Consider the following 57,671-nt stretch of genomic DNA (forward strand, 5'->3'; position numbering starts at 1 on the left):
TTAAATCGTAATAATTGATTATTAAAGCAGGAATCCAAAACGCCATAGCAATTAATGAATACATGATTCTTTTTTTATGCTGAATGTGAAACTTTTCTACGAAATCCATTTACTTACCTAACGCCCCACTAAGAGGCAAATAATAGTTGGTTATAATAGAGAGCGAAGCGAACAAAACCAACTGTTATTTGTCCTGCTTGAGTGGCTTGTTAGGTGTATCTACCACCGAGAAACGTCCAAACCACTTGTAACCTGAATACCAAGCCGCTCTAAATTGGCGACAACACTCGAATACACTTGCTTAGATAAACTCACCTGAAATTCGCCAAATAAGTTTAAACCTGCGAGCTCGTACAATATATCTATCGCCTTGTACTCAATACTAATTTCGTCTTCATCTTCGCTAATAGAGGAGCGATAATCAGCCTCCCATAAGGCCAAGTTATTTATAGCTAAATATTTCGGCATTTCTATCATAAGTTTCAGCATTGACTGTTGGCTATTAGTACAACCATCAAGCTGTATTTCTATTTCAGTGGCTAGTTTTGAAACAACCAAACAGAGTGACATCCGTATACACCTAACGCCCATTTAAGGGGCAAAATAACGTTGGCTAAAATAAGTGAACGGAGTGAACAAAACAGCCAACTTTATTTTGTCCCGCTTGAAATTCTTGTTATGTTTTGAACACTACGACATACCGATCATCCAAGGCATGGCGACACCGAAAGTGACCGATAAAACTCCAAGTACAAATTTTATATGGTTCATTGAACTACATTTAGAGTACATATATATACCTGTAAAAAATGCAAACACCGACCAAATAACAGAGCCCTTGAAATATATGTAAATAGCACCTTGATTTACTGCGGTTGTATAACCAGGTCCAGCAATAAAATTTAAAAGAAGTGTAATAAGAACACCTAGAACAGGCAAGAAACCTAACATAAATATTCTTTTATTAATCATCCATTTTTTCATATGCGCATCCATTCGATTAAAAAACATAACGCCTTACTAAGCGGCGCGAAATTGTTGGCTAAAATTGCGAGGAACGAAGCTAGCCAACTGTTTATCGTCCGTTTGAGTAACTTGTTATACGTTTATTTGATGCAGACTACAATTGTCAGCAAGTTTACCCCAAAGCGAATTATCACCTAAAGCTAAAGGATCAATTTTTGATAGTTTTGTTTTAAATAAAGAAACGAATAAAGGATTAACTCTTTGCTCTATAAGTGCATCTTCATCTTTAGATAAAGCTTTATCTACCATATCTAAAAACGCATTCAGCGTTAAAAGTAATTGAGCTAAATTAGTATTAATAAATATTAATGTAGCACCATCAGAACTTACTTGATAAATACTACTGTCATTGGGTTTTAGCACTATAGGATCAGAGTTTTGTCCTGAACCTATAACAGTACAATCTGGAAAATTTTCTATAGCAAGTTTTATATTACCTTCCCAATCACTTGCCCAAGACCAATTTGTTAACAATGGTAGAAATTGTTCATCTTCAAATTCACCAAAATATAAATGAGGAGAAACAAAACCAGGTAACCCTGTTTTACAAATTATATCCGCATTGTCATCAGTAATATATTTACCTTTCAATATATGCTTTGGATATATTTGAAACTCAAAATCGGGATGCACACTCTACCTCGAAACGTATAACAGCTTATTATATCTAAAATAACATAATGGCACATTAAATCAATAACTTATCGCAAGCCACCCCTTCCATGTATACTCTATGTATACTAAAAATATTAATTAAGAAGTTAAAAGAGTAACAACCAAATATTTACTCTTTATAAATGCTTTTCAAATTTCGACGTTACATATAATCATAACTGCTCAAGTAGTTCATCATATGTCACAATTTCAACACCAGCTAGGCTACTTCTAAATAATTCAAATGACTTCTTTTTAATTGGACAGGAAGAAATAGATTCGTACGATCCTACAAGTAAAATACATCTGGGGTTGAATGCATTAAAGAAATCCTCATCCTCACCAGAGAGAAGGTTTTTGTAGTTCATCAATAGTTCATTTTTATAATTCAATGTTTGCACTACACCCCCAGACAATTCCTCATGGATAGAATATGCATTATCTCTATACTTCTTTCCCAACAATTTTGTCTTTGGCGTTTTTATTTCAATTAATACCGAATTTTTACTTTTATTACTAATAAATAGGAAATCAATGATATTACCGCCTTTATTATCAATTTTTTTGCCACCTAGATAACACTTACTTTGCCTCAATTTCATTCCTGTTGGCAATAATACATTTAAAAGGGTTGGATGTTTTTCAAAAATCATATGCCAGTATTCTTCTTTATCTACATCTAAACTTCCCTTACATATAGAAACGACTTCTTCCAAATCCATCTCTGATATATTAACTATATCAATCTCATTTTGGTTACCAATCAAACTTTCAATAACATCATGATGTATCGCAATAGATTCTTTTAAAACACTAGCCAAGTCTTCCGATATAGGGGCAAGGTACACACCTTGATTTCCATTTCCATTTTTTTGAATCGGAGAATATTTATCAGGTAAAAGTGGTGCAATTTTAATTATATTATCTTTCGGTCTTATTGTGTTCTCTAGAACCTCCCAGTCAACTTTTATTAACCAACCTTTTGTTGGAACTGGCTTTGTCGAACAGAGTTCCGAACCCAAAGGATGATCACTATCGATACAAGTAGTAGTTGTAATTCCTACCGCCCTTATTTCCCCCTTAGAGTACGAAAAAATCACATCACCTATAGATACTTTTTTCATGCAATCAAAGCTGTAACTTTTTATACCACCTGAGAGGGTCTGAGGAGACCAAATATAACCACCTTCGACTTCTTTACTAAAAGATGTACTTTGATTAACCCACCAATACATTATTTATCTCAATTAATTTAATTTTTTATTGTAAATAAGATGTTTTAAAATACTAAAAAACATCTTTGTTATGATAAATATTGGCTGCCAATTATTGCATTTCTTTAACAAACCTTGAAACCTGCTGCCATTTAACATCTCCCCAAGGCATCGTTCTCTTTTCTGGGTGAGAAATATATAGCCACCTTTTCGCTCTAGTTACTGCCACAAATGCACTATTTCTCTCTTCTGATATTTCACTGTTTGAATTAGCTCTGTAGTCAGGAAATACGCCTTCACACATCCCCATCAAAAAGACTATATCTTTTTCTAATCCTTTCATTGTATGTACGGTACTTAAAGTTATTCCTGTATTATTCATGCTTTCTGTTATTTGACCTAAAGCCATTGCATTACGAAATGCTTTCAATGAGTCACCAATGCCTTTCTTCTTAAATCTAAGCCATAACTCCTTAAAATCATTTAATTCTGAAATACTCATTTCTAACTCTAACTTCTCTTTATCATTAATACTTATAGAGGCTAAAGCTTTGAGTTTTTCATCAAATTTAGCAACAAATTTTCTTATTTTAGGTTCTTCATTATCTAATTCTTCAAGCTCTTTTAATAAAGTAGATTGAAGTTCGGGAAATTGAACGTCTGAATTGCTATCTATATTTATTGACCAATTATATAACTGTTTTTCTTCCCCCCAATTATTTGGGGGTGATATTTTAAGTAACTTACAAAGTTTTTTTCCATCAACCCAATCTTTTGGTGTTAGCTTAACCCTCAAACCATAATCTAACACTTTCCCAAAAAGTGAATTTGGTTCAGCTAAACGTTCTCCTTTCTTTAAAAAGTACTTAATATTTTCATTAGAAAGCTTTTCTTCTAAGGCTGAAAAAACAAAACGATTTCTAGCGATAACAACCATATGATCGAGAGATATATCGCCTTCTATTTCCGCATGAGTTTTCATTTCAAGTAAAAATTTAATTTGACTTGTAATCAATTGTGCTTCTACATATTCGTCTTCCAAAGCATTAAAAGTAACTCCACCAACAAGTGCTGCACTATGCTCTTCTTGAGAGTTAGGTTTTAATTTATTTGCGACATTAATTATGGACTTTGTACTTCTATAGTTTTCTTTTAATTCAAACTTTAAAGGCTTGAAGTCACGTATAAATTCATCACATAAAAAGTCGGATGACGAGCTATTAAAGCCATAAATCATTTGGTTTGGGTCTCCAACCATCAAAAGACTCTTAATTGATTGACCACAGAACACTTTAATAAATTCATACTGGGCACGATTCAAATCTTGAGCTTCGTCGACACAGACGTGTTTATATTTTGTTCGGTAAATATTTGAAATCCAATCGTAATTTAATAGTAATTGATGCCCATAAAATAAAATATCATCGTAATCAATCCCTCCACTATTTAATAAGGCAGATTGATAGTCTTGATATATTTTCCAAATTCGCTCTTGCCCAGCAAATTTAATTAGCGCTTCATCTTCAGTAAGAAACTCTCGCTTTATGGTAGAGAAAGCATCCATATATTTTTGCATAATGGTTTGTCTGTTGCGATGTTCTCTAGAATCAGAAACATCTAAATAGTCATCGATATTTATTCCATCATCTCTCAAGGACTGTAAAAATATTTCCATCCTATCTTTATCTCTGTCATATATATTTAGTTCGGATGGTAACCCTATAGTATGACCGTATTGCTCTATTATGCTTTGAGATAAAGAATGAATAGTAGATATCCAAGTTCTGCTTACAGCTTCTTCTGAGTCAGATAGGCGCTCTACCATTTCCTCTGCAGCTTTGTTAGTAAAAGTAAGCGCAATCACTCTATCTTTTTTAGTTTGTTCAAGTATATATCGAACTCGTTCTGTCAACACTCTTGTTTTGCCCGAACCAGCTGAAGCTAATACTTGAATATTCTTATCAAGCTCAGATTTTACAACAAGTTCTTGGTTTGGTGATAATGTCATCATAGCTAGATCCTTGCCCTAATTTTTTCAAAAAACTCTATTATCTTGGGTGGTAATTGTTCTTTCGTTAACTTGCACAATTCTTGCGCAACAGCTTGAGCATACATTGGTTTTTTAGAATCAAGTATTTCCAAAATTGCTTTTTGTGTTCCGTTTTCACTTGAATAATCCCTAATTGTAGATTCTAGAATAGGTTGTTTGCAAGTAACACAATCTGGGGCTCCTGTACGAACAGGCTTTAACGCTGTACCTTGCCGCTTTGATATCCAAGAAGCAATTTTAGTTGCTCCTTCCTGGACAATTATGGTGTTTTTAATAAGTTCTTCATAACCACTGGATAAAAGATATCCCTCAAAATCGGTACCTTCCAAAATGGTAATGTTAGAACTATTAGCCAAATCAACAACACCAAAAAACTCTTCATAAGCACTTTTTAGTTTTTTGATGATGGGTTCTTCTCCATCACTAAAGATGAATACAGGGATATTAAAGTCTCTTGCCAATCTTAGAAATGGTCTGTATTTGGCTCCTGAACCTCCAACTCCAATGAAGTTAATTCCTAAAGAAAAAGGATCTTCGTTGAAATATTTTTGGAAAAGAATAGGTAAAGCTTGTTCTTCTGTCTCTCCTTCTGACAAAATTATTGCCCTAGAAAACAGCAACTCTCCCCTAGAATGAATTACTTCCCTCTGGAGTTTTCGTTTATCTTCAAGAGAAATATCATGACTTAATTGCCTAACACAAACCCCTAACTCTTCATTTGATAAAGCTCTCAACTCGCTCTGATCTGCTAGAGCTACAACATAAGACGAATGGGTTGTTATAATAACTTGTCCTTTGGATTCTACTAGTTGCTTATACAGCGTTCTTTGAGCATTTGGGTGTAAATGTGCTTCAGGCTCTTCTGCAGCCAATACGGGATGATAAGCCTCTTCTTCGGCTGAAAACTTTTCAGAAGTCAATTCAGTAAAAGCTTTAACAGTAAGCATTGAAGCCCAGCTTCTAGTCCCCATCCCGTGGTATTCCATCGAAAATAAATTACTCTCATTTTCGCCAAAATGTACTGTAAATTGCTTTGATAAATCTCTGATTTTTTTAGGAAAAGGAGTTATTTCAGCTTTGCCTGAGTTTACAAAAGACTGATTTAATTGTTCTAAATGTTCTTTTAATTTAAGAAGAGGTTCACTTTTGTTAACAGCTTCATTATTTAAATCAGAAATTATCCCTTCTAATGCATTTTTATCACTTTCGTTGTATTTAATATTAGATAAAATTTTTCCGACAAATGAGTTTTTTTCCCTCAATTCAGTATGAAGATCTCGTTGAGCATCTATAGAAAAATATGGTATTGATTGAAGTGCAGAACGAATTTTCTTCTTCTGATTAACTTTAACAGTTCTCCAATCTGTAAAATCTGACCAACGTTCTAAAGAGTATCTTGAAACGTTAAATCCACCTTTGATTAGATCAGGGGTACATATTGTTCTAATCGCTGAAAACTGATTTTCTAGAGGGTCTACTTGAATTTTATCCCCAAAAAAATCTATCCATTCCTCTTCAAATAAAGAAGCTCTATTGTCATGCTCATCAATAGGAATAATCCTTATATCAATCAAAATTTCACCAACGGGGTTGTCATCGTGTCCTATAAAAAAATCTTCTTCAGTTAAATGTCTTGAATAATCACCTAAGGCAAGCTGAAATGCTTTAACTACAGATGTTTTACCTGCGTTATTGAGACCTATTAACACTGCAACTCTTGGTAAATCTAATTCAACATCTCGAATCCCTCTAAATCCAGCGACCCTAATTTTATCTATTAAAATAGCCATTATTTCCTTTCTTAATTTTATTGAATTAAATTTTATTAAATTAAATCATACAACCAACGTTAAGTCATTTTATTAATCAGTACAGTTATTTACAGAACTCCAAGTTAACTCAAACTTCGTTTTCGCCTAACCCCAAAGAAGATTCATTTTCTTTGCGACGTTTTGTCCATGTGTGCTCACGACTAACGTAAACTTCACCGCCACAACTTAAGCCTTTAATCACATATCCTATCGGCTCCAAATATTCACCTTCGGTTTCAATAAACTCTTTTACTAACTGAACAGGTAAATCTTTACGTTTAACGTTTACACCGCCCAACGCTTCAATGAATTCACACCAATTACCACTATCCGCGGCAACCCAAACAGAGGATATGTTAACCTCTTCTTTTAACGCCAATCTTCTTGCTTCACGCCACAAGCTAACAGGTGGACCACCAAACTGCTGAAATTGACGAATTCCCCACAAACTTGACCATTCACTCACCCGCAATGCCGCAATATCAGCAGGATTGCCGTAGTTGTCTTTATCAACACCAAAACCATCAATGTTTTTAGAAATGTATTTCGCGATATACCCCACCGCAGAGCCTTTTGACTTAAGGATAGGCTCAACAGTAAATCGGTATTTTTGTGCCCCTGTTTCATCACCATCGACCTGTAAAGCATAAAAAGAGAACGTTTCTCTTAATATGTGACGTTGCTCAGGTTTAACAAAAACGAGGATATGCCAATGTGGCGTGGCATCATGATGCGGCTCTGCGACTCGAAAACCAAAATAGTCGACATTGAGTCGAGCAAGGTGTGCACGACACTTTGCAAATTGGCTACCTAGATATTGATTGGCTTGTTTTGGGCTAGTACTATCAAATTTTTCGTTAGGCCTGCCGCTACTATGAACGGGGTGCATGCGTGATGGACAAGTGATTGTTAGAAAGTCTGCAACATAACCATGTTTATCTGCGTAGACTTCAAAGCCATGTAATCTCGCCATAAGTTCATTACGACGATTCACAGGATTTGCATTGGTGCTGTTTGCCATTTCAGTTAAATCAACAACATCCCCTCGCTCATTAACTAATTCCAATTCAGCCATGAATAATTGATTACGTCGTTTGTTTTCACGCCCTTTTCGAAAGTTAGCGTCTGTTACGTATATTTGGCTTTTTTTTGACACCAAATGAACATATTGAGAAACACGCTCAACTGACACACTGTGCAGTTTTGATAGCTTTTTTCTCCACCACTTATCACAAGCATAACGGGCAATGTCACCATCAATATATTTTCCCTTTCTCGCCTTAATAGAAAAACCAACCAATACAGCTTCTAAGGCGAAAACCATCGCTTTTTTTGAATCACCTAAATTATGCATGTTAGTAACAATTTGAAGACATTGACTTGCTTGGGTTTTACCAACCAGTTCAATCTGTGAGTCAGACCAAGTAACATCAACAGGCATAGACTTACAAAAATTACATAATTCTCTTAAATACGTATTGGCTTGAAAGGCTCCCTTAACGGGTAATTTAAGTAAACGGTTATAGGTGTTTTTTGCGACTACTCGACAATTAAAAGGAATGCTCAGTAGTTGCTTACCGATAAACGTTTTATTAAGTTTGTCCTCAACATTAAATTCGTCAACGAGTAAATTAGCACTCAGTGATGCACTTGATAATGAAGATGATTCAAACCCAGATATCGTTAAGTAGTCAACTTCATGAGTTGAGTCCTGAACGTCGTTAACGAGATTTTCATCTTTCGTTACGTTAACGGAATTTTCCACGATGACAGAAAGAGGCGTATTTTCGTTAACGGAACTCAATTCCGTTAACGGTTTATCTTCGGGTAATATCTTAGACATCAGGCTTCCCCTTATATCTAAGCATTTCGCGTAATTCCGTTAACGTTATCTTTTTCTTTAACGGCTTAAGAGGTCGGCTTGAAATAAATTCAATTATGACTAAATCAAATTTTTGGCTTTTGGTGTTTTTAGGTGATTTACGCATGCTCACCACCAACGGACTTTTGTCCTAAGTGCTGTATACGCAAAAACCCGATTAGCTTGAAGTTTGAAAATTTCATCATGCCACCCCACCATTACTGGTTGAATAACAGATATTGTTTTCAATATAACTTTCGATATCTTGTAAGCGGTAACGAATGGCTCTCGCACCTACTTTGATGAAGGGGATGCGCGCACCAGCCCATCGGTCACGCTCAAGGAAAGCTTCACTAACCCTCAAAATTTCAGCAGTTTCTTTAGTATTTAATAATTTAATTCTCATGACTCTTTACTCGTTGTTTTAAAGGACGAGTTGAGTTTCGATCATGTTTTAACTGGTATGAATGCCCCTAGGGGGTAGCGGTATACCTATAGGGAGTAGAAGTATACTTTTAGGGCGTATAAGTATACTTTTTGATGATTATTTGTTGATAGGAAATTTAATTTGTCCGTTTTTGAACTTACCAATCCACTTTCCAAACTCTACCTGCTTTTCTTCTGAGCTTGATAACGCTAATAACGAGCTATCTGATTGAGTTAAATCAGCTTCAATTAATTTAGCGGCATGTCGATTCGAACGGCTAGAGTATTTTGCTAAATACAACCGAATGACTTCTTCTTTCAGTGGTTCTATACGCTTTCCTTTAGAAATACCTCCTTTACTTCCTGTAATGGCTGACTTTTGTTTTTTATCAAACAAACATTCAGCACGAGCAATACTATCAATAATTTCTTCAAGTAAGTCTCTAATAGCCCTATCCAACGTAGCTTGTTGCATAATCGCAAACTGCTCATCACCGACCTGTTCTTTTAATGGCAAATATAATGCGTCTTCTTTAAAGCGATTGTCATAGATAAATTTTATTTCAGCCGAATGCATTAACGTAAGAGTGGCGAATATTTCACACCACTGAAGGTTTTCAATCACTATTGTGTTTAAATCAAAATAATCACACAACAAATATAATGCTCTGCCTTTCGATAACGTAACACTCTGCCTTGAAGTGGTTTCGTTGAGTAGCTTTTGCGATAACTCGTGCAATAAGCCGTCCCCTAATTTCAACATTGAATCAATTGCTTTAGAAAGAACGATCACCTCTTCATTCGTTCGTTTTGACAAAATATCACGAGATAAGTGTGTTGCATCACAAGCAAAGTCATAAGCTGTAAACGTTAATGGTTCTAATGAAGTGTCTTCAAATATATTTGATCGTTTTACTGAGTCTCCATTCAAAGCAATTGCATTTTTTACTTCTTGTTCTATTTTATCTTGATACATAATCATCCATGTTTATTTTGCAGTTTTCTTTAAAAAAATCGGTTATGCGTTGCATAGGCGCTCTTAAACGGTCGTGATTGTTAATAATGTAACCTTCTGTCACGTCTGAGCCGTTTTTATGATTAACGAGCCGTTTAATGGCATACGATGATATATCTAATGACTCCGCTACCGTAATAAATGTTCTGCGTAAGTCGTGAAACGTAAATTTAATGCCTGATGCCTCACATAAGTGTTTTAACGCTTGATCTGGGTGCGCTAGATATTTTGCTTTTCTCGATGAAAAGACATACTCATTTGTTTTGAATCGTAACCTGTAATTGAGTATACCAATAAGAACATCTGATAAAGGTAATGTTAAAGGCTCTTTGTTTTTAGTATCAGGTATATAAATTGTTCCTTCATCCAAGTCTACATTACTCCATGTTAGCGTAGCCCCTTCATTTTTTCTTAATCCAGTCAGTAATAGAAAAAGAAGATAATCCGCGACAACATGGTGTGACTCTGCCCCTGTATTAAACTTCATTTCTTGCAGTTCTTTATACCAAAGTTCAAATTTTTTGGGCTTAATCACCGTTTGGCGCCTAGGCTCTTTCGCCCATGCTTTTATTTGTCCTAAACGGTCAACAGGATTATGAGGAAATAGGCTTAAACCATTGTTATCTTCATATTGGTCTTTTGCAAATTTATAAATCGCACTCAATATTCGCATTGCGGTATTAGCATAAGAAGGACTATGACTTTTTAGTAATCGACCGTGACGAGTTGATATCATGTCTTTGGTAATATCGACAAGGCGTTTATTTTTCCAGTCTTCTAGTTCACCGTTCAGATACATTTCATATTGAACATAGGTTTTATCTTTTAAGTAAGACTTTATTCTTCGGTAATCTTGCCAGACTTGCCAAAGCGTCATTTGCTCAGCTTGGGCTTGTTGGCGCTTTGCTATTGGGTCAATGCCCGTTGCAATTTCGCCTAGGTATTTAAGTGCTTCTTTACGTGCCATTTCGACCGTAATTTCAGGATAACGTCCAAGCGTAATTCGTTTGAGTTTTCGGTTGATACGTTTCTCTAATACAAACGCTTTACTACCGCCCGTAGTAACACGAACAGCAAAGCCTTTAAGCTCTGAATCTCGGTAGAAAACCTGCCCCTTTTCAGGAAGTGCAAGTTTGTCTACAAAAGACTTGGTTATTTTGCATGTAGACACAGTGTAGTCACGCTATATAAAAAACAGGTAGGCTATTTAAAACAAGAAACAGGTAAGAAGTCAATTAAAATAAGGAGTTAATGGTTTATTGGCATTCATTCAAACTAGTTAAAACAACTACAAATAAAACAGCTTATTAGACCGAAAAACTAAGCAATATATAACACTTAGCATTCCTTGTTTATTTACAGTTACAATTATCATACTTTACAACATAATAACAACACTAACATTTTATTATTATTAAATATTTCAAAAGGTGCAACGCCGAATCTTTCGGTATATTGGCAAAAGAACCGAACACCAGCTAAGCTGTATATAACAACAGTAAATGGATTTTATATTATGGACGCTAAATCGCCTTTTTTAATGAGTATCGAAGAGCATATGCGTAACTTAAGATACGCGAAAAGAACCATAGAAACTTATATTCATTGGATAAAGTATTTTATAAATTACTCAAATAAAACTCACCCTGCACTCATGGGGGATATCGAAGTTGAGAGATTTCTCAGTTATTTAGTTAATCAACAAAACGTTTCAACCGCTACCCAGTCACTTGCACTGAATGCATTAGCTTTTTTATACAAAGAAATTTTAAAAAACGAATTAAGTTTAAAACTAAACTTTAACTTAAGCCGCCGGCCTAGAAAATTACCTGATGTGCTTACACCTACAGAAGTTATGAAACTTCTATCAAAAATACCCTCACAACATCATTTATTAGTAAGCCTCTTATATGGTAGTGGCTTAAGGCTAATGGAGGCTATTCGTTTAAGAGTACAAGATATAGACTTTAATTATCACTGTATCGCAGTTTGGAACGGTAAAGGGAACAAACATCGTCGAGTTACCCTCGCCACTGAGCTTATACCTGAACTGTACCGTCAAATTCAAAGGACTAATAAATATCATACTAGCGATATAGAAAATATTGACTATAAAGGTGTCTGGATTCCAAATGCTCTTAATCGCAAATACCCCAATGCCGCAAAAGAATTCAAGTGGCAATATTTATTTCCTTCTGCTCGATTAAGTATTGAACCAGAATTCAAATATCTTAGTCGGCATCACCTCAATGAAAGTAGTATTCAAAAGTCAGTTAAAAAAGCAGCAAATCAATTGAAGTTAAATAAGGTAATAACTTGTCATACTTTAAGGCATTCATTTGCTACGCATTTATTGCAAAGAGGGGCTGATATAAGAACAGTTCAAGAACAACTAGGGCACAGCGATTTACGTACAACCCAAATTTATACCCATGTACTTGAGCATGGCGCTAATGGCGTTCGAAGCCCTTTATCTGACTTGCTTTAGAGCATAATAATGATATCTAAATATCATTATCAGTACGTAGAGCATCAGCCCATAATTTTAACCATTGTTGAGCCTCTTTTTTCTCTGGAAAATCACGTTTACTATTAACCACTTCTAATAAGGTATTAAAAGCCTCTTTTTCTCGATTAAGCGCTTTGAGGGTTAACGCTAAATGATATTTAATTTCAATTTTAGAGTAATCTAGTGCAAGCGCTTGGCGAAATAGTGGCAGTGCTTTATCAAATTCTTGAGTATGATAATAAATCCAGCCAAGTGTATCGAGGGAATCAGGGTGGTTTTTTGTAATAGCTAAGGACGCTAAACTATGCTTTTCTGCCTCATCATACAAGGCTAAATTCAAAGCAGCAAACGCTGCATTATTATGTAATACGGCTTGTTGTGCATATTTGGTTAACAACAAAATATAAATATCGTAAGCTTTTTTCCACTGCTCATTAATCATATAAATTTCTGCTAGCGAAGAATTCATTAAAAAATTCATCGGCTCTTTGTTCAAATACTTTGTCAATAGCTGAGTTGCTTTGCTATTTCGTTTTTGTGCTTGATACACCAGACTTAAACCAACGACAATATTGTCATGATATTCATCTTGAGGTGGTGTTAATGCTAATGTCTTTTTATAACTCTTTTCGGCATTATCATATTGGCCAGACAAATAATAAGAATGCGCCAAAATCATCTGTAATTTAGTTGAATAACTTTCTAAAAAATCATTAGCAAGTTTAATCGCTTCAAGAGGTTTTTTCTGTTGATTCAAAAACTGACTTGCCGCCACTAACGGTATCTGCTTATTTTCAGACCAGGCGATAGACTTTTTATAGGCTTCAAGGGCATCATCTGGTTTATTATTTGCTTGGTAAAATTGGGCTATATAAAAATAGACCTTCCCTTTTTCACCATCAAATTTTATAGCATTGTTGAAGCTTTGCAGTGCTTTGTCAAAATTGTTTTGTTGCTGATAGTAATTGCCTAGTAATACAAATAAATCAGCCGTTTTTTCATGATTAGATAAATAACTTTCTATTATTTCTATTGCTTCGACGGGTTCGCCTGCCGCCATGTAGCTAAAAGACAATTGTTTAAGTAAGTCTTTATTATTGGGTTCTATATTATAAGCCCTCTTAAACCAAACGATTGACTCTTTAAATTGTCTGGTTTGAGTATAATTCTTCCCTAAAGCGCTAATGAGTTCTTTATTATTTTCTTGTTTTAAAAGTGCTTGCTCTAATAATTCAAACGATGCTTTTATTTTGCCCGTCGCAAGTAGTGTTTCTGCCAAACTAATCAGTGATTTAATGTGTAAAGCGTCGATACTAAGAGCATGTTCGAATGCTTGTTTTGCTTTATTATAATCACCCACTATTTGATAAATAAAACCGAGATGATGAAGGAACTCTTTATTATCTGGTTGTGCTTTAACTAATTTTTCAGCAAGCGCTACCGCTTTAGTCATTTGCCCTGACTTTACATAGGCTTGCACCAATAAAAAACTAATGGTTGACTGATACTCCGATGAAGCGTTGATTGAAAGCAAGGTATCTATGGCCTGTTGATACGCCCCCATATCAATACTATTTTTTGCTAACTGTTGCGAGGCAATCGATGAGTCAGGTAGTAATTCAATAACTTTTTGAAAGTAAAACTTTGCTTTCTCATATTGCTTAAGCTCAGAACTGACCAACCCTAAAAGAGAGATAACTTTAGGGTTATTTTCTTTTTGTAAATTGGCTTTATTCAATACTGACAATGCCGCGGTATAGTTTTTCATGGCGATGTGAATTGTCGCTGAGAAGGTCATTGCTTTAATATTCAAGCGATCAATATTTAAATAATTTTTAATATATTGATCAGCTGCTTCATAATTGTTTTGCTGAAAAGCCACAACACTGGCCAAATAATAATAACTAGGGTTATTATCCAAGGTATCATTGTCAAGCGTTGACAATGATTCACTTAATTTTGAAAGTTTTTCCCTAACATTTGAATTTTCGTCTTCTCTGGTTTCAATCATTGCTGATAAAAACATGGCCTTAGGTTCATTGGGCACAAGTTGAAGCACCGTCAAAATATCTTTTTTTGCGCTCTCGTATTCAATAAACTCTATATATAAACTAGCGCGTAAAATAAGTGCCTGAATATGATTAGGGTTTTCTAATAAAGCGTTATTTATAGCTTTAAAAGCAATATCTAATTCAGCTATATTTTGGTGGATACTCGCTTTTAATATCCAAGCATTCACTGGAGGGAAAAAACCGCTGAGTACATCATCAACATATGTTTGTGCTTCATCATAGCGATAATAATTTAAAGCCACCTGCGCTAAACCTAATTTTGCATCGATATTAACCGCATTAAGTAATAACGCTTGTTGGTAATTTTCTGCTGACAATGATAACTGTCGCAAGCCTAGTTGTGCATGGCCTCTTAAAACAAAAATTTTGGCGGCGAGTATTTCATCTTGCACCTGTTTGTCTAGGTGATTGATGGTGTCATGGTATTTACCTTGTAATAAATAAGCTTCCGCAAACAGCAAGAATGTTCGGTTTTTGTCTGCCCCTAAATTTTCAGCAAAATTGAGTTCAACTTCTGCAGTAGCCCCTTTGCCAAAAGCAATAAGTACCTCAGCCATTAAAAGCCTTGCCGCTAAATTATTGGGTTCTTTTTGGGTTAAGTTTTTAAGATGAATGAGCGCTTCATTATGGCGGTTATCTTTAAAAGCGATATTAGCTTGTTCAAGCACATCTTTATCATTCCCCTGAGCTACTTGCTGAAAAGTTATTAAAAATAAAAATAAAAATATTTTGGGTATAAAAACGTGACGCACCATTAACTTCTCGAACAATTTAAAAGACAAGGATGATTGTGCTTTTTATCAGTAAACATTTCAATAAAAACCATTATCTACTCGTTAATAAGATAAATATTGCGCTATAATCTTTTCATGAAAAAGCAATTTATTAGCTTAACTATATTGCTCAAGCATAATACACTGTCAGGATATTTTACAACACTCTAGAGAAATAGGATAAAACTGGGCCCTAACGCCTACATCACCTTGTTTTAAAACTATATTTTTTTTACGGCTTAGTTATTGCATTGATTGTAAGCATCATGTACAAGATTTATCATATAATTTGGAAGTTAAGAATGACAATTTTCCGTTGTATTAAAAAACACACAACAAAGCTAATGATAATATCATCACTAGCTTTAGTTTCATTTAATAGCTTTGCTGTCTATACCCAAGTATCTGCATTAATTACAGGGGCTCAAGCAGGTCAAGAATGTAAGTATTATGACGCTAACGATTACTCTGGCTCTAAATGTTCAATTTTTGTAGGAACAGGTGCTAATAAGTACTATTTAGCTGACATTATTGGCAAATTTAATGTGGGTCGCAACTTTGAAACAAATTCAAGCGCTGTTGAAACTGATTGGAAATTTAAAAAACCAGCAGATCTGGTTTATACCACGTTTGATCAGATGACAGGAGACAAAAAAGAGGGTGCTTGGATTTATAATGACAACGTAAAAAAATTTCCTGATATACGCTTTTGGGTTGCAAAAACAGGTCAAAATTTTCGTTTGTTTTGGCAAATTGAAACTCCCACTGTCGACACAGGAATTTGTAACACTGGTAGTGTCAACCAAACCACTGATAACTTAAATTATGCCTGTATGAGCTTAGCTGCGTCGGTAACAAGCGGGCAATGGGTTACTCCTCCCAACCATGGCAAAGTTGGCAGTGACAACTTGTCACACATCACTTTTTTTGGTGATTTTTGTAATGCAAATGAGGATAACTGTGGCCCTGGCACTGTTAAAGTACCAGAGCCTGCTAGTTTAGCAATCTTAGCTCTAGGTTTATTAGGATTAGGTGCTCGTCGTAAGCAACGAATTAAAACAAAAATCTCTACTAATAACTAATTAACATTAGTTATTAAACCATTAGTACTAACTTGCCGATATTACCATTCTCCAACATACGTTGATGGGCTTTATCGGCATTTTGCCATTGGTAACAAGTATCAATAACTGGTAATAACTGCCCTGCGCAAAGTAACTTGCCAAAGTCTTCTTTAAAGTTAGCCACTAATTCAGCTTTATAATCATTGCTCCTGTTTCTTAAGGTTGAAGCTGTAATACTGACTCGCTTTGAAAGCATCTTGCCTATGTCAATTTTTTCGCAGTAGCGGCCTTGTAAAATAGACAGAATAACAATTTGACCATCAACTGCGGCGACATTTATGTTTCTCTGTAAGTAATCTCCGCCCACCACATCAATAATGACATTAAAGCCATCGGGAACGTTTGCTTTTTTCCATTGTTCAAAAGAATTTTGATGGTAGTTAATCGCAACATCTGCACCTAATTTTAAACACGCTTGGCATTTTTCTTCACTGCCAGCGGTCACAACAACAAAACAGTCTTTCGCTTTGGCAAGTGTAATAGCAGCACAGCCAACACCACTGGCACCAGCATGTATCAACACTGATTGTTTAGGTTGTAACTGAGCAATTGAGAATAGACTTTGGTAGGCCGTTAGAAACGTTTCTGCGCAAGCTGCACCTTGTTCAAAAGTAAAGGTAGCAGGCAGATAAAATAACTGGCTAGACTTTATAACAACATATTCTGCGTAACCACCGCCAGCAACCAAACCAAAAACTTTGTCATTAATTTTCCAGTTATTTACCGCCCTACCACAAGCAACAATTTCACCACAAACCTCCAGTCCTAAAATAGTAGACTCGCCTTTAGGGGCGGGGTAATTTCCTTGTCGCTGTAAAATATCGGCTCGGTTAACGCCAATAGCCTTTACACGAATTAAGCATTCATCTGCCGAAAACTCAGGTACGGGTGTTTCAGCAAAAGTTAACTGCTCATCGCTTGTTACGTTAATATATTTCAAGAAAACCTCTAAATTGTAAACGCTTGTTCGTTTTACGGGTAATTATCTACACAGTAGATTAGCTAATCGCGAAAAAGTTATGTTGTTGCCATTTAACTTGTTTTTTCTCCATACTTACCACTTCAGCTTCTGGTGGTCCGTACGCGAGCCATGCTAACATTTTATCTACGTCTTTTTCTTCACCGCAAATTAAAATTTCTACATCGCCATCATCCAAATTTTTTGCATAACCACTTAAACCATAATCAATAGCGACTTGTTGGCTAGACGCACGAAAATAAACCCCTTGTACTTTTCCGCTAACATGGGCGATATAACTAACATTCATACTTATTGTTCCTTAACGTAGACTGAAATAACTTAACGTGAAGATTGCACCCGAGCTTGGCATTGACTACACTCTGCGCAATTTCATTTACCAATTCATTAAGTATAGTCACATGTCAGCAAGAATTTATTTAAAAGTAAGCCGAGAGAAGTCTTTATTACGAAAACATCCTTGGATATTTTCTCAAGCGATTAATAAAATCAAGGGAAATCCGATGTTAGGCGATACCGTTGATGTCTTTGATCACAAGGAAAAATGGCTTGCTCGCGGTGCTTACTCGCCAGAATCACAGATTCGAGTTAGAGTTTGGAGCTTTAATGAAAATGAAGAAATTGACAGTGAATTTTTTCGTAAAAAATTAATAAGTGCTCAATCTAGACGTGAATGGTTTATCGAACAAGGCGGTTTAACCGGTTATCGTTTAATTGCTGGTGAATCTGACGGTTTACCCGGTATAACTATTGATAAATACGATAACTTAATTGTTTGCCAACTATTAAGTGCCGGTGCCGACTTTCAACGTTATACCTTAGTTGAAGTGATTAAAGAGCTCTATCCTCAATGTAGCATCTACGAACGCTCTGATGTTGACGTACGTAAAAAAGAAGGATTAGAGCCAATCACAGGTTGGTTAACAGAGCCACTTGAGTCAACCGCATGTGTGATTAAAGAGCATGGTTTATCGATTAATGTTGATATCGCAAAAGGCCATAAAACAGGTTTTTATTTAGATCAACGTGATTCTCGTGTGACTGCAGGTCGATATGCTAAAAATAAATCAGTCCTTAATTGTTTTTCTTATACCGGAACATTCGCCTTACATTGTGCAGCAAATGACGCTAAAGAAGTCATCAATGTTGATGTTTCTCAATCGGCACTCGACTTAGCCGAAGAAAATATTGCCCTTAATAACCTGCAAGACAAGAATGTTTCTTTTGTTAAAGCCGATGTATTTAAGTTACTCAGACAATATCGCGAAGAAAAACGTCAGTTTGATATGATAATTTTAGACCCACCTAAATTTGTTGAATCAAAAGCACAACTAACCGGTGCATGTCGTGGTTACAAAGACATTAATATGCTTGCTATGCAATTACTCAAGCCAAACGGTATATTACTGACCTTTTCTTGCTCTGGTTTAATGGAAGCAAGCCTATTTCAAAAAGTAGTTGCTGATGCCGCTCTTGATGCTCGTCGCGAGGTGCATTTTGTTGAGCGCTTGCAACAAGCTGGTGATCATCCAATATCGAGTAATTACCCTGAAGGTTATTATTTGAAAGGCTTAGTCTGCCAAGTAAGTTAGTTCACTTTTTGTGACTGTCTTAAAATAAAAAACGAGCACTTAGTGCTCGTTTTTTATTAGTTTGTTTATTGCCCAGTTAATACTCAGTCTTTAATCTATTTCGGCAATATTAATTCCAATTAAAAAGCACTCTTCACCCTCTTCGGTGACGCGTACTATTTTCCCTGAAACTTCCAACGGTTGAACATTGCTGCTCGCAGACCGCACACTAACTTTAACATGGGTATTAAGCTCTAAAGGATGCGTCATTTCAATCGCCATACCCGTCGCACTTAAGTCTCGACAAGTCGCTAATATTTGACTGTTCGCTTCATCGTCGATAATGGTCACGGTTACATCACTATTTAACATCATCCGATAGAAATCTCGTTTATCATCAAAGTTAACCATTACTACTCCATATTATTATTTAAATTTTTATTGTCTCTTTTATACCCATTGTAGTGTTTAGTGTCAAATTTCAAACTTGAATTGTTGATTAAATCGACTTAATCTGCTGAAATTTCTTTCAAATGATTTAAAATTCGCTTTGCAGAGACCGGATAAGCTGTCTTTAAATTTTGCGCAAATATCGAAACACGAAATTCTTCTATCATCCAGCGAACCGCTAAAATATCATCAACAATAGGCTTGCCTTTGCTCTGTTTGGCAAGCAACGCTAAATAAACATCATTTACTTTCGCAACCTCTAACATTTTCAATCGGTCTTGGTTGGGATCAACCGGCAGCTTTTCCATACGTCTTAACATCGCTTGTAAGTAACGCGCAATATCTTCTAATCGTTGATGACCAGAAGCGGTCACAAAACCTTTGAATACCAGTAAGCCAAGTTGTTCTTTAATGTCGGCTTGTGCTTGAATAACCTCTAAAGACATTCGACCCTTTAGTTTTTTCCCTATTTCATGGGTTAAGGTTAATACTTTTTCTACTTTTAACGCTGACACGAGCACACAGTCGGCAAGTTCAGCACGAACATGGTCTTTAGCTTTTTCAAAATCATTCTGGTTACGTGGTATGTCGCCATGCTCTTTCACCAAGTGCTGGCAAGCAGCGAGTATACAATCGTCTAATAAATCAGGTATTGAACCAAAAGGGTTAAAATATAGACTTAACTTAGCTTTATTAGGCAATTTTTGTTGTAGATATTTAACTGGAGAAGGTATATTTAATAAAATTAAACGACTCACACCATTAACCATCGCTTGCTCAGCAAGACTTTCTTGTTCAAATAATTCTATAGCAACCGTTTTATTTTTATCAACTAAGGCTGGAAAAGCTTTTATGGTGATATTAGCAATATTTTTTTCATAGCCTTTGGGAATGTTGTTGAAATCCCAGCTAGTAATTTGTTCACGTTCTATTCCTTTATCAGCCACTTTCTTAATTGATGCTTTTACTTTTCCTTGCAAAGAGGCTTTTAACTGTTCAAGCTTCCGGCTTTGATTAATAAGCACTCCTTTTTCGTCAATCACCTTAAAATTCATCGTTAGGTGAATGGGCAATTCAACATCTTGCCAAATATCTTCGGGTAAACGCACCCCCGTCATTCTTAATAAATGTTTTTCAACAGCGGCAACTAACTTACCGTCCTCCTCACTAATCGCTGACAAACAAGCTTCTGCGTAGTTAGGAGCCGGCACAAAATTTCGTCGTGAAGATTTAGGTAAGCCTTTGATCAAGGCAATAATAAGCTCTAGTCGCAACGCTGGAATTAACCAATCAAAATCACGATTTTCAATTTGATTCAAAATACCTACGGGAATATGTAAGCTTATTCCATCATCTATATCGCCAGGGGTAAAATGATAACTTAACGGCAAGGTCAAATTACCTTGATGCCAAACATCAGGATAATCGTTGGCCGATAATACTTTAGCCGTTTCGTTTAATAAAAAGGCTTCGGTAAAATTAAGTAACTGTGCATTTTTTTGTTTAGACTTTTTCCACCACGACAAAAAGCTACGTTGGCAAATAATGGTTTCTGGCAACTTTTCATCATAGAACTCAACTAAACGTTCTTCATCGACTAAAAAGTCTTTGCGGCGAGCTTTTTGCTCTAACTTCTCAATGCTCGCAACTAGTTGGTGATTTTGCTGATAGAATTTTTCATTAAGGGTGCTATCACCATTGACTAATGCTTCACGAATAAATATCTCACGGCAGGTATGCGGTTCAATATGATTGAAGCTGATCTTTCTTTTTGCAACTATGGTCAGGCCATATAGCATCACTTGTTCAAAAGCCATTACCGCACCTTGCTTTTTCTCCCAGTGCGGTTCGCTATAATTGCGCTTAATAAGATGTTCAGCTAAAGGCTCTATCCATTGTGGGTCTATCTTTGCGACCATACGGGCAAACAAACGGCTGGTTTCAACCAATTCAGTTGCCATTATCCACTTAGGTGATTTCTTTGCGACACCCGACCCCGGAAATATGAAGAATCGGCTATTGCGTGCACCTTTATATTCTCTGTTTTCGTCAAGTTGCCCTAAATGACTGAGTAAACCTGACAAAATAGCTTGGTGAATAATATTGTTATTATTACTTTCTACTGGCTCAGTTTTTTTACTTACATCGGTATTATTAGCATCTAACGATGGTGGAGTATATTCAACTCCGCTCATTGGAATGTTTAAATCGCGCAGTGTATGTTTAAGCTGACTAAAGATGTCTTGCCATTCACGAATACGCATATAAGCTAAAAACTCTTTTTTACACATATTTCGAAATTGGTTATTAGTCAGCGCTTTTTGTTGCTGTTGAATGTAGTGCCACAAATTAAGCAAGCTGATAAAGTCAGATTCTTTGTCTTTAAAGCGATTATGTTTTTCATCTGCCGCTTGCTGTTTTTCATGGGGACGTTCACGCGGATCTTGAATACTTACCGCACTAACAATAATAAAAATTTGCTCAATACAGCCTAAATCAATAGCAGACAGAATCATTTTTGATAAACGTGGATCGGTGGGGAATTTTGCTAACATCCGTCCCGCTTTGGTTAATACCACTTTGTTTTGCTGTTTTTCTATCGCCGCTAATTCTTCAAGTAATGAAACACCGTCATTAATATTACGACTGTCCGGTGGCTGAACAAAAGGAAAGTCACTGATTTCGCCGAGATCAAGCGCCAGCATTTGTAAAATAACTGTCGCTAAATTAGTACGCAATATTTCAGGATCAGTAAATTCAGGGCGACCAAGAAAGTCCTCTTCACTGTATAAACGTAAACATACACCCGCTGAAACACGACCACAACGCCCTGCTCTTTGATTAGCACTGGCTTGAGAAATAGCTTCTATAGGCAAACGCTGTACTTTAGTGCGGTAACTGTAACGAGAAATACGCGCGGTACCCGGGTCAATAACATATTTGATACCTGGTACGGTTAAGCTGGTTTCTGCAACGTTAGTGGCGAGCACAATATTACGGCCACTGTGTGGTTTAAAAATTCTATTTTGTTCTTGTACCGTTAACCGTGAATATAAAGGCAACACTTGGGTGTGTCGTAAATTTGCTCTTTCTAAGGCTAATGCGGCGTCTCGTATTTCGCGCTCGCCATTAAGAAAAATAAGAATATCGCCTTGGCTGATATGACCAAGTTCGTCAACGGCTTGCAAAATACCACTAATGATATCGTTACTACTTACTTCTTCTGTTTCATCATTATTGTCGCCATTAAGCGGACGATAGAGGATTTCAACAGGGAATGTTCGCCCCGAGACTTCAATAATAGGCGCGGGTTTGCCGTCTGCTGAAGCAAAATGCTGTGAAAATCTTTCTGGGTCGATGGTTGCCGAAGTAATAATGATTTTTAAATCAGGACGTTTAGGTAATATTTCGCGTAAATACCCCAATAAAAAGTCTATATTTAAACTACGCTCATGTGCTTCATCAATAATAATCGTATCGTATTTTCGCAGTAAACGGTCATGTTGCATTTCTGCCAATAAAATACCGTCGGTCATTAATTTTATATAGCTATTTTCACTCACTAAGTCATTAAAACGGACTTTATAACCAACCGCGTCGCCTAATGTTGTCGATAATTCATCAGCAATACGTGTAGCAACTGTTCGCGCCGCAATACGACGTGGCTGAGTATGACCAATCATGCCGTCGATACCGCGACCTAAAGCAAGACATATTTTTGGAATTTGAGTCGTTTTGCCCGAGCCTGTTTCACCCGCAATAATAATCACTTGGTTTTCAGTTATCGCTTTAGCAATAACGTCAGAATTTTGTGATACCGGCAAATCTTCTGGATAGGTGATTTTTGGAACATTCTGAATTTTACGCTGCTTTTTTTCGATTGACTCATCAATATGGGCAGAAATTTGACTGAGTGATTTTTGCTTTTTGTCACTATCAGTGATTTTCTTACTCGACATTAAGCGCTTTTTCAAACGAAACTGATCAGATTTAAAACACAATCCAAGGCGGCTAAAAAGCTTATCAATGTTAATAACTTGGCTGCGCTGAGATTCAGAAGAGGTAGTAATAGATTTTTCAGAAGACAAGGTTGACCCAAACAAAATAGCAAAAAATAATTTTACCAGCTTTATTAAGTCTGTACCACTTCAATCAAGTGGTACAAATAGACAGTGTGAAATTAACTCAGCTGACTAAGGTTTAAATGTACTTCGAGTATATTGATCAATACCGTATAGAACATCATTACGACATATAGTACCCAGTAAAATACCATCTTCGTCTACCACTGGATAAACTTTAGGTTTATTCTGTAACATGCTTTGCGCAAGTTCTATGACACTGTCAGAGGGTTTAACTGATAATACTTCTTTGCGCATCAATGCGGCAACATCACTCACATGTTCATTATGATAAATCGTCTGTAGCATTGTTGCTAAAACATCACTTTCAGAGAGAAAACCAATAACACGATTATTACCATCGATCACTGGACCACCAATTTGCTTTGTTTTTAAAAAGCGCAACGCCGCCTCTTCAACCACCATTTCTGAAGTAAAAGTAACTGGATAGTGGTTCATATAGTCTTTTACTTGGATACTCAACATAGTTATTACCTCACTAAAATCAAAAATAAAATGCCCAACCAATAAAAATAACTGTAGACGCTTTTATTTAATAAATCATGAATTTAGTGAAAATAATTTTTTATTTTTAATAAACATAGCTTGATTAAAGTAAAGACAGTAAAACGGGATCCGGAGAATTTTTTATGGTGTTTGTTAAAGCATGATAGGAAAGCGAAAATTGTTTTCGTAAATGTGATTTTAAATGAGGTTTTACCGCGTTAGGTCTTATCGCTTTAAGCAAACAAAATAGCGCTAAAGCATGCACTGTTTCATTTTCTGGCAATGCCGACTGACGGTTTGCATTAGGATTATTACACGAGCCACAGCCGCCTCTAAATTGATAAGCTGTGTTACTAAATATAATACCAAAGCCCATAAAACAAGCGATAACATCAACGGCTTGAGGAATAAACTCTTTGCCACCTGGTGGTAAACTAGCTTGTTGAACAATCAGGATATTCGCAAGGTTTTGTACAATCGATGAAATAAGATCTTGTGGTTGATTAACTTGATTTTCGCCATATGAAAGCATGATCGGCTGTTGTTGGAGCTTCGCTGTATCCTCTTCACTTAATTTAGCAAAGGGCGTATTGTCACCACGACAATGGTCAACCATATTAAACGGTGGAATGGTTATTTGCTGAGTACCCGCAAAAAACTGCTCTGGTGTGATCAATATAATGGGCCACTGCTGCATACCAGCATAGGTGGTTGTTTGTTTAAAAATACTCAGTGCCATTTCATGAACACTAGTTACACTACCTTGATAAAATTGATTATTAGGTAATACAAGCTGACTATTGTTTTTAAACTCTGCAACATCAAAATGTGTAAGCGCCCAAGAAAAAGTATCGAGGATCCATTGATGACTATCTTGATCAATGGCATCACTTACATCAATTTTACTCGCCGGTTTTATAATATTTAATAGTTTAGCTAGCATAACCAATAATTACTCTGTAAGTTGCGGTTCATCAGTTGTTTGAACAGCCGCTTCTTTTCCTTCTAAAAGTGCTCGTTCAGCTTTTGAAACATAACGGGGCTTGTTGCTGGTATGTAATTTAGCATTGGCTTTTTTCTGCTTACTTTTTAATGCGGCATTTATTTTTTTCTTACGATTCATTTTATTTTTCTATATTTAAATTTATAAAGCGTTATTTAAACGCACAGACCCTATCATTAAAATAGGCATTTATTACTTAAGTAATGGATGGTCTTCGGGTAATTGCTTTGCTATCCACATTGCTAATCGGTGTTTCATACTAAGCAAGTCTTCACCATCAGCAGGCGAAGCTTGAATAAGTTTGTCGTTAACCAATAGACGGTACAAGCTTTCAACCTTGTCTTTTGAAGCATTGGTGGCAGAAAAACCATTATAACCTCGGTTCATCGCATATTTTTCGCCAACTTCAATCGCTTTTTTTAATAAAGCGGTTTCATTCTTTAACTTTTTAGGTTTTTTCATTGGGCTTCTTTTATTGTGGCTTCACATCAAAGTAAAAGGCATTTAATTTACTGCCATCAAGGTCGATTCGTTATTTATAGCTTGAAAGTAACACTTTGGTAAACTGCTCGGTAGTAATTTCTTTTCCATGTTGAGTGATTAATCCCTCAAGATGAGTAATATCAGCCTCTAACGACGACATAGTCAGTGTATTGTCATCTAATAAATAAAGTTGCTTTAGGCTAGCATAATAAAATTTCAAAATAATTAAGGCATTTTCATCACCATTAACACTCGCTTGTTTAATTTTTTTCAAACGACGATAAATAATATTTTGCGTTTGTTTAAGTTGCCAAACATAATAAATTTCATTAAAAAAGGGGGTGTTTTTTAATTGTCTTAGTATCCCTGCACACGTTAACAATGCCAGAATAACGCCTAAAAAGTTATAACGAAAATTACTGGTTTGCTGACCCGACTCTATCGCCGTATTCATACTCGCTTGAGCCATGGTATCAAGCGCTAAAGGCTCAGCAAATACCGCAATCAATATACCACCAAAAGCAATGGCTAATATTGCGAAGGTAACAATAAAACCAACAATCACTTGATTAAGCTTACTGCGATAAGCTTTTTTATCTATGTCTTTTAACGTCATGGTACAACTTATTAATGGGTTACTAAAATTAAAACGTTATTCTAACGTAATTTCTTTCAGTAAACCCTATTCTCTAGCTTTATTTTTTATAGAGGTCGACACCTGAATAGCGTGTTGTTTTTGTCGTGACTCCTTGTCGCCAAACATTCGCTAAGGTAGCTATACTCAGTTTTTTCTTAGCCCGAGTAATAGCGGTATACATTAATTCCCTAGAAAGTAATTTATTATCAGTTTGTTCCGGTAATACCATCACAACATGCTCGAACTCACTGCCTTGAGTTTTATGAATGGTCATCGCATAAACGGTTTCATGCTGAGGTAAACGCGCCGGATTCACCCACTTATATTCATTGTCTGCTTGCTCAAAAACAGCCATTAAATGGCCCGACTCATTTTTCCACAATAAACCAATATCGCCGTTGTATAAACCTAGTGAATAATTATTAACATTGATCATAATAGGTTGCCCGCAATAGCGAGTATCAAAAGCATTAATATCACCACGTTTAATCAGTATATTTTGTACTTGTTCGTTTAACGACTCAACCCCCTGCTCACCAACACGTGTTGCGCATAAGATACGAAATTTTTGTAATTGTTTAAAGGCAGCAGACACTGTTTTTTGCGCGAAAATGGGCACGTAATACTCACTAACGAATGCTGCTAACCAAGAACTAGTTTTACCTTCGAGTAAGCATAAGGTATTCCCAGACTGAGGCACGTCTTGGTGATTATTATCTATAACTGGTTTTTCTGTTAATAATTGCCAACTTTCGCTAAAGCGACCATTAATAACATGGCTCGCTATTTTTCCGATCCCACCTTCACCATCAAAACGTCTACTTTTGTCAAGAAACACCACGTGATCTGCGGCTAGGGTCAACCCTGATGATTTTGGCGACTTTTTCCACTGAGGTAAGTTTGCACATTGGCTGACTTGGCTTAAATATTGATGATTCTCGGGGCTGTAGCCACGATGAGGCTTAGGTGCTAAATCGTTAAGTACGCTACCAGCAGCAACGGACGGCAGTTGATCAGCGTCGCCTAAAAGTATGATTTGGCAATGGCTAGGTAAAGCTCTAAAAACTCTTACCATTAACGCCAAATCGACCATTGACACTTCGTCAATTAACAGCACATCAATATTCAGTAAATTGTCTTGGTGATGGCGAAAGTTAACACTGTTAGGAATAACACCTAAGAGTCGATGCAGCGTTTGTGCCTCTTGCGGTATTTTTGATAAAACCGCTGCGCTTATTTGTCCTGTAAATCCTTGCAAAGCATTAGTGACTGATTCAGATAAACGCTGAGCCGCCTTACCCGTTGGCGCTACCAAGGCTATCTTTAAGTCTGCATTGGGCTTTTCATTTGAGCTTGAGTTTAACATCACCAAAGCTGCTAACAACTTAGTCACCGTATAGGTTTTACCTGTGCCTGGCCCGCCAGCGATAATACTGAATTTTTTATTAATGGCATTGGCGACCGCAACCATTTGCCAATCTATTTCATCGTTATCATCTGCTGACTGTTGCTGTGGAAAGAGTGTTGCTAAGCAGCTTTTAATATCAACGACGTTAAATGTTTGTACATTTAAATCCTTGGCTTGAGCACTTTTTGCTGAAATAAAAGTCAGTAACTCTTGCTCAAAATGGTAATAACGACGTAAATACAGGTTATTTTCATAAAAAACAATCGCGTGGTTATCATCAGCCATAATAGACAAGTGTTCACATAAACTGACTAATTGTGGTTGCTCGGCAAAGGTAAAGCCGTTATGAGTAACAATACCTTGTTTATCACAGCTATACCCAAAGCGCGTACTCGCGATAGTGGCTAACGGTAAACAGCTATGGCCTGCCCTAAGGCTTTCACTGAGGGCAAGCAGTAAGTGAAAAAGTTGTTGGTTATCATTATTATTATGCTTATCGCGATTAACTAAGCTTTGTTGAATTTCTTTTGCAAAAAAGTAATCAACCGCTTCAATATTATTAAGCTGCTGTTGAGCATGGTTAAACTGCTTATATAACACTGCCATATGCTTATTCAACTCCTAAAAACAATTGATCAAGCGCGGCAAGTTCGTGCGCCTCGATTTTTCGATAGTAGACACCACAATTAATGTGTTCAACTTGGTCGGTCATACCGCGTAAATATAAATAATAAGTACCACCAAAGTGCTGTTCTACATCGTAATTATCTAAGCTGTGACTTAAATAACGGTGTAAGGCTAACGCATAAATCAGGTATTGTAAGTCATAATGATTTTTTTCAATATTCTCTTTCATTGCTTGCTGATTATAGTCACTAAAATCATTACCTAAGTGGCTGGACTTATAATCACAGATATAATATTTATTATTATGCTCAAAAATCAAATCAATAAAACCGTGCATCATACCTTTTAACTGCTGGTATGCCGGTAAGCGAACAATTGATTGCTGTGTTGATTGACTGTGCGTATTACGATGTTTTGACAATATCTGCGTTAATTTATCAGTACTCGCTGAGCACATTGGATAATAAAACTCACTTTCTCGCAGTGTTTTTGTTTGCTTCAAGTCAGCTAAGCTAAAGGGCTCGCTATTATCAATATCTAATGCGTTATCACCCAATGGCGAATTAATCATTTGCGCTAACCAACTCTGCAGATCTTCAGCTTGATAACCCGCGGTTAGTTCTCCATACTTTTGCAAGGGCCAATGCATAGCTTCTTGCCAGTCGGGGGCATTAAAATCGGTATGTTCTAAAATATCATGCAATAAATTACCCGTATGAGCCCCTTTTGCTAAATTAAAGCGTAATAAACTACTCGCTTGCATTGCACTAGACTGAAGGTCAGTCATGCTATTTTTTTCGAGTGGGTTATCACGATCAGGCGAAGAGACACCGCCGTGACGTAAATTTCGACTTAAGGCTGAAAATGAACTTAGCCACCAATCGCGTTCTATTTTACCGTTAAATTGAGCAACTTGGCCGGTTTTATCACTAACTTCAGCTAATGGCGCTTGTTGAGCAATAAGCTCACTGGCGTTTTCTAATGATGACAGGGTCACTAAACTGATGTTGTTAGGTTCATCATTAACAAGCTGGCGTAAGTTTTCTTCTATATCTTGCTGACTTTGCCACTTCAATGCCCTGCCCAATGGCGAATGCTCGGCTTTATCAAAAGCGGTTGTTAAGATATAACAACGTTTTTCTGCTCGGGTTACCGCAACATATAATAGCCGAATGGCTTCAGCGTAAGCCTCATTGGCCATTGACTCCTTAGCATGGTCAGAGCCATCTAAACTTAATTTGAGCTGATGGTTTTCATCATGATACTCAATAAAGGTCACCGAGCTTGCACCGAACTTAAGTGGGTCTTTATGACGGGTGGCAAAAGGAACAAACACCACCGGATATTCTAAACCTTTTGAGCCATGCTGGGTAATAATGCGTATTAAATTATCATCACTTTCTAGACGTAATTCGGCTTCAATTTCAGGATCGTCAACCCGACTTTGTTGTTCAAGCCAATAAAGTAATTCTTGTGGTTGACGGTGGCGTTGACTGGCTGTTTGCAGTATTTCAAATAAATGCAATAAATTGGTTAAAATGCGATCTTGGTTTTCATCGGCGATACAAAAATGATCATGCATTAATTTTAATGCCATCGAAATAAAACCTTTATACAACCATTCATTACGTAGTTGCTCAAAATCAAATTTTAATGCTTGCCAAGCAAGTTCATTTTCTTGTAATTCACGATATTTTTCAGGGTGATAGTCGAGTAAATCACAGGCAATGGCAGCACTAAAGTAGCGTTCATTTTCAACAAACAAGATCCCTTTTAGCAGCTGTATCAATTGCTCTGTTTGCTCACTTTTCATTAAGTTAGCGCGATTACTCATAAAGACTGACGCTAAATTAGCCTGTTCTAATGCTTGTTTTATATCACGTGCTTCAGCGCCATCACGCACTAAAATAGCAATATCTTTTGAGCTTAATTTATCGTTATTTTCGTTTGTAGGCGCGGCAAGTAAATTGATAATTTCATTGGCACACCAAGTGGCCATCACTGGCCGAAAACTTTGAGCAACCGATTTTTTTGCTTCTTCATCAACAAAATGCACAAATTGTAAGGCGTTATCGGTAACTGTTTTATATTTAATAAGTGCTGGCGGTGAAGCTTTTACCGGAATATAGGGAATATCGTAACCAAACACCCGACTATTCCCTTGAGTAACATCAACTTTATCAGTGATCGCTTCGCCGTAAAATAAGCGGTTATAGCCAGCGATCATCGCTGGTGTTGACCGCCAATTAGTATCCATTAACCACTGTTGGTCACAATCTTTTCGGGCAGATAAATATGCAAAAACATCGCCCCCTCGAAAACCATAAATCGCTTGCTTGGGGTCGCCTATCATGTATAAAGCGGCCGTACTTTGGTGATAATATATGGCTTCTAGTATCGAGAATTGTAAGGGATCGGTATCTTGGAATTCATCAACTAACGCCACCGGATATTGTTCAAATAGGGTTTGTGCTAGGACTTGTGCGTTACTGCTTTTCGCTTGTAAGCAATTGGCCAAGGTTGAAATAAGATCGTCAAAACTTAAAATATTGGTGGTGCTTTTTTGTTCTGTGATATTGGCGCGTATTTGATAAATACCTTCGCGGACAATGACCAGTGCCTTGGCTTTTTCAATTTTTTTAGCCAGGGATTTCAATTCAGCTTTAACCATTTTTACGGGTTCAAATACCGCTAACAGTTCAATTTTACCCACCGAGCGCGCGTAACGCTTGCCATCAATAAAACCATCTGGCATTTTTTCATCAGCAACACGCAGATCTTCAGCAAGTCGATGTAACCATTGTATTAATGAGTCAAGCTCTTGTTGACGTTTTTCACGTTCACTGCCTTTTTTAACATCAATAAGGTACTGAGTCAGCAGTGGTAGATTGTTCTCGAGGTTATAGACCGCTTGCTGTACTAATTCGGTAAATAACTGCTCTATTGCAGTAACATTGACGACATCAAGCGCATTATGTTTACTAATAGCTTTAGAAAATTGGCTGAGAAAGTTTAACGGATTTGGCCAAAACTGCATCACTTGCTTAAAGTGTTCAGGACTATCTTTTGCCAATACTCGATACCAATCTTGGCAAGCTTGTAGCACTAAATCTTGGCAATTAGTTTCCATTTGCGCGTTAAAGGCGACACCACTAGCAAAGGCATGTTGGCTTAACACCCGTTTACAAAAGCCATGTATGGTTAATATTGCCGCTTCATCTAAATATAACAATGCTTGTCGCAAACGTATCTTTGCCGACTTTTCATCAATGTGCTGACTTATCGCGCTAAAGAACTCATCGCTGACAATTAACTCGTCCCAATGGTTAAGCGCTTGGCGAATAAAACTATCGATACGGCCACGTAGCTCTTCGGTCGCATCTTTGGTAAAGGTCATAACCAGTATTTGTTCAACAGGCAATTGCTTTTCGAGTAATAGCCGTAAATACAAGCGGGTGATATTAAAGGTTTTACCGGTACCGGCACTGGCTTCAATTAAGTGCTTACCCTGCAACGGGATCTGGTGAGCAATAAGATTATTCATCTTCATTTTATTTGCTCCTGAGCTTGCCACATCGGTTGATAAAGTGCGGTGAATGTTGATTGGTACTCGGAAAATTCAGGACATTGCTGCCAGAAATAATGCATATAAGGGTCTTGTCCTAGGGGTTTTACCACGCTAAGCATACTGCCACTGTCAGACCATAGTTTTTCAAAACTACTTTGCGCAAAGGCTTTAGCTTTAAAGAATTTTTCAATCAATTCAGTATTAAGTAATAAAGCTTGCTGTTGCCCTTTAAGATAGGTATCAACAATAAAAGCGAGTTGTGCCTGGGCATTGTCTATTTTACTAAAACGGTACTGTGTTGGTTTTTGATTTTTAGTATCAAAATAAAAACCTTTAGTGACATTCACCTGCGCAAGCATATTTTGCTCTTCGGTTAAATGAGCCGCATTTAAGTTCGAGGTATTTGCTTGCCAGCACTGCATAATAATTTGATGTAGATAAAGGCCAAACAAGTCTTTGCCTTTTGCCGAAGAGCTGCGATAAAACATTAAGCTGTCCGCTTGCACCGGGAAATTAGCACTGAGGGTAAAATGACTGTTATCGGTAAGTACCACATCAAGCTCGGTATTGATAAACGTTATCGGTAAGCTGTCGTTGGTTAATTGGCTTTGACTTTGAATGAATTCACTAAAGGTTTCACTGTCATCACGCCAGCGCTCTAGACTATCATGGGTACTGGGTAAATCAGGAAAAACGCCGCTCACCCCTGCCGCACTTACCGCAGAAGAAATCTCATCTTCGCTGCTACCCACGAGATAAAGCGCTAACAGCTGTTGACGTAACAAATAACTCTGCAAGAAGTTTTCACTGAATGGTTCAGTATCATCAAGTTGTGTTTCGTGGCTTTCAAAGAACAACTGCAAGTGTCGTTGAGCAAAGGCTTTTGCCGGATGCTGAAAAAAGCGGATCAGTTCATTAATATCGACAACTTTAGGATCATCATCAGCAATGATCGAAAGTGGTAACAATAAAGCATCGCTTTGTTGGATTTTTTTAGCTGATTTAAGTTTCAACCAATTAGGGTCAAAGCTTTTAAATTTGCCTAAATAGTTATGCTCACTGAATGCTTGCATGGGTAATTGTTTAATATCTGAAGATCGATCACCATTACCATTTTCGTCATTGACAGCCTCAGCATTATGTAACTGCCAGCCATAGCCTGCTTCTAAATATTCCATCAATTCTTTCAGGACAACCGATGGCTGCTTTTCATTATTATTGCGAATATTACGGCCTTGATAGCTTAAATATAATGACTGTCGCGCCGATATAATGGCTTCTAAAAACAAGTATCTGTCGTCACCACGGCGCGATCTGTCACCCAATTCGCTTTTACTACTCGCCATAAGATCAAAACCTAGCGGTTGGCGTTGTCGAGGAAATTCGCCATCGTTCAAGCCTAAAATAGCAATCACTTTAAAGGGAATACTGCGCATCGGTAACATCGAGCAAAAGGTTATCTGCCCAACCATAAATTGCCGACCAGGATCGGGCTGACTAAAATGATTTGTCAGAAAGTCACGTACCACACTCAAACTGATATTGGGCTGATAATTGGCATGTTGACAGTATTCGGCCAAAGAGCCGATCGCTTGGTCAATAACGTTAAAGGCCATTTCGTCGGTTACTTCAAAAAGACTATTTAACATCGTTAATAAAAATTGTTGCCACTGATTGGCTGATTTATCTTGGCCAAGTTGTTGGGAAAAATGCTGTAATTGCTCGATAATCAACATTAACTTACCCAGTAAAATGGCATCGTTGCCCTCGACATTTGGTAAATATAGTTGTTCATCTACATATATTGAACGGTCAGAAAAAGCAAAGCCACGCATTAATCGTGACAAACCTTGTTGCCAGGTAAAAGCATTATTAACTTCGAGGCTATGTAAGACCTGTTGCTTATGTTGCTGGTCAACGCCCCAATGCACACAAGCTTGTTCAAGCCAAGCAGACATTTTGTCTAGCTCTTCAAGACTGATTGAAAATTTATTTTGCATGGCAGGTAAACGTAACATGCCAATGATTTGGGAAACTTGAAAACGACTATCGGGTAAACTCAGTAATTGGGTAAAAGCGGCAACAACGGGCTCTGCATCTTTGCTTACCCGGTCGGCAATAGAACAAGGTAATGGCGGGATTTTATCCGCTAAGTCTTGCCAGCCTCGTGCAAATACAGCACTAACATAAGGGGCATATTGTTCAACTTGTGGGCACATCACTAATACATCTTTAGGGGTTAAGGTTTTATCATCATTAAACTGATGCAGTAACCAGTCGTGCAAGCCTTGTACTTCACGTAATGCGCTGTGTGCGCTGGAAAAAACAATCGAGTTGTCTTGTTGGTTTTTGGCGGTGCTTCTTTGATCAGTTAACGTTAAAATGTCTTGTTGAACTTGCTGCAAAACCGATATATTTTCTGCTCCATCACTTTGTTCAACCGCATCAAAAACTTCAATATTTACCGTTGAATAATCGTTAAGCAAGGCCATAAACTCGCGGCCCTGCTGACCTAAATTAGCTAACAAAGGGTTACCAACATTTACGGTAATATCATCGTGCCCGACGACCCATTTTGAGAGTAGATTAATCGCTTGTTTTTCTGATTGTATATCGCCCCAATAATCAAAACAGGGATTAAGATGGAAAAAATGTACATCAAGATGTTCACTTATCGCTTCAATAAACGATAACCACATTGGCGCCATCGCATTGATACCAAAAAAAGATAAGCGCGGTGGCAATAAGTGCTTTTTGCTAACAATATTTTCAATGGCTTTATTGACTAACTCAAGCGGGTTATAACTTTGCTCTTGCGTTAACAATTGCCATAATTTTGCTTGCCATTTTTCAACGGCTAACGCTTGTTCTTTATTAACAAAACTTTGGCTGCTCTTACCTTGATGCCAATCATTAATCCACTGAGGCCTAAAAATCAAATATTGCTCATATAAATCAGCTAATTGACAAGCAAGTTGATAGCGTTTCAAGGTTTGCTGTTCGGTAAATACTCTTGGGTTGTCTTGCTTTATTTTTTCAGATTCGCCAACAGATCTATTGGCTAAGTCATCTTCATCAGTAGCGGCCCCTAACCAGTATTGGCTTGCACTGGAAAAATCAGGGTCTTGTATAACAACTGCACTAGCGAGTAACTGATCTATTCGCCATGAAAGTACTTCACGAGAGAATGGCGATTGATCGGGAACATCTTCATCACTTGCCATGCTTCTGACCAGTTTCCATAAAAACTGTGACGGCAAGGCATAACTGATATTCATGCTGATGCCGCGTTGTTGGGCTAACGACATATTAAGCCAATGCTGCATACCGGCATTTTGCACAACAATCATTTCTTGGCTGAAAATAGGAAGTGGTGAAACCTGTTGGATTTTATCGAGAAGTGCTAATAAATTTTCCATTTTATTAGCAGGATAAAGATAGAACAATATGAAGGCCTTAGGTGCAATATTTTCTGCCTAAATTTAAGCATAACAATACCAATAAAGCTATAAAAATCAGCTAAGTTATTGTGGTGAAACGGCTAGTTTTATTGAATAAAGTCTAGATGTCTTTGAAAATATTCACCTAAAAAAGGCACCGAATATTTTTCACCTAATATTGCATAATAGATAGCCATCAACCAGATAATAAATACAAAAACACTGGCTGCCCAGCCAATAAGAGGAATAAAGGACAAAAGCGTAAAAGTTAATACTAGGCCTAAAGATTGTTTTAAATGAAAAGTAGAAAAACTTGACCGATTACCACTATATAGCAGTATCGCAATACACCAACCAATAACGGTAAAGTAACTGATCACCGCGGCAAACTTTGCCATGTCAAAATTCGATTTACTCGGTATATGAAAATGTCCCATAGCCAAAGACTCAAATGAAGTCATAAATTAAGGTTAGTTGAAAAATTTTCTTTCGACAAACATATAAACGAGTAACTTTTATTAGTTTGTTTTAAATAAACACTTTTCATAAAAATAATTCATGCTTTTCTCATCATTATTGACCCTAATCAACAAAGACTTACCCCAAGTTGTGACATGCTAATTCATTGTACCGCCTTAGAGAGACACTTTGCTGACAAAGTTAAGTATCTTTAATGACTACCACTTACACAAACAGGATATTGGAAATCGCTAATGGACATAGATTTTGATGAAATCACCTATTTAAAAAATCCAGGTTCTCTTTTACTAAAAGCCGATTATATACAGTTTTTAATGACATTGACCGGGCCTACAGTAATTGATATTACCGGCAGTGATCAAGATAAATGTCGGGTATTTACCACACTATTACATGGCAATGAACCTTCTGGGTTAATTGCCATGCATCGTTGGTTAACGGCTAATGAGCAACTACCTGTGCCAACAACCAATGTCCGCTTTATTATTTGCTCGGTTGAGGCCGCTAATATTTCGCCGTTATTTAGTCGTCGTTATCTTGATGGCGGTAAAGATATTAATCGCTGTTTTTCTGGTGATAAAATTCCAGATTGTGGCTTTTGTCAACGAGCTTTACTGATAGAGAAAGCCATAAAAGAGGTTAATCCAGAACTTCTTGTTGACTTGCATAATTGTGCAGGGTCTGGACCTGCGTTTGCTATAGCACCGATGATAACGCCTGAGGTGTTATCAATAACGTCTTATTTTTGCCAGACCCTTATATTATCAGGCTTACAATTGGGAACATTAATGGAACGAAAGTTTGATTGCCCAATGATCACGGTAAAATGTGGCGGTAGCAAGGACGAACAGTCTCATCATGTTGCTTACCAAGGTTTAAAGCAGCTGACCTTAAATAAACAAGCTAAAACCTTCCAACAAAATAGAGCGGTTGATATTATTTATCGACCATTACGTTTAGAGTTAAAACCACACACCCCTTTAACTTATGGTGATCACGATGAAGGCTTTAGTGGTGTTTGTATAAAATCAAATATTGAACAACTTAACTATGGTATTTCTCGAAAAGATCAAATGTTAGGCTGGGTTGATGACAAAGGACTTGATAATTTTGTTCTCATTGACGAGCATGGAAATAATGTGATTGATGATCATTTTAGCTGTCGTAAAAACATTTTAACCTGTGCCGTTGATTTACGCATTTTTATGGCAACTGAAAATAAAAACATCGCTTTAAATGATTGCTTATTTTACGTGATAAAAGTTTAGTCAACGGCCCAAAGAGTAAAAGATAACGTTTATTATGAGCTGGATAATAATAACAGTGCCCTAGTAAATAGGGCTAAATAGCTCCAAAAATGATAATGCTCTTTTTAACAAGGATTAACTTAGTGCTAACCAAACCCCTACCCCGGCCATAAGTGTTCCTGCTATTCGATTCATAAGTTTGACGTTATCTCCCTTCGAGAGGAAAATTCTCAGCGTTTTACCACCACTTGCATATAACATCATACAAGTAAACTCTGAAACCATAATCACAGCAACTAAAACCATTAACTGAGGAGTTATTGCCAATTGAGTATTAATAAACGGTGGTAGGAGTGAAACCATAAATGCCCACCCTTTAGGATTTGAAATAGCGGTAAACAAGCCTTGATTAAATAAGGTAAGTCGCCCTATATTCGCAGGCTCTTGGGCACTGCTTAGCGACATTCGCCCCTTTGACAACCACATTTGTACACCAACATAAACCAAATAGGCTCCGCCGATATATTTTACTACAGCAAAGACATCGGGATATTTAAGCATTACTGAAGCAACACCAACAACCGCTGCAATAGCCACTGCAGCAACGCCAATGAGTTCTCCTAGCATCATCCACAAGGTTCTTTTTACACCAATACTCATGCCGAGTGTTAGGGCTAATGTCATACACATTCCAGGGGTAATACTAACAAAGAAGAATGTTGGTATGAATATAACTAAAGTGGTGTAATCAATCATCAGGGTAACTATCTAAGTAAAATTTGGCGTAGCTTATCAGAAGATATAATTGAACTAAAAGCGACTCGACTGAAAATCGATAAAAAAACTTGTTTGTTCTTTATCATTATTCGCTGATTTTTTTTCTACTGTTAACCATAACCGCCAAACCATATTATCTTCAGAGCAGCTACCTAACATTGTTTCTGCAACAAAATAATTTTTCTCTGTGGTGATGTCCTCAGTAAAAAACAAGGGAATTTTACCCATAAACATTGTTTTTCCTTCCATGTAGCCAACGACACTATACGAATCTTCAGCGGAAAAGTTATCCTTAAGCAAATGATCTTTTTTAAGTTCAACCCGTATATCAAAAGGGTGTTCTGTTAGCACTTTCCCAACATTAAACTTAACTAACATCCTGCCAAAAATGGTTTTAACTTCACAGATGCTTTGCGAAGTTAAACACTGAAATGGCAAACTCACTTGTTGAGATTTTTCTTGGGCGTCACAGCTGACAATGCTGACTAAAAAAAAAGCAATAAATAGCCTTTTGTAATTAAAATTATTAATAGGACAGTCTCTCTTTGGTGCTTTATGTACATTAATCGTACTAAGCTTTTAAATATTATTGATCTACAACAAAATTACTGCATATTCTAATGACTTTTCGATGCAAAATTATTACTATATACGGGAGATTTTTTATCGCTAAATGAAATTTATATTTTCAATTGTAACTTATCATTGGCGCTTAGTTTTTTTAATCATAAAAAATCGTTTTACGTTAACAATTATAACTGCGGAAACCATAACATGTCTCAAAGTAATGCGTCATCAGTAGACTACAATTTTGATGTTGTACGTCAATTTACTGTTATGACAGTAATATGGGGAATTGTCGGTACCCTCGTTGGTGTTCTAATTGCAGCTCAATTAATTTGGCCTGCGTTGAATTTCGAAACACCTTGGTTGACCTACTCCCGTCTTCGTCCACTTCACACTAATGCAGTTATTTTTGCATTTGGTACAAGTGCCTTATTTGCTACCTCTTATTATGTGGTTCAAAGAACCTGTAAAACAACATTATTTGGCGGCAAACTTGCTTCATTTACCTTTTGGGGCTGGCAAGCAGTTATTGTGCTCGCTGTTATCACGCTTCCTATGGGCTACACATCAAGTAAAGAATATGCTGAATTAGAATGGCCCGTTGACATTTTAATTGCCATTGTATGGATAAGTTACGCCATCGTTTTCTTTGGGACACTCGTTAAACGTAAAACCTCGCATATTTATGTTGCTAACTGGTTCTTTGGTGGCTTTATACTAACTGTTGCGGTATTACACATTGGTAATTCAATGGTAATTCCTGTTTCTATGATGAAGTCTTACTCTATCTACTCAGGTGCTATCGATGCGATGATGCAGTGGTGGTATGGACATAATGCTGTTGGCTTCCTATTAACCGCTGGTTTCCTAGGTATGATGTATTACTTCGTACCCAAACAAGCTGAACGTCCAGTTTATTCTTATCGTTTATCTATTGTGCATTTTTGGGCATTAGTTTCTTTATACATTTGGGCTGGCCCACATCACTTGCATTACACTGCACTGCCAGATTGGGCTCAGTCTGTTGGTATGGTAATGTCTATCGTGTTATTCCTACCTTCTTGGGGTGGTATGATTAACGGTATTATGACGCTTTCTGGCGCATGGCATAAACTTCGCCATGACCCGATTCTTCGCTTCTTAATTGTTTCATTGTCTTTCTACGGTATGTCTACCTTTGAAGGTCCTATGATGGCAATTAAATCTGTAAATGCACTTTCTCATTACACTGACTGGACCATTGGTCATGTGCATTCTGGTGCTTTAGGCTGGGTTGCTATGGTGTCAATTGGTGCTATGTACCATTTAATTCCAGTGCTATTTAATCAAGGTCGCATGTACAGTATTAAGTTGATCAATGTGCATTTCTGGTTACACACAACAGGTATTGTTTTATATATAGTTGCTATGTGGATTTCAGGTGTCATGCAAGGGTTAATGTGGAGAGCGGTTAACACCGATGGTACGCTAACTTACAGCTTTGTTGAAAGTTTAACGGCATCATACCCATTCTACTTTATCCGTTTCGTTGGTGGTGTATTAGTTGTTGCTGGTTTCTTATTGATGGCTTACAACATGTTCAAAACTATCTATGCTGAAGACGAAAGTCTTAAGCCCGTTGCCATAGATTAGGAGGCTGACGATGAAAAATAAACATGAAAAATTTGAAACAAATGTTGGTTTGTTTGCTATTTTCACTATTCTCGCGATAAGTATTGGCGGCTTAGTTGAAATAACACCGTTGTTTTTTCAAAAAGCAACGACAACACCTGTTGACAACCTCAGACCTTACACCGCTTTAGAAATGGAAGGTCGTGATATTTATATCCGTGAAGGTTGTAATGTATGTCATAGCCAAATGATACGTCCTTTTCGCGCTGAAACTGAGCGATACGGGCACTATTCAGTCGCTGGTGAAGGCGTATGGGAACATCCATTCTTGTGGGGTTCTAAACGTACAGGTCCTGACTTAGCTCGTGTTGGTGGTCGTTATAGTGACGATTGGCATCGTGCGCATTTACTTGACCCTCGTTCAGTGGTTCCAGAGTCGAATATGCCTTCGTTTAGCTGGTTAGCTGAAAACAAGTTAGATGGCGAATTAACCGAGAAGAAATTAGCTACTTTTAATTTCTTAACGCGCAATCGCAGCCATAAAGATGAACAAGGTAATCGTATCCCGTTATATTCAGCTGCAGATTTAGCCGGTGCTAAAGACGCGGTTAAAGATAAAACGGAAATGGAAGCTCTTATTGCTTATTTGCAATCTCTCGGTCATGCGTTGAAATAATGATGATGGATTATGGCACCCTCAGAGGGTTAATAGCTTTATTAATATTGGCACTATTTATTATTATTGTGGTTTGGTCTTATTCTAAAAAGCGTAAAAGCGCTTTTGATGAAGCTGCAAACTCTATCTTCGAAGAAGATAAAGAAAAGACTGAGCTTAATGACGTGAATGGCAAACAGGAGACTAATAAAAATGTCTAGCTTCTGGAATATATGGGTTTGGGTTTTAACCCTAGGAACTTTAGTCGGTTGTTTTTTACTACTTCGCTATTGTTTAAAGAACTTTGCAGGTGTTCCTGAAGGTGAGTCAATGGGACACACCTTCGATGGCATCGAAGAATTGAATAATCCACTGCCGCAATGGTGGAGTACATTCTTCTTATTAACTATCATTTGGGCTTTTGGTTATTTAGCACTCTATGGTTTAGGTAATTGGACTGGATTTATTGGTTGGAAAAGTTCTAACCAAGGAATTTTGAATCTTGCTGAATCTAAAGCGCAGATAATAGCCGCAAAAGAAAATGGTTATTTAGTACAGTATGACCGTGAAATTGAAGCCGCCGATTTAAAATATGGTCCAATTTTTGATGCCTATGCTGCACGCACCATTGAAGACTTAGCCACTGATGAAGAAGCGTTAAAAGTAGGTCAACGCCTATATTTACAAAATTGTTCTCAGTGTCATGGTTCAAATGCAAGTGGTACTACCGGTTTCCCTAACCTAACCGATAAAGACTGGTTATACGGCGGAGACCCACAATCGATTAAGCATACACTTCTATATGGTCGTAATGCTAACGGTATGATCGCTTGGGGCTCAGCATTAGGTGATCAAGGCGTTAAAGATGTTGCCGCCTATGTACTGAGTTTTAGTGGTCGTGAAGTTGACGTTGCCAGTGCTGCTGCCGGTAAAGAAAAGTTCGCTCTGTGCGCAAGTTGCCATGGTGCTGACGGTAAAGGTAGTTTAGCTATGGGTATTCCTTTAGGAGCGCCTAACTTAACTGACAACATCTGGTTGTATGGCGGCTCTCCACGTGCCGTTGAGTCATCTATTAAAAATGGTCGAGCTGGTGTAATGCCCGCATGGAAAGATATTTTAGGTGAACAAAAAATACATCTTGTTAGTGCATATGTGTATAGTTTATCGCAAAAATAACTGCGTTTAATTAGTCTCAATATATCAGCCTTGCGGTATTATTACCGCAAGGTTTTTTTATATCTTCCAAGCCAAGAATAGTGAGTAAATTGTTGGTTTTTTAATAGTTCCCAATAGAAAAAAGTCGTATAATATGCGCACTTTCACCGACTGAATTTTTAATATGAATACATCTTGGTACAAAGAGCCTTGGGCTTGGTTCGTTTTTATTCTCCCCGCTACCGCGGTTGTTGCTGGTATTTCGACTTACTTTATTGCTAACCATAATCCCGATCCATTAGTCGTTGGTGATTACTATAAAAAAGGTAAAGCAATTAACCTAGAAGTCTCTAAAGTAAAGCTTGCCCAAAAATTAGGGATGCGCTTTGCATTAAAACTGCAAGATAACGAATTAATTATCAAACCTACCGGTATTGATAAAGTATTCCCGGTGTTAAATCTTAATTTTTATCACCCGACTCTTGCTGATAGAGATTTCTATTTAGCACTCACGCCTGACGGTAATGGCTATTTTAGGCATGTCTTTGATGAACCAGTAAAGGGAAAATGGCGCTTAACCATAACGCCTTTTGAGAATCACTGGAAAATTCAAAATACTATTTTCTTACCTCAAAGTGAATTTATCGATATTATTCCTAATGTTAGAGAAGCTAACTAAGCGCCAATAGTCTCTATTAGCTTAGGTGTTGATTAACCTCACCTAAGCAACACCTCTATAAAAACCAATACTTTGCTTGGCCTCAACATATGAAAACACTTTGTTATCACTGCAGTGAAATTGTTCCTAATGGGTTAGATTTATCAATAAAAATTGAGAATACCATGCAGCCGATGTGCTGTATTGGATGTCAAAGTGTTGCTCAAGCGATTATTGATAACGGTTTAGGTGAATATTATCGTTTTAGAACAGCTCCCGCACTAAAAGGTGAGCCTCTGGTTCCTGAGCAGTTACAACGTAATAAGTTACTTGATGATGACAGCCTACAAAGTGAATTTACTTATAAAAATGATGAATATAACGAAGCAATTTTAACGATTGACGGTATAAGCTGCGCGGCATGTGCGTGGCTTATCGAAATGCAACTTATCAAGATAAACGGCTTAATTAAAATTAATGTAAATGCCACGACACAACGTGCAACTGTTCGATGGAATAATAGTGAAGTACAACTTAGTGAGCTGATTAATCATATCAGCAATATTGGTTACCAAGCCCTCCCTTTTAAAGCGAGTACCGCCGAAAAACTTAACAAAACCCAAAGTAATAATTATATTAAACGCCTAGGTATCTCTGGTATTTTAATGATGCAAGTCATGATGATCGCTTTTGGCTTATACTTTGGCGCCTTTTCTGGCATGGATGAGTACAACTTAATCTATTTACGCTATGCGAGCTTATTCTTGACCTTACCTATTGTCACCTATGGCGCATTACCCTTCTACAAGGGAGCTATTAATGCTTTAAAAGTGAAGCGTTTATCTATGGATGTTCCTGTTGCTATAGCGATTTCACTGGCATTTTCGGCCAGTGCTTGGGCAACAATCACTCAGCAAGGTGAAGTCTATTTTGAATCAGTATCGATGTTCACTTTTTTACTACTTATTGGTAAATTTTTAGAATTTAGAGCAAGAAGTCGCGCTGCGGAAGTCTCGGCTAACTTGCTTAAGTTAATGCCGATGATAGCGACAAAACTCATTGATGATAAAGGAACAGAAAAAGAAGTCATACTACCAGCAAAAAAACTTCGTCCTCTCGATATTGTACTCATAAAACCAGGCGAAGTGGTTCCCGCTGATGGCACAATAATTACAGGCAGCAGCCAACTCAACGAAGCGATGTTGTCGGGTGAGCAGTTACCCTTAAATAAATCAATAGGCGATACTGTCTTTGCAGGCACTATAAACGGTGATGGTAATATCAACGTTGAAGTTAAACAAGCCAGTGAACATTCTTTTTTAAGCCAACTGATCAGATTAAGTGAATCATCTCAGGCGCATAAACCCAAATTAGCAAAATTATCAGATAAAATCGCTCAATACTTTGTTGCGGTTATTTTACTAACCGCTATAGGTACTGCATTTTATTGGCAACAGCATTTACCTGAAGAAGCTTTTTGGATCACCTTATCGGTACTCGTTGCTACCTGCCCTTGCGCCTTGTCACTGGCAACCCCCACAGCGTTAACCTGTGCGACCACACGCTTAAACCGCGAAGGTATCATGATCAAATCTGCACATGTTATGGAAACATTACCGAAATTAACCACTATTGCTTTTGATAAAACAGGTACCTTAACTTCTGGTGATTTTTCTATTAATGAAATAAAGCGCTTTAATAATGAAAAGCTTAACTATAGCAAGCAGCAGGTTTTAGCTATAGCAGCAGCGCTCGAGTCTTATTCTGAGCACCCTTTAGCCAAACCGTTTAAAGCATTTCGTGATTACTCCTACCATACTCAAGCCGTTGAAATTAAATCTGGTGCTGGTATTCAAGGGAAAGTGAACGGTCAATACTTTCAAATCGGTAAACCTAATTGGTTGCTTAGCGAATCAAGTATGTTGGCAGAATTTGCGACGGCTTCTTGCCTATTAGTAGCAGACAACCAATTAGTCGCTGCTTTTTACTTAAGCGATGAAATTCGCAATGATGCCCAAACGCTGTTAGATGACTTAAAGAAAAGTAATATTTATACCATCATGCTATCGGGTGATAACCCTGCTGGCTGTGAAAAAGTTCAGGCATTGTTACATTTAGACGAGATACATAGTACTTTGACTGCGGCTAATAAGATGGCGATAATAAAAAATCAGCCTAAAAACTCAACCGTTGCTATGGTCGGCGATGGTGTCAATGATACGCCAGTATTCGGCGCAGCCCATGTCTCGATTGCTATGGGGAGTGGCACCGATATAGCTAAAAGTGGTGCCGATGTTATCTTACTCAATAATCGTTTAAAGTCGATAACAACATTAATACAGGTCGCCAATAAAACTCGTCGCATTATTTGGCAAAATTATTTTTGGGCATTCGGTTATAATGCTATCGTATTGCCCCTTGCCGTCTCAGGCTACATTACCCCCTATATGGCGGTTATAGGTATGTCTGCAAGTTCGATATTGGTTATCACTAACTCGTTACGTTTATTAAAAAAGTAAACGCAAACTTATAATAGAGCATAAAGACCATGAGCATTATTTATATTTTGATCCCCATAGCGATAATCCTAACCTCTATCGCCATTTATTTATTTTTTTGGGCAGTAAAAACTGAACAATTTGATGATTTAGAGAAACAAGGTATGAGTATCTTGTTTGATGAAGATGAAAACACTACCACCAAAAAGTCCACTGAAACCCATAGCGAAAATACAGCTAAAAATGATACGGGTAGTAAATAACAGCCATGTTGAGTATAGATTATTTATCGGCATTCATCATCGGCTTGTTAGGTTCGGGACATTGTATCGGTATGTGCGGTGGTATAACAACGATGTTAACATCTGCTATATCACCGCAACAAAAAGGCAGCGATAAATTTAAGCTGGTCGGTGCATATAATGTTGGCCGAATTTTTTCTTATAGCTTAATTGGGGCAATCGTTGGATTTAGTAGTTCTATTGCAATAAAGAATATTGGCGTTCCATTAGGTTTTTTACGGTTATTTGCAGCGGTATTTTTAATTTTATTAGGCTTGTATTTAGGCCAATGGTTAATGTGGCTATCAAAAGTTGAAAAAATGGGTAAGTTCCTTTGGCGCTATCTATCCCCGTTAAGTAAAAGGTTTATTCCCATTAATAATGCTAAACAAGCGCTAGCATTAGGAGCAGTCTGGGGATGGTTACCTTGTGGTTTAGTCTACTCAACATTAACTTGGTCCTTAGCCAGTGGAAGTGCCCTTAGTGGCGCGCTAATTATGACCAGTTTTGGTTTAGGTACTTTACCAGCCTTGTTAAGTCTTTCGCTTGGCTCTTTTGGTATAAAGTCGTTGGTAACAAATACGAAATTCAAGAAAATAATGGCGCTAATGATAATTTCATACGGAATATACAGTTTAATGTTTGCATATAAGCAATTGTTTTAATATGATCGATAAATTAGGGATAACTCATTTAGGTTAATATGTATAAAAAGCCATGTTCTACATCTCAACATATTCATTGTCAAAACTGTAGTATCAGCGAGCTGTGTTTACCTTTCTCTTTAAATGATAAAGAACTCGATACACTAGACAGCATTATTGACCGTAAACGCCCTATTCATAAAGGCGAACAAATTTTCCAAGATGGCGACAAAATGCAAGCTTTATACGCTATTCGCTCTGGAACATTCAAAACATTTACGGTAAATGAACAAGGTGAAGAACAAATTACCGGTTTTCATTTAGCGGGTGATTTATTAGGTTTTGATGCTATTGCTGAGTCAGAGCACCCTAGTTTTGCAAAAGCCTTAGAAACATCTATGGTCTGTGAGATACCTTACAATACTTTAGATTCATTATCGAATACGATGCCTAAGTTGAAAAAACAAATTCTTCGCATGATGAGTTCCGAAATCCGCTCAGATCAAGAAATGTTAACGCTACTTAACCGCAAAAATGCTGAACAACGCTTAGCAACTTTTATTTCAACCTTAGCCAGTCGCTATCATGCACGGGGTATGTCACTAACAGATTTTCGCCTAACGATGACGCGCAGTGACATTGGTAATTATATTGGTTTAACGGTTGAAACCATCAGTAGATTATTAAATCGTTTTCAAAAAAATGAATTAATCACAGTTGATGGAAAACTCATCACAATACTTAATATGGATAAACTTAACGAGTGTGCTTCACTGTAGTTTATCGCTTTTTTAAATAATTATAGATAAATGCTTAACATTAAAGATGTTAAGCATTTTTTTTATTGAAATATTATGATTTAAAGCAAATAATATCTATTAATTATGGTCTATTATTAATATTATTTAATAACTAGGGAGTAAATATTATGGATAAGTATAAAAAAATATTAGCCGTTATTGATCCAACCACTGAAAATCAAAAAGCGTTGAAACGTGCGATTGAATTAGCACGACATAGTGGCGGACAGATCACTGCATTTTTAACCATTTATGATTTATCTTATGAAATGACCACCATGCTTTCTGGCGACGAGCGAGAAGCAATGCGTCAATCGGTTATTAATGATCGTAAACTATGGTTAGACGAAAAGATTTCAGAAACTGATCACCAAGACATAACCATAGATACCTGTATTATTTGGCATAATCGCCCATTTGAAAAGATCATAAAAAAAGTACTGGCTGAAAACTTCGATATTGTCATCAAAGGCACCCATCAACATGACAAGCTAAAGTCGGTTATTTTTACGCCAACAGATTGGCATATATTAAGGAAATGTCCCTGCCCAGTATTACTGGTTAAAGACCATAGCTGGCCAAGCAATGGTAATTTACTTACCGCACTCAATATCGGTAGCGATGATGATGAGCACAAAGCGCTTAATAATAAGCTAACCCAAGAATCAATAGTGTTTTCTTCACTGATTAAAGCCAATGTTCATTTGGTGAATTCTTATCCAGGTACGCCAGTAAATATTGCCATTGAAATTCCAGAGTTTAACGCCTCTGAATATAACGACACTATGTTTAATCATCACAAAAGTGCGATGAAAGACCATGCTAATAGCTTTAATATTCCGCTTAAAAATACCCATGTTAAAGAAGGTTTACCTGAAGATGTTATTCAAAGTATTTCTAAGCACGTTGATGCTGAATTAGTTGTGTTAGGTACTATTGGTCGAACGGGGATTTCAGCGGCACTTATTGGTAATACTGCAGAGCATGTCATTGACCGCCTTAACTGTGATGTCTTAGCGATAAAACCTGATGGTTACCTCTCGCCATTAGCTTAATATTGAAATATGTAAATATCCATTAAAAAGCCGAGGATTTCCTTGGCTTTTTGCTATACTACGCGCGGTAAAATTCATACTTTTTATTTCAAATATCTCTAGGAAACACTATGAGCGCTCAATCAGCGACATCAATAACATCTTTAACACCCAGCCAAAAAATACAGCTGAGTAAACTTGAGAAGCGCTTAAGACGACATGTTGGCCAAGCTATCGCGCAATATAATATGATAGAAGATGGCGATAAAATAATGGTGTGCTTATCGGGTGGCAAAGACAGTTACGCCCTACTGGCTATTTTAATGTTGTTAAAAGAATCAGCGCCCATTCATTTTGATATCGTTGCCGTTAATCTTGATCAAAAACAACCCGGTTTTCCTGAGCATATCCTTCCCGAATACTTAGAAGCTTTAGGTGTTGAATATAAAATTGCGCAAGAAGATACCTACTCTATTGTTAAAGATAAAATACCTGAGGGGAAGACCACCTGCAGTTTATGCTCTCGTTTACGCAGAGCTATTTTATACAAGGTCGCGGCAGAAATAGGCGCAACTAAAATTGCACTAGGCCATCATCGTGATGACATGGTTGAAACACTGATGCTAAATATGTTTTATGGCGGTAAATTAAAATCAATGCCAGCAAAATTGGTCTCTGATAATGGTGAGCATGTCGTCATTAGACCGTTAGCTTTTTGTAAAGAAGCAGAACTCATCCAATATGCACAACTAAAAGCGTTCCCAATTATTCCTTGTAATTTATGTGGCTCTCAACCTAATTTACAACGTCAAAACATTAAGAAAATGTTACAGGACTGGAATGTTAATCATCCAGGACGAATTGAATCTATGTTTACTGCCATTCGCAATGTGGTTCCATCACATTTGTGTGACAGTGAACTTTTTGATTTTAAAGGGATTAACGCTGATTCAGGCATTATCAATGGTGGCGATATCGCTTTTGATGATGAACCTATTATTGCCGCTCAATTAACAAACAACGTCAATATTGAAGACAATTCAAAAGCCAAACTTTCATTAAGTAACAGTTTGAATATTATAGAAATAAAGTAGAATCTACCTTAATTAATACCAAGTATCTAAGCGCGATAACAACACCAGTTAAAAGAATGAATGTTATCGCTCGCCATCATTATCTGACGCGTAATACAATAAGCCGAGCCTAAATAACCTTAGGTTTTGGCTTCGACAATATTTTATCAAAATACACTTTATTATGGCGGATCATTTCTGTTATTTCTAAGACATAATCAGTGCCTCTAATAGAATAACGCAGTAATCCTGTTGCTAAGATTTGTGGCGATAGTGGTTGTTCTTGAGCGCGTAACTGCCCTCTAATTGAACGAAAAACACCATAAGCATGATTTGTATTAATATTGTGTAAATAACGCTGTACCGCATGCTCTAAACTATTAAATGCCGCTACTTCATGTTTAGCACCGTCATCTCTTCCTCTTGGCACCATGCCACAACCCTTTTTATAGCACCACATACCAAAAAAGTTTAAACCAACTCGAGCAAAACGAGAAGTGCCCCAAGCTGATTCATTGGCTGCCTGCACTAATACTAGTTCAACAGGCACAATATCAATACGCAACAATAATTCATTAAGTTGCTGTAGCGGCGAGTGTTTTTGATTAACTTTATATTTCTTAATTAATCGCTCAAGCAAAGCTTGTTGATCTGCTAAAAGATTTTCCTCGAGGAAAAGTGTTTCTATCATCAAGGAGACTTCTGCCCTTAACATAAGAATATTGCTATTCTCTTGCGCTATTGCTGGATAAATATAACGGAAAAACTGACGTTTTTTCGTTTTAACATCGCTTATAGAAGCAAAGTTTGGGATCTTAACGTTATGAAGCGGTTGCTCAACCACTTTTACTTTCGCCTTGACCACAGGAACGATAACAACGTTTGTTACTTCCGGCGTGGGAAGTTCAAAAGTTGGCGCTAAAAAAGTGAAGGGCGCAATAAGCGCAAGAAAAAATACACTTATTAACACAGTTCTCATCAAATATTGAATGATCATAGTAGCCTTTTTGTTAACAATAAGGTTTTGCACAGAGCTTTACGCTGAAAATGTATCACTCGTTTGCTGAGCGGGTACATCCGTCGCTTGTAACTGCATGCCAAAAATTTCTCGATATAAAATGCCTTTAACATTATAAAATAGCGGCGCTATAAATGTTAATGCGACTAAGAAAAGCATAACACCAATCACTGAAAATTGTGTTTTAGCAAGAATGGCTAAGGGGATTAAAGATAAAAATAAAGTTAAAAAGAGTAAGCTATAAATAGCGAGTAACTTAAACCACTGAAAACGTGTAACTTGTAAACTCAAGGTGATAGCTTTTATCGGTGATAATTTTTTATCTACTACAAGCGGCAGTACTAATGACAAGGCGACCGCTAAATAAATACCTGGAAAAACAAATAAACTCATACCTAAAGTTATTAATACTGACGTTAACAGCGCACAAACAGCAACCCAACTGCCTCGTTTTAAGAAAGCAAAAATTAATTTACTATTGGTTTTTAAGCCAACGGCATGAAAAACGCCCATCATCTCGACACCAACTAAAAAAGGATAGATAACCATAGTGACAACAATATTTAATAATGTTGTTGATTGTGGGTCTTTAATCACTTGTTCAATACCACCCATGGTATTACTGATCAAAAATGAAACAACAATCCCCAAAATAAGCGTAAAAAGTAATCCTAAATTAATAGCGATTCGCGAGCGAAGTGTTAATTGCCACGCCTCTTTTAATACCGAAGAAACGTCAATAGTATATTCACCCTGCAAAGACTTTTCTATGCTACCACCAATTTGTACTACTTTTTTTTCATCCACGAAAATGACTACCTTTGTGTAAATTTTTCAACATTATAGCAAGTTGATTTGATATTGGAAAATAGCATAAATTTTCACCTGAATTATTGGTGTAATTTAGCAATACGTTTTAATATATTTTGAAAGTAATGAGCACCTTTCTCTTGGGCTAAGGCAATATTATTATCAGGTATTTGCTGTGGATTTTTATACACAGATAGTACCTTTTCCATACTCGCTTCTCGTATTAAATGAAGCGTAGGTAATGGCGAACGGTTGGTATAATTAGAGGCTGCGTTGAATGGCTCACCTTCAAAATAATAATCAGGATGAAAACTGGCCAGTTGAAAGACACCTTCATAACCTAAGGTGAACAACAATTCATTAGCCTCATCGAGTAAATCAAGGTAGCTTTCAAAACCTTTAAAGCCTTCAGTAAAAATCAATAAAGTCGTTTCTATGCTGGGGTCAGCGACAAGTCTTTCAAATTCTATGGCTAATTCTGCTAAAGACGATTCGACCTTTTTTGCTGGGCAAACTTGATAATGTATCGTGTTATTAACAAACTCTTTTTTTGCAAAAGGGCAAAAATTCAAACCAATAATTATTTCTTCTAGCCACTGCTTAGTTTGTGAAATTTCAACGGCATACATTTGTTTATCAGGCATTTTGTTGCAGTTGCCACATCGTTGCGTAATGACCCTTTTTAGTGAGTAGCGTTTGATGATCGCCCTGCTCGATTATTTCCCCTTTGTGCAGGACAATAATATTATCGGCATCAATAATAGTTGATAATCGATGAGCTATCACTAAGCTAGTGTGATCTTTAGCCACCTCTTTGATTGCTTTTAAAATAGCTTGCTCTGAGTGACTATCAAGTGACGACGTTGCTTCATCAAAGACCAAAATAGCAGGATTTTTCAAAATGGTCCGGGCAATGGCAACCCGTTGCTTTTCGCCGCCAGAAAGCTTTAAACCACGCTCGCCAACGACGGTATCGAAACCTTTTGGTAACGAGGTAATAAAGTGACTTAAATGCGATAATCTTGCGGCTTCTTCAACTTGTGCATTACTCGCGTTTACATTGCCATATTTAACATTTTCAAATAAACTTTCATTAAATAACACCGTATCTTGTGGCACGATGCCAATATTCTTTCTCAAGGAATGTTGCGTAATATCAGTAACTGCTTCGCCGTCAATTTTAATACAGCCTTGTTGGCAGTCATAAAAACGAAAAAGTAGTTTCACTAAGGTCGATTTTCCTGAGCCACTCTCGCCAACAACAGCGACTTTTTGACCCGCTTTAACCTCGAATGAAACATTTTTTAAAATGGGTCTTTGCTCATCATAAAAGAAGCTAACGTTATCAAATTTAATAGCACCATGGCTTATCGCTAATTCTTTGGCATTTTGTGCATCAACAACCTTAGGTACTTTTTGCAACAAGGTAAACATTTGCTCAATATTTGCTAAAGAACCTTTTATTTCTCGATAAACAAATCCTAAAAAGTTTAAAGGGATAAACAATTGCATCATAAAAGCATTAACCAGGACAAAGTCTCCTAAGGTCATTTGTTGATGAGTCACTTGATAAGCCGCTAACGCTAACATTGCCGTCATCGCTAACGACACGATAATGGCCTGACCACCATTTAAAGCAAACAGTGACAAACGGTTTTGCATTTTTGCTTTTTCCCAATCAGCTAATTGACTGTCGTAAGCTGTTGATTCATATGATTCATTAGTAAAATATTTAACCGTTTCATAATTTAATAGACTGTCTATTGCGCGAGTATTACTTGATGAGTCAGCTTTATTTGCGGCTCTAATGTAGCGCGTGCGCCATTCTGTTGCGTAAATCGAGTAAGCGATATAGCTGGCAATAGACACGCCGGTGATCAGCGCAAACCAAATGCCATAATTCACCCATAATATGGTAATAACCATAATTATTTCGAGTAAGGTTGGCACAATATTAAAAACCATAAACCGCATTAAGAAGTTAACCCCAGACGTACCACGGTCAATGTCACGCGAGAGTCCACCTGTCTGGCGGTCCAAATGAAAGTCTAAGTCAAGTTGATGGAGGTGTTCGAAAACTTTCAAACCAATGCGGCGGATCGCTCGCTCGGTAACACGGCCAAATAAGGTGTCGCGTATTTCTGCCAGTAGCACAATAGTTAAACGCACTAAACCATAAGCGGCAACTAAAGCAAAAGGCACAATGAAAATATTGTTTTCTTGTTGAGCATCAAGTCCGTCAACGATATCTTTTAAGATGAAAGGGAGATAAACACTGGCGAGTTTAGTTAACACCAAACAAAACAACGCAAAACCTATTCGCACTTTAAATTCGAGTAAGTAGGGAATAAGTGACTTTAGCACTCGCCAATTAATGGTGGCATTTTCAGGTGACGAGTAGGAAGATCTGCGCATTAAGGGATATTACTCTGGTAGGAATTAGGCAAACTTTAACGGCTTTAATCACTTAAAGCAATCAAGAAAATCAACCCATAGTGAACACAACATCTGTTTTTCACTTAATTGAAAAAGCGCTGCCGCACTGTAGTAGCTATAAACTGAGTATATTAAGTACGTCTCTGCATATCTAATCCATAACGCCACTTTAATCATGACGCTGATCTGAAATATACAGCTAAAAAAAACTGATTATAATTTGTTGTTAGCAAATTATAATCAGCATTTAATCGTCTCTAAGAGCGAAGGAGAACTCCATAGTTATTTAAAGTTCCCCCCTTTTAAATAGATAAGTAAAGTCTATCAGTAAAAGAATCACATACCGGTAAATATACGTACCTAAAAATTTAATGCCTTACGTTAAGCTTTAAATTGTTGCGTTAATTTATTGAGCTCATCTGAAGAACTTTGCATAAGTTGAGAATTTTTTGTCATCGCATTTAATTGTTCTAAACTGCTATGACCTGCGCTAACAATTCTATTAACGTTGCTGCTTAACTCTTCTGCAACAGTACTTTGTTCTTCAACCGCAGAGGCTATTTGCGTTGCCATTTCAGTAATTTGTTCTGTAGAGCTTAAAATGCTACTAATAGACTCACCTGAACTGAGTGCATTTTCAACTGACGCCTTACTTTTAACCTGACTATCTTCCATAACATGAACCGCTGATTTAGCACCTGATTGTAAACGTTCAATGGTCTGCTGAATTTGTGCAGTGCTTTCTTGAGTTCGACTGGCCAAAGCCCTAACTTCATCTGCAACCACAGCAAAACCACGCCCTTGCTCTCCAGCACGAGCCGCTTCAATGGCAGCGTTTAACGCCAATAAGTTTGTTTGTTCGGCAATTCCGCGAATGACATCTAAGACTGAAACAATGCCTTTAACATCATCCTCAAGTGCACCAACTACCTTAGTGGCTTCATTAAGGTGATCAGATAAGCCATTTATTGACTCAATAGACTCTTTAATAATAGCGGATACTGCTCGTGCATCTTGATTTGCTTGCTCTGCTGAGCCTGCAGTTAACTGAACATTATTAGCAATTTCTTTTGCTGACGCAGACATTTCAGTGATGGCGGTAGCCACCTGATCCGTTTCAGACTGTTGATTTTCTAAATGCCCACGACTGGCCTCAGAAGCTTGATATACATTTTGTGACACCTCTGAAGTCTGCTTTACCGACAATTGAATAGATTGAACAAGTAATTGAATTTTATCTACAAAGACGTTGAATGACTCTGCAACAAGGCCTATTTCGTCTTCACGTTTAACGCGTAGTCGCTGCGTTAGGTCGCCTTCTCCACGCGCAATATTCTCTAAAGCATTGGCAACTTCACTTAAAGGCTGCGTCACTAGTTTAGCGAATAAAAAGTAGATCGCTGAAATTAAAAATACGTCAAGCAATACTCCTTTAACAATGATGCGAGAAGCTAAAGATGACAATTCGAGATCTATTGAAGAACTATCGATAAACAAAGTAACATTACCAACACTGGTACTTTGACCGTCCTCAATATGTTGTAACTTAAAAGTGATCGCTTCGTTTGTTTTCTTTCCTTTTGATTGAGATATTGTTTTTTTATCTTCATTGGTTATTTCTATTAAAGCGATGTCTTCTGATTGTTGTTCCGAGTTTAAAATACCCTTCATTTGATCTTCTTCATAATTCCAAACAGCAGAAGGCAAATTAAGTTTTAATCGAGATTCGACCAAAGAAAGTTGATTTATTTGCTTATTTTTCAGTAAATTACTTTGTGCCATATAATCATACACACCAAAAGAAATGACGAGTGTGGTGACAATAATCAATGCTGAAAAAATAAGTTTAAATGATATAGATTTAGTAACGTTCATATTATTTTTATACCTTTTTACTGCCAGTCTTGTAGACCATATTTATTTAGAATATCTTTTAGCTGTCCAGATGCTCTAAGTGTTTCTGTACCTTTCTCGATTAATTCAATGTACATTTTACTGGTCGGCTTTGCAGGTGAACAAGCAATGTAAATCGGTGCTTTCTCAGCGTTAGTCCCTGCGCTTTTTAGTGCTTCATTAAAACCAAGTTCTTTTAACTTTGCATTCGCGACTGAAACCGATTCAACGACAACATCAATTCGATTATTAACGAGTTTTTTAAAGTTTTTTTCCAAAGCATCAGTTCCTGAAACATCTTTAAAAACATCGGGTCGACTTTTTATTAACGCGTCAAACTCTTCGCCATAAGCATAACCACTAATGACACCTACTTTCTGAGTTAATAGCGAATCAAAACCGGTAAATGTCCAAGTTGATGCATTATTAACATAATATCCCGTACCATCCATTCCCCAATTCAAAGAAGGAAAAATAAAATCGGGTGCATCTTCAGGATACGCTCCGACAACGCAGTCAAACTTACCTTCACGAACCGAGTTTATCGCCCTTTCCCATGGCATTACCTTATAATCAACAGTATGTCCTGCTGCTGTAAAAATTGCTGTAGCCATATCAATCATATAGCCTTGCTTGTCACCATTTGGATCGCCATTCATCGGAAACCAGTCATCCGCACGAATAGTAACTGTCGCTGCAGATGCTGGCAGTGAAATAGCAATAGTAAGTAAACCAATAACTAGTTTCATCGTATTAACCTTGTGTAATGTATAGTTGAATGAATTACGCACATCTGCTTTTAATCAACTGTTATCATATTCATTAATAACAAAGTGCGTAAATACAGCAATCTATTGAGTTAGCCTGAAAAACTATTCTTTATGTATAATTGACATAAGGTCCTATTCATTCAAATATTTTTTCATCACTGCCGTAATATCAATCTTCTTTAAACCTTCATTATAGATAGCTAACCATTTCTCACCTTCGGTACTCTTTTTAAAGGCTACGAACAATTCCTTTTCTGTCAACAACTTAGCATTCATTTGCACTTGTTCTTGCGCCTTTTCTAAGTCTTTGCTATTTGCTAGTAAGTAGCTGAAAACATTGGTATCGATAACAGCAGCATCGATTCGACCACCCGCAACTTTACGAATGTTGGTTTCATCAGAGGTAGCGGTTTGCGCTTTTATTTCGCCACTAGTAATTAATGCATCAACTTCAGCTGTATTAACATAATCTTGAACTACGCCAATTTTATATTGCGTTAAATCTTTAACCGCAGTCCATGCTATGGGTTTTTTCTTGTTTTCAATTAACCCTAAAGGGCCCTTCCCCATCGGATTAGAAAATGAAAACTCATTTGACTCATAGTAATACTCAGGAAAATAACCTGCATATTTTGAGTCTGGTTCCGATGCAAGTTTTACAGCACGACTCCAAGGGAAAAAATCAACCTTCAACTCATGTCCCATTGCCTTAAACGCTGCTTTAGCTACAGCAACTGAAGCACCTTGCTCATTTAAAGCCTTTCCTGAATATGGCGGCCAAGTTAACGAGGTTAGATGGACGGTGTCGCTAAATGCGGGTGTGCTAAAAGACAAAATTAATATAATTTTTATGACTTTATTAAACATGGCTATCTCCTAAAACTGAAATGTACGAGCAACGGTAAGCAATAGTGTGGTATCGCCATAAGTATCTAAATCAGTGCCGTGCAGCCCTAATGAAAAATCAAAACCATTGGTACTAAAGTTACTGGTGACTTGCCAGTGGTTATAACTGTCACTACCGGGCTCCCATTGCCATTTGTCATCATCTAAACTACTCGACCTGTCAATACCCACTAATAAAGTTAACTCATCATTAATGGTAAAGGTATGATTTAACATAACAATGTAATGACCTGCCCCTGTTCCAAAGTAATCCCAAGCATACCAAAAGTTTAAATCGGTAGCGCCGAAATTCCATTTAGTATATATCTCAGTATAGTTACCGTCAGAACTATAGCTTGCGCCGTTATAAGTATATTGAGCAACGCCAACATCAAGATTAACGTTATCATTTACCGCTGTGTAATAACCGAGATAAACATCTGCTTCTATATTCGTATCATCACCAAAATCAACATTTGACGCCCAACCACCCGCATACCAACCTCCCGCACCAGACCAATCAAGACTACCTTGAAGTGCAGGACCTTCATCCGTTTGACTTACCCCATTAAAAAGATAATCACTTGCTACTGTAACGGTTGATGACCAGTCAGCGAGCGCAGATGAAGATAATGTTAGTAAGGTTGTTGCTAATATTAAATGTTTTTTCATTAAGTTAATCCTATAAAAGATATCTATAAAATTATAGTCACTGATCGCTTAATAACAATATTTTACTGATATTAATAAGTAGATGAGCTAACTCAACTCATTGATGGTGAAGAACTTGTATGGTGATTACGGCAATAAATGTTAGCAGATGAGTTATTTAAGTCATATTGGTATTAGGTAATTGCTGTATTAATGCTACTTTATGTTAGTTTGCATTAATAATAGTTAGTCGATATCGATGTTATTATCTAGTCATCAACTCCGCGATGAATAGGGTGTGATAAGTTTGTGTGATTTTCCCTAGAGGCCATTTATCTAAAATGCCAAGATATTAACCTATCTCGATAAAGATGAAGTTAGTTTGTTAGTTTGTTAGTT

At 37.1% G+C, this 57,671-nt stretch carries 50 protein-coding genes; 15 read left to right on the forward strand and 35 right to left on the reverse strand.

Annotated features, from left to right (window positions below):
* Positions 1–219: 219 nt before the first annotated feature.
* The 11 genes from H4J75_RS10695 to H4J75_RS20395 form a co-directional block, all read right to left on the reverse strand.
* Entirely contained in the window at positions 220–570 is a 351-nt protein-coding gene (locus tag H4J75_RS10695) for a hypothetical protein (protein ID WP_182172523.1), read from the reverse strand.
* 120 nt (positions 571–690) lie between these two features.
* The gene (locus tag H4J75_RS10700; RefSeq protein ID WP_182222115.1) at positions 691–984 is read right to left on the reverse strand and encodes a hypothetical protein; all 294 of its coding nucleotides are present in this window, start codon (positions 982–984) and stop codon (positions 691–693) included.
* 114 nt (positions 985–1,098) lie between these two features.
* Positions 1,099–1,659, reverse strand: a complete 561-nt coding sequence (locus H4J75_RS10705; RefSeq protein ID WP_182172050.1) for an SUKH-4 family immunity protein — start codon at positions 1,657–1,659, stop codon at positions 1,099–1,101.
* Between the two features lie 194 nt (positions 1,660–1,853).
* Positions 1,854–2,915, reverse strand: coding sequence for a Shedu immune nuclease family protein (locus H4J75_RS10710; RefSeq protein ID WP_182222116.1), 1,062 nt, complete (start codon positions 2,913–2,915; stop codon positions 1,854–1,856).
* A 91-nt stretch (positions 2,916–3,006) separates the two neighbouring features.
* Complete coding sequence (locus H4J75_RS10715) at positions 3,007–4,905, reverse strand: ATP-dependent helicase (RefSeq protein WP_182222117.1); 1,899 nt, start codon at positions 4,903–4,905, stop codon at positions 3,007–3,009.
* 2 nt (positions 4,906–4,907) lie between these two features.
* The gene (locus H4J75_RS10720; protein WP_182222118.1) at positions 4,908–6,734 is read right to left on the reverse strand and encodes an ATP-dependent endonuclease; all 1,827 of its coding nucleotides are present in this window, start codon (positions 6,732–6,734) and stop codon (positions 4,908–4,910) included.
* A gap of 109 nt (positions 6,735–6,843) precedes the next feature.
* Entirely contained in the window at positions 6,844–8,598 is a 1,755-nt protein-coding gene (locus H4J75_RS10725) for a replication endonuclease (RefSeq protein WP_182222119.1), read from the reverse strand.
* Complete coding sequence (locus tag H4J75_RS10730) at positions 8,591–8,743, reverse strand: hypothetical protein (protein ID WP_182222120.1); 153 nt, start codon at positions 8,741–8,743, stop codon at positions 8,591–8,593. The genes H4J75_RS10725 and H4J75_RS10730 overlap by 8 nt, the downstream gene beginning before the upstream one ends.
* Before the next feature lie 75 nt (positions 8,744–8,818).
* Positions 8,819–9,022, reverse strand: a complete 204-nt coding sequence (locus H4J75_RS10735) for an AlpA family transcriptional regulator (protein ID WP_182222121.1) — start codon at positions 9,020–9,022, stop codon at positions 8,819–8,821.
* Positions 9,023–9,160: 138 nt separating this feature from the next.
* Positions 9,161–10,018 (reverse strand): hypothetical protein, encoded by an 858-nt coding sequence (locus H4J75_RS10740; RefSeq protein ID WP_182222122.1) that lies wholly within the window; start codon positions 10,016–10,018, stop codon positions 9,161–9,163.
* The gene (locus H4J75_RS20395; protein ID WP_182222123.1) at positions 10,005–11,228 is read right to left on the reverse strand and encodes a tyrosine-type recombinase/integrase; all 1,224 of its coding nucleotides are present in this window, start codon (positions 11,226–11,228) and stop codon (positions 10,005–10,007) included. The genes H4J75_RS10740 and H4J75_RS20395 overlap by 14 nt, the downstream gene beginning before the upstream one ends.
* Positions 11,229–11,573: 345 nt before the next feature.
* Between H4J75_RS20395 and H4J75_RS10750 the strand changes: the two genes are divergently transcribed.
* The gene (locus tag H4J75_RS10750; RefSeq protein ID WP_182214389.1) at positions 11,574–12,545 is read left to right on the forward strand and encodes an integron integrase; all 972 of its coding nucleotides are present in this window, start codon (positions 11,574–11,576) and stop codon (positions 12,543–12,545) included.
* A 16-nt stretch (positions 12,546–12,561) separates the two neighbouring features.
* Here the strand turns inward: H4J75_RS10750 and prsT are convergent, their stop codons facing one another.
* On the reverse strand, positions 12,562–15,393 hold the full coding sequence (gene prsT, locus H4J75_RS10755; protein WP_182222124.1) for an XrtA/PEP-CTERM system TPR-repeat protein PrsT: 2,832 nt from the start codon (positions 15,391–15,393) through the stop codon (positions 12,562–12,564).
* 269 nt (positions 15,394–15,662) lie between these two features.
* Between prsT and H4J75_RS10760 the strand changes: the two genes are divergently transcribed.
* On the forward strand, positions 15,663–16,493 hold the full coding sequence (locus tag H4J75_RS10760; protein ID WP_182222125.1) for a PEP-CTERM sorting domain-containing protein: 831 nt from the start codon (positions 15,663–15,665) through the stop codon (positions 16,491–16,493).
* 13 nt (positions 16,494–16,506) lie between these two features.
* Here H4J75_RS10760 and H4J75_RS10765 read toward each other — a convergent pair whose 3' ends face one another.
* Together H4J75_RS10765 and H4J75_RS10770 are read right to left on the reverse strand one after the other, a co-directional pair.
* Positions 16,507–17,475 (reverse strand): NAD(P)H-quinone oxidoreductase, encoded by a 969-nt coding sequence (locus H4J75_RS10765; protein ID WP_182222126.1) that lies wholly within the window; start codon positions 17,473–17,475, stop codon positions 16,507–16,509.
* Between the two features lie 58 nt (positions 17,476–17,533).
* A complete protein-coding gene (locus tag H4J75_RS10770; protein ID WP_070376726.1) occupies positions 17,534–17,803 on the reverse strand; it encodes an acylphosphatase in 270 nt (89 codons plus the stop codon).
* A 112-nt stretch (positions 17,804–17,915) separates the two neighbouring features.
* On the opposite strand from H4J75_RS10770, the gene H4J75_RS10775 reads away from it, so the two are divergent.
* Positions 17,916–19,106, forward strand: coding sequence for a class I SAM-dependent methyltransferase (locus H4J75_RS10775; protein ID WP_070376725.1), 1,191 nt, complete (start codon positions 17,916–17,918; stop codon positions 19,104–19,106).
* Positions 19,107–19,196: 90 nt separating this feature from the next.
* On the opposite strand, the gene H4J75_RS10780 is transcribed toward H4J75_RS10775, so the two are convergent.
* The 11 genes from H4J75_RS10780 to H4J75_RS10830 form a co-directional block, all read right to left on the reverse strand.
* Positions 19,197–19,496 (reverse strand): PilZ domain-containing protein, encoded by a 300-nt coding sequence (locus H4J75_RS10780; protein WP_070376724.1) that lies wholly within the window; start codon positions 19,494–19,496, stop codon positions 19,197–19,199.
* A 98-nt stretch (positions 19,497–19,594) separates the two neighbouring features.
* Positions 19,595–23,494, reverse strand: a complete 3,900-nt coding sequence (gene hrpA / locus H4J75_RS10785; RefSeq protein ID WP_404842716.1) for an ATP-dependent RNA helicase HrpA — start codon at positions 23,492–23,494, stop codon at positions 19,595–19,597.
* A gap of 234 nt (positions 23,495–23,728) precedes the next feature.
* Positions 23,729–24,142, reverse strand: a complete 414-nt coding sequence (locus tag H4J75_RS10790) for a CBS domain-containing protein (protein WP_070376723.1) — start codon at positions 24,140–24,142, stop codon at positions 23,729–23,731.
* Positions 24,143–24,266: 124 nt separating this feature from the next.
* The gene (locus H4J75_RS10795; protein ID WP_083278094.1) at positions 24,267–25,106 is read right to left on the reverse strand and encodes a hypothetical protein; all 840 of its coding nucleotides are present in this window, start codon (positions 25,104–25,106) and stop codon (positions 24,267–24,269) included.
* A 9-nt stretch (positions 25,107–25,115) separates the two neighbouring features.
* Positions 25,116–25,286: a DUF2986 domain-containing protein gene (locus H4J75_RS10800; RefSeq protein ID WP_070376722.1), complete on the reverse strand. Its 171-nt coding sequence runs from the start codon at positions 25,284–25,286 to the stop codon at positions 25,116–25,118.
* A 72-nt stretch (positions 25,287–25,358) separates the two neighbouring features.
* Positions 25,359–25,628, reverse strand: a complete 270-nt coding sequence (locus H4J75_RS10805; protein ID WP_070376721.1) for a DUF5062 family protein — start codon at positions 25,626–25,628, stop codon at positions 25,359–25,361.
* A gap of 70 nt (positions 25,629–25,698) precedes the next feature.
* Positions 25,699–26,265, reverse strand: a complete 567-nt coding sequence (locus tag H4J75_RS10810) for a DUF3087 family protein (RefSeq protein WP_182222127.1) — start codon at positions 26,263–26,265, stop codon at positions 25,699–25,701.
* Between the two features lie 79 nt (positions 26,266–26,344).
* Positions 26,345–28,300: an exodeoxyribonuclease V subunit alpha gene (recD, locus tag H4J75_RS10815; RefSeq protein ID WP_182222128.1), complete on the reverse strand. Its 1,956-nt coding sequence runs from the start codon at positions 28,298–28,300 to the stop codon at positions 26,345–26,347.
* A gap of 4 nt (positions 28,301–28,304) precedes the next feature.
* Entirely contained in the window at positions 28,305–31,871 is a 3,567-nt protein-coding gene (recB, locus tag H4J75_RS10820; protein ID WP_182222129.1) for an exodeoxyribonuclease V subunit beta, read from the reverse strand.
* A complete protein-coding gene (recC, locus tag H4J75_RS10825) occupies positions 31,868–35,335 on the reverse strand; it encodes an exodeoxyribonuclease V subunit gamma (RefSeq protein WP_259366436.1) in 3,468 nt (1,155 codons plus the stop codon). Before recC ends, recB begins: the two co-directional genes overlap by 4 nt.
* A gap of 101 nt (positions 35,336–35,436) precedes the next feature.
* Positions 35,437–35,790 (reverse strand): hypothetical protein, encoded by a 354-nt coding sequence (locus tag H4J75_RS10830; RefSeq protein ID WP_182222131.1) that lies wholly within the window; start codon positions 35,788–35,790, stop codon positions 35,437–35,439.
* Positions 35,791–36,042: 252 nt separating this feature from the next.
* Here H4J75_RS10830 and H4J75_RS10835 point away from each other — a divergent pair, with 252 nt between their 5' ends.
* Complete coding sequence (locus H4J75_RS10835) at positions 36,043–37,077, forward strand: succinylglutamate desuccinylase/aspartoacylase family protein (RefSeq protein ID WP_182222132.1); 1,035 nt, start codon at positions 36,043–36,045, stop codon at positions 37,075–37,077.
* Positions 37,078–37,191: 114 nt separating this feature from the next.
* On the opposite strand, the gene H4J75_RS10840 is transcribed toward H4J75_RS10835, so the two are convergent.
* Together H4J75_RS10840 and H4J75_RS10845 are read right to left on the reverse strand one after the other, a co-directional pair.
* Positions 37,192–37,812, reverse strand: coding sequence for a LysE family translocator (locus H4J75_RS10840; protein WP_182214373.1), 621 nt, complete (start codon positions 37,810–37,812; stop codon positions 37,192–37,194).
* A gap of 54 nt (positions 37,813–37,866) precedes the next feature.
* A complete protein-coding gene (locus H4J75_RS10845; RefSeq protein WP_182222133.1) occupies positions 37,867–38,211 on the reverse strand; it encodes a hypothetical protein in 345 nt (114 codons plus the stop codon).
* A 396-nt stretch (positions 38,212–38,607) separates the two neighbouring features.
* On the opposite strand from H4J75_RS10845, the gene ccoN reads away from it, so the two are divergent.
* From ccoN to ttcA, 11 genes are all read left to right on the forward strand, one after another.
* Positions 38,608–40,032: a cytochrome-c oxidase, cbb3-type subunit I gene (gene ccoN, locus H4J75_RS10850; protein ID WP_182214369.1), complete on the forward strand. Its 1,425-nt coding sequence runs from the start codon at positions 38,608–38,610 to the stop codon at positions 40,030–40,032.
* Positions 40,033–40,042: 10 nt separating this feature from the next.
* Positions 40,043–40,687, forward strand: coding sequence for a cytochrome-c oxidase, cbb3-type subunit II (gene ccoO / locus H4J75_RS10855; protein ID WP_070376712.1), 645 nt, complete (start codon positions 40,043–40,045; stop codon positions 40,685–40,687).
* Between the two features lie 5 nt (positions 40,688–40,692).
* Positions 40,693–40,887, forward strand: a complete 195-nt coding sequence (locus tag H4J75_RS10860) for a CcoQ/FixQ family Cbb3-type cytochrome c oxidase assembly chaperone (RefSeq protein ID WP_070377255.1) — start codon at positions 40,693–40,695, stop codon at positions 40,885–40,887.
* A complete protein-coding gene (ccoP, locus tag H4J75_RS10865; RefSeq protein ID WP_182222134.1) occupies positions 40,880–41,842 on the forward strand; it encodes a cytochrome-c oxidase, cbb3-type subunit III in 963 nt (320 codons plus the stop codon). Before H4J75_RS10860 ends, ccoP begins: the two co-directional genes overlap by 8 nt.
* A gap of 163 nt (positions 41,843–42,005) precedes the next feature.
* Complete coding sequence (locus H4J75_RS10870) at positions 42,006–42,500, forward strand: FixH family protein (protein WP_182222135.1); 495 nt, start codon at positions 42,006–42,008, stop codon at positions 42,498–42,500.
* A gap of 89 nt (positions 42,501–42,589) precedes the next feature.
* Entirely contained in the window at positions 42,590–44,998 is a 2,409-nt protein-coding gene (locus H4J75_RS10875) for a heavy metal translocating P-type ATPase (protein WP_182222136.1), read from the forward strand.
* 29 nt (positions 44,999–45,027) lie between these two features.
* Positions 45,028–45,240: a cbb3-type cytochrome oxidase assembly protein CcoS gene (gene ccoS, locus H4J75_RS10880; protein ID WP_182214361.1), complete on the forward strand. Its 213-nt coding sequence runs from the start codon at positions 45,028–45,030 to the stop codon at positions 45,238–45,240.
* Positions 45,241–45,245: 5 nt separating this feature from the next.
* Positions 45,246–45,923: a sulfite exporter TauE/SafE family protein gene (locus H4J75_RS10885; RefSeq protein WP_259364981.1), complete on the forward strand. Its 678-nt coding sequence runs from the start codon at positions 45,246–45,248 to the stop codon at positions 45,921–45,923.
* A 38-nt stretch (positions 45,924–45,961) separates the two neighbouring features.
* Complete coding sequence (gene fnr / locus H4J75_RS10890) at positions 45,962–46,681, forward strand: fumarate/nitrate reduction transcriptional regulator Fnr (protein ID WP_182214359.1); 720 nt, start codon at positions 45,962–45,964, stop codon at positions 46,679–46,681.
* Positions 46,682–46,830: 149 nt separating this feature from the next.
* Positions 46,831–47,757 carry a universal stress protein UspE gene (gene uspE, locus H4J75_RS10895; RefSeq protein WP_182214357.1) on the forward strand — a complete coding sequence of 309 codons (927 nt, stop codon included), beginning with the start codon at positions 46,831–46,833 and terminating at the stop codon, positions 47,755–47,757.
* A gap of 110 nt (positions 47,758–47,867) precedes the next feature.
* A complete protein-coding gene (gene ttcA, locus H4J75_RS10900) occupies positions 47,868–48,830 on the forward strand; it encodes a tRNA 2-thiocytidine(32) synthetase TtcA (protein ID WP_182222137.1) in 963 nt (320 codons plus the stop codon).
* Positions 48,831–48,939: 109 nt separating this feature from the next.
* Here ttcA and H4J75_RS10905 read toward each other — a convergent pair whose 3' ends face one another.
* The 8 genes from H4J75_RS10905 to H4J75_RS10940 form a co-directional block, all read right to left on the reverse strand.
* Positions 48,940–49,806: a glucosaminidase domain-containing protein gene (locus H4J75_RS10905; RefSeq protein ID WP_182214353.1), complete on the reverse strand. Its 867-nt coding sequence runs from the start codon at positions 49,804–49,806 to the stop codon at positions 48,940–48,942.
* Between the two features lie 39 nt (positions 49,807–49,845).
* Entirely contained in the window at positions 49,846–50,634 is a 789-nt protein-coding gene (locus H4J75_RS10910) for a hypothetical protein (RefSeq protein ID WP_182214352.1), read from the reverse strand.
* 83 nt (positions 50,635–50,717) lie between these two features.
* Positions 50,718–51,281 (reverse strand): DUF1415 domain-containing protein, encoded by a 564-nt coding sequence (locus H4J75_RS10915; RefSeq protein ID WP_220465293.1) that lies wholly within the window; start codon positions 51,279–51,281, stop codon positions 50,718–50,720.
* Positions 51,274–53,052, reverse strand: coding sequence for an ABC transporter ATP-binding protein/permease (locus H4J75_RS10920; RefSeq protein ID WP_182222138.1), 1,779 nt, complete (start codon positions 53,050–53,052; stop codon positions 51,274–51,276). The genes H4J75_RS10915 and H4J75_RS10920 overlap by 8 nt, the downstream gene beginning before the upstream one ends.
* 402 nt (positions 53,053–53,454) lie before the next feature.
* Entirely contained in the window at positions 53,455–54,948 is a 1,494-nt protein-coding gene (locus tag H4J75_RS10925) for a methyl-accepting chemotaxis protein (protein ID WP_182214348.1), read from the reverse strand.
* 17 nt (positions 54,949–54,965) lie between these two features.
* Complete coding sequence (locus tag H4J75_RS10930; RefSeq protein ID WP_182214347.1) at positions 54,966–55,715, reverse strand: ABC transporter substrate-binding protein; 750 nt, start codon at positions 55,713–55,715, stop codon at positions 54,966–54,968.
* Positions 55,716–55,868: 153 nt separating this feature from the next.
* On the reverse strand, positions 55,869–56,603 hold the full coding sequence (locus tag H4J75_RS10935; RefSeq protein WP_182214345.1) for an ABC transporter substrate-binding protein: 735 nt from the start codon (positions 56,601–56,603) through the stop codon (positions 55,869–55,871).
* Between the two features lie 9 nt (positions 56,604–56,612).
* Complete coding sequence (locus tag H4J75_RS10940; protein ID WP_182222139.1) at positions 56,613–57,293, reverse strand: TorF family putative porin; 681 nt, start codon at positions 57,291–57,293, stop codon at positions 56,613–56,615.
* Positions 57,294–57,671: the final 378 nt, after the last annotated feature.

Source organism: Colwellia sp. BRX10-1, from assembly GCF_014077545.1.
In the GTDB taxonomy this organism is placed as follows: Bacteria; Pseudomonadota; Gammaproteobacteria; order Enterobacterales; family Alteromonadaceae; genus Colwellia_A.

Bases quoted from the DNA above. Each gene is read 5' to 3' on its own strand.
- H4J75_RS10695 (WP_182172523.1), bottom strand. From the start codon at position 570: ATGTCACTCTGTTTGGTTGTTTCAAAACTAGCCACTGAAATAGAAATA.
- H4J75_RS10700 (WP_182222115.1), bottom strand. From the start codon at position 984: ATGAAAAAATGGATGATTAATAAAAGAATATTTATGTTAGGTTTCTTG.
- H4J75_RS10710 (WP_182222116.1), bottom strand. From the start codon at position 2,915: ATGTATTGGTGGGTTAATCAAAGTACATCTTTTAGTAAAGAAGTCGAA.
- H4J75_RS10715 (WP_182222117.1), bottom strand. From the start codon at position 4,905: ATGATGACATTATCACCAAACCAAGAACTTGTTGTAAAATCTGAGCTT.
- H4J75_RS10720 (WP_182222118.1), bottom strand. From the start codon at position 6,734: ATGGCTATTTTAATAGATAAAATTAGGGTCGCTGGATTTAGAGGGATT.
- H4J75_RS10725 (WP_182222119.1), bottom strand. From the start codon at position 8,598: ATGTCTAAGATATTACCCGAAGATAAACCGTTAACGGAATTGAGTTCC.
- H4J75_RS10730 (WP_182222120.1), bottom strand. From the start codon at position 8,743: ATGCGTAAATCACCTAAAAACACCAAAAGCCAAAAATTTGATTTAGTC.
- H4J75_RS10735 (WP_182222121.1), bottom strand. From the start codon at position 9,022: ATGAGAATTAAATTATTAAATACTAAAGAAACTGCTGAAATTTTGAGG.
- H4J75_RS10740 (WP_182222122.1), bottom strand. From the start codon at position 10,018: ATGTATCAAGATAAAATAGAACAAGAAGTAAAAAATGCAATTGCTTTG.
- H4J75_RS10750 (WP_182214389.1), top strand. From the start codon at position 11,574: ATGGACGCTAAATCGCCTTTTTTAATGAGTATCGAAGAGCATATGCGT.
- prsT (WP_182222124.1), bottom strand. From the start codon at position 15,393: ATGGTGCGTCACGTTTTTATACCCAAAATATTTTTATTTTTATTTTTA.
- H4J75_RS10770 (WP_070376726.1), bottom strand. From the start codon at position 17,803: ATGAATGTTAGTTATATCGCCCATGTTAGCGGAAAAGTACAAGGGGTT.
- H4J75_RS10775 (WP_070376725.1), top strand. From the start codon at position 17,916: ATGTCAGCAAGAATTTATTTAAAAGTAAGCCGAGAGAAGTCTTTATTA.
- H4J75_RS10780 (WP_070376724.1), bottom strand. From the start codon at position 19,496: ATGGTTAACTTTGATGATAAACGAGATTTCTATCGGATGATGTTAAAT.
- hrpA (WP_404842716.1), bottom strand. From the start codon at position 23,494: ATGTCGAGTAAGAAAATCACTGATAGTGACAAAAAGCAAAAATCACTC.
- H4J75_RS10790 (WP_070376723.1), bottom strand. From the start codon at position 24,142: ATGTTGAGTATCCAAGTAAAAGACTATATGAACCACTATCCAGTTACT.
- H4J75_RS10795 (WP_083278094.1), bottom strand. From the start codon at position 25,106: ATGCTAGCTAAACTATTAAATATTATAAAACCGGCGAGTAAAATTGAT.
- H4J75_RS10800 (WP_070376722.1), bottom strand. From the start codon at position 25,286: ATGAATCGTAAGAAAAAAATAAATGCCGCATTAAAAAGTAAGCAGAAA.
- H4J75_RS10805 (WP_070376721.1), bottom strand. From the start codon at position 25,628: ATGAAAAAACCTAAAAAGTTAAAGAATGAAACCGCTTTATTAAAAAAA.
- H4J75_RS10810 (WP_182222127.1), bottom strand. From the start codon at position 26,265: ATGACGTTAAAAGACATAGATAAAAAAGCTTATCGCAGTAAGCTTAAT.
- recD (WP_182222128.1), bottom strand. From the start codon at position 28,300: ATGGCAGTGTTATATAAGCAGTTTAACCATGCTCAACAGCAGCTTAAT.
- recB (WP_182222129.1), bottom strand. From the start codon at position 31,871: ATGAAGATGAATAATCTTATTGCTCACCAGATCCCGTTGCAGGGTAAG.
- H4J75_RS10830 (WP_182222131.1), bottom strand. From the start codon at position 35,790: ATGACTTCATTTGAGTCTTTGGCTATGGGACATTTTCATATACCGAGT.
- H4J75_RS10835 (WP_182222132.1), top strand. From the start codon at position 36,043: ATGGACATAGATTTTGATGAAATCACCTATTTAAAAAATCCAGGTTCT.
- H4J75_RS10840 (WP_182214373.1), bottom strand. From the start codon at position 37,812: ATGATTGATTACACCACTTTAGTTATATTCATACCAACATTCTTCTTT.
- H4J75_RS10845 (WP_182222133.1), bottom strand. From the start codon at position 38,211: ATGTTAGTTAAGTTTAATGTTGGGAAAGTGCTAACAGAACACCCTTTT.
- ccoN (WP_182214369.1), top strand. From the start codon at position 38,608: ATGTCTCAAAGTAATGCGTCATCAGTAGACTACAATTTTGATGTTGTA.
- ccoO (WP_070376712.1), top strand. From the start codon at position 40,043: ATGAAAAATAAACATGAAAAATTTGAAACAAATGTTGGTTTGTTTGCT.
- H4J75_RS10860 (WP_070377255.1), top strand. From the start codon at position 40,693: ATGGATTATGGCACCCTCAGAGGGTTAATAGCTTTATTAATATTGGCA.
- ccoP (WP_182222134.1), top strand. From the start codon at position 40,880: ATGTCTAGCTTCTGGAATATATGGGTTTGGGTTTTAACCCTAGGAACT.
- H4J75_RS10870 (WP_182222135.1), top strand. From the start codon at position 42,006: ATGAATACATCTTGGTACAAAGAGCCTTGGGCTTGGTTCGTTTTTATT.
- H4J75_RS10875 (WP_182222136.1), top strand. From the start codon at position 42,590: ATGAAAACACTTTGTTATCACTGCAGTGAAATTGTTCCTAATGGGTTA.
- ccoS (WP_182214361.1), top strand. From the start codon at position 45,028: ATGAGCATTATTTATATTTTGATCCCCATAGCGATAATCCTAACCTCT.
- H4J75_RS10885 (WP_259364981.1), top strand. From the start codon at position 45,246: ATGTTGAGTATAGATTATTTATCGGCATTCATCATCGGCTTGTTAGGT.
- fnr (WP_182214359.1), top strand. From the start codon at position 45,962: ATGTATAAAAAGCCATGTTCTACATCTCAACATATTCATTGTCAAAAC.
- uspE (WP_182214357.1), top strand. From the start codon at position 46,831: ATGGATAAGTATAAAAAAATATTAGCCGTTATTGATCCAACCACTGAA.
- ttcA (WP_182222137.1), top strand. From the start codon at position 47,868: ATGAGCGCTCAATCAGCGACATCAATAACATCTTTAACACCCAGCCAA.
- H4J75_RS10905 (WP_182214353.1), bottom strand. From the start codon at position 49,806: ATGATCATTCAATATTTGATGAGAACTGTGTTAATAAGTGTATTTTTT.
- H4J75_RS10915 (WP_220465293.1), bottom strand. From the start codon at position 51,281: ATGCCTGATAAACAAATGTATGCCGTTGAAATTTCACAAACTAAGCAG.
- H4J75_RS10920 (WP_182222138.1), bottom strand. From the start codon at position 53,052: ATGCGCAGATCTTCCTACTCGTCACCTGAAAATGCCACCATTAATTGG.
- H4J75_RS10925 (WP_182214348.1), bottom strand. From the start codon at position 54,948: ATGAACGTTACTAAATCTATATCATTTAAACTTATTTTTTCAGCATTG.
- H4J75_RS10930 (WP_182214347.1), bottom strand. From the start codon at position 55,715: ATGAAACTAGTTATTGGTTTACTTACTATTGCTATTTCACTGCCAGCA.
- H4J75_RS10935 (WP_182214345.1), bottom strand. From the start codon at position 56,603: ATGTTTAATAAAGTCATAAAAATTATATTAATTTTGTCTTTTAGCACA.
- H4J75_RS10940 (WP_182222139.1), bottom strand. From the start codon at position 57,293: ATGAAAAAACATTTAATATTAGCAACAACCTTACTAACATTATCTTCA.